At 70.3% G+C, this 57,671-nt stretch carries 46 protein-coding genes (1 of these 46 running past the window's edge); 15 read left to right on the forward strand and 31 right to left on the reverse strand.

Annotation, left to right across the window (positions count from 1 at the left end; genetic code table 11):
• Window positions 1–134: 134 nt before the first annotated feature.
• Window positions 135–440 (forward strand): hypothetical protein, encoded by a 306-nt coding sequence (locus AB0E67_RS02985; protein WP_362020090.1) that lies wholly within the window; start codon window positions 135–137, stop codon window positions 438–440.
• A 157-nt stretch (window positions 441–597) separates the two neighbouring features.
• Window positions 598–1,323 carry a class F sortase gene (locus AB0E67_RS02990; RefSeq protein ID WP_362020093.1) on the forward strand — a complete coding sequence of 242 codons (726 nt, stop codon included), beginning with the start codon at window positions 598–600 and terminating at the stop codon, window positions 1,321–1,323.
• A 121-nt stretch (window positions 1,324–1,444) separates the two neighbouring features.
• Here the strand turns inward: AB0E67_RS02990 and AB0E67_RS02995 are convergent, their stop codons facing one another.
• Window positions 1,445–2,392 carry a Scr1 family TA system antitoxin-like transcriptional regulator gene (locus tag AB0E67_RS02995; RefSeq protein ID WP_362020096.1) on the reverse strand — a complete coding sequence of 316 codons (948 nt, stop codon included), beginning with the start codon at window positions 2,390–2,392 and terminating at the stop codon, window positions 1,445–1,447.
• A gap of 329 nt (window positions 2,393–2,721) precedes the next feature.
• On the opposite strand from AB0E67_RS02995, the gene AB0E67_RS03000 reads away from it, so the two are divergent.
• Window positions 2,722–3,642, forward strand: a complete 921-nt coding sequence (locus AB0E67_RS03000; protein ID WP_362020099.1) for a hypothetical protein — start codon at window positions 2,722–2,724, stop codon at window positions 3,640–3,642.
• A 103-nt stretch (window positions 3,643–3,745) separates the two neighbouring features.
• On the opposite strand, the gene AB0E67_RS03005 is transcribed toward AB0E67_RS03000, so the two are convergent.
• The 7 genes from AB0E67_RS03005 to AB0E67_RS03035 all read right to left on the reverse strand — a co-directional run bounded on the left by AB0E67_RS03005 (window position 3,746) and on the right by AB0E67_RS03035 (window position 10,268).
• Window positions 3,746–4,144, reverse strand: coding sequence for a hypothetical protein (locus AB0E67_RS03005; protein WP_362020102.1), 399 nt, complete (start codon window positions 4,142–4,144; stop codon window positions 3,746–3,748).
• Between the two features lie 150 nt (window positions 4,145–4,294).
• A complete protein-coding gene (locus AB0E67_RS03010; RefSeq protein WP_362020104.1) occupies window positions 4,295–4,891 on the reverse strand; it encodes an SMI1/KNR4 family protein in 597 nt (198 codons plus the stop codon).
• Complete coding sequence (locus tag AB0E67_RS03015) at window positions 4,891–5,754, reverse strand: DNA/RNA non-specific endonuclease (protein ID WP_362020106.1); 864 nt, start codon at window positions 5,752–5,754, stop codon at window positions 4,891–4,893. The genes AB0E67_RS03010 and AB0E67_RS03015 overlap by 1 nt, the downstream gene beginning before the upstream one ends.
• 478 nt (window positions 5,755–6,232) lie before the next feature.
• The gene (locus AB0E67_RS03020) at window positions 6,233–8,266 is read right to left on the reverse strand and encodes a hypothetical protein (RefSeq protein WP_362020109.1); all 2,034 of its coding nucleotides are present in this window, start codon (window positions 8,264–8,266) and stop codon (window positions 6,233–6,235) included.
• Window positions 8,267–8,440: 174 nt separating this feature from the next.
• Complete coding sequence (locus tag AB0E67_RS03025; protein ID WP_362020111.1) at window positions 8,441–8,887, reverse strand: DUF6113 family protein; 447 nt, start codon at window positions 8,885–8,887, stop codon at window positions 8,441–8,443.
• Window positions 8,884–9,852, reverse strand: a complete 969-nt coding sequence (gene mshB / locus AB0E67_RS03030; RefSeq protein WP_362020114.1) for an N-acetyl-1-D-myo-inositol-2-amino-2-deoxy-alpha-D-glucopyranoside deacetylase — start codon at window positions 9,850–9,852, stop codon at window positions 8,884–8,886. Before mshB ends, AB0E67_RS03025 begins: the two co-directional genes overlap by 4 nt.
• 221 nt (window positions 9,853–10,073) lie before the next feature.
• Entirely contained in the window at window positions 10,074–10,268 is a 195-nt protein-coding gene (locus AB0E67_RS03035; RefSeq protein WP_073781780.1) for a hypothetical protein, read from the reverse strand.
• A gap of 184 nt (window positions 10,269–10,452) precedes the next feature.
• Between AB0E67_RS03035 and AB0E67_RS03040 the strand changes: the two genes are divergently transcribed.
• Window positions 10,453–12,585, forward strand: coding sequence for a prolyl oligopeptidase family serine peptidase (locus AB0E67_RS03040; protein WP_362020117.1), 2,133 nt, complete (start codon window positions 10,453–10,455; stop codon window positions 12,583–12,585).
• Between the two features lie 308 nt (window positions 12,586–12,893).
• Here the strand turns inward: AB0E67_RS03040 and AB0E67_RS03045 are convergent, their stop codons facing one another.
• The 16 genes from AB0E67_RS03045 to AB0E67_RS03120 all read right to left on the reverse strand — a co-directional run bounded on the left by AB0E67_RS03045 (window position 12,894) and on the right by AB0E67_RS03120 (window position 34,688).
• On the reverse strand, window positions 12,894–14,015 hold the full coding sequence (locus AB0E67_RS03045) for a hypothetical protein (protein WP_362020120.1): 1,122 nt from the start codon (window positions 14,013–14,015) through the stop codon (window positions 12,894–12,896).
• Window positions 14,016–14,275: 260 nt separating this feature from the next.
• Window positions 14,276–15,505, reverse strand: a complete 1,230-nt coding sequence (locus AB0E67_RS03050) for a dipeptide ABC transporter ATP-binding protein (protein ID WP_362020123.1) — start codon at window positions 15,503–15,505, stop codon at window positions 14,276–14,278.
• A complete protein-coding gene (locus tag AB0E67_RS03055; RefSeq protein ID WP_362020126.1) occupies window positions 15,495–16,472 on the reverse strand; it encodes an ABC transporter ATP-binding protein in 978 nt (325 codons plus the stop codon). The genes AB0E67_RS03050 and AB0E67_RS03055 overlap by 11 nt, the downstream gene beginning before the upstream one ends.
• A 10-nt stretch (window positions 16,473–16,482) precedes the next feature.
• Window positions 16,483–17,460: an ABC transporter permease gene (locus AB0E67_RS03060; RefSeq protein WP_362020128.1), complete on the reverse strand. Its 978-nt coding sequence runs from the start codon at window positions 17,458–17,460 to the stop codon at window positions 16,483–16,485.
• Entirely contained in the window at window positions 17,453–18,376 is a 924-nt protein-coding gene (locus AB0E67_RS03065) for an ABC transporter permease (protein WP_362020130.1), read from the reverse strand. The genes AB0E67_RS03060 and AB0E67_RS03065 overlap by 8 nt, the downstream gene beginning before the upstream one ends.
• A gap of 94 nt (window positions 18,377–18,470) precedes the next feature.
• Window positions 18,471–20,096: an ABC transporter substrate-binding protein gene (locus tag AB0E67_RS03070; RefSeq protein WP_362020132.1), complete on the reverse strand. Its 1,626-nt coding sequence runs from the start codon at window positions 20,094–20,096 to the stop codon at window positions 18,471–18,473.
• A gap of 694 nt (window positions 20,097–20,790) precedes the next feature.
• The gene (locus AB0E67_RS03075) at window positions 20,791–21,942 is read right to left on the reverse strand and encodes a dipeptide ABC transporter ATP-binding protein (RefSeq protein WP_362020135.1); all 1,152 of its coding nucleotides are present in this window, start codon (window positions 21,940–21,942) and stop codon (window positions 20,791–20,793) included.
• The gene (locus AB0E67_RS03080; RefSeq protein WP_362020138.1) at window positions 21,935–22,990 is read right to left on the reverse strand and encodes an ABC transporter ATP-binding protein; all 1,056 of its coding nucleotides are present in this window, start codon (window positions 22,988–22,990) and stop codon (window positions 21,935–21,937) included. Before AB0E67_RS03080 ends, AB0E67_RS03075 begins: the two co-directional genes overlap by 8 nt.
• Window positions 22,991–23,007: 17 nt before the next feature.
• On the reverse strand, window positions 23,008–23,931 hold the full coding sequence (locus AB0E67_RS03085; protein ID WP_362020141.1) for an ABC transporter permease: 924 nt from the start codon (window positions 23,929–23,931) through the stop codon (window positions 23,008–23,010).
• A gap of 31 nt (window positions 23,932–23,962) precedes the next feature.
• A complete protein-coding gene (locus tag AB0E67_RS03090) occupies window positions 23,963–24,886 on the reverse strand; it encodes an ABC transporter permease (RefSeq protein WP_073781769.1) in 924 nt (307 codons plus the stop codon).
• 168 nt (window positions 24,887–25,054) lie between these two features.
• Window positions 25,055–26,707: a peptide ABC transporter substrate-binding protein gene (locus AB0E67_RS03095; RefSeq protein ID WP_362020143.1), complete on the reverse strand. Its 1,653-nt coding sequence runs from the start codon at window positions 26,705–26,707 to the stop codon at window positions 25,055–25,057.
• Window positions 26,708–27,211: 504 nt separating this feature from the next.
• The gene (locus AB0E67_RS03100; RefSeq protein ID WP_362020145.1) at window positions 27,212–27,802 is read right to left on the reverse strand and encodes a hypothetical protein; all 591 of its coding nucleotides are present in this window, start codon (window positions 27,800–27,802) and stop codon (window positions 27,212–27,214) included.
• A 400-nt stretch (window positions 27,803–28,202) separates the two neighbouring features.
• A complete protein-coding gene (gene typA / locus AB0E67_RS03105; RefSeq protein WP_362020147.1) occupies window positions 28,203–30,107 on the reverse strand; it encodes a translational GTPase TypA in 1,905 nt (634 codons plus the stop codon).
• A gap of 690 nt (window positions 30,108–30,797) precedes the next feature.
• The gene (locus tag AB0E67_RS03110) at window positions 30,798–33,158 is read right to left on the reverse strand and encodes an ABC transporter family substrate-binding protein (RefSeq protein ID WP_362020149.1); all 2,361 of its coding nucleotides are present in this window, start codon (window positions 33,156–33,158) and stop codon (window positions 30,798–30,800) included.
• A 293-nt stretch (window positions 33,159–33,451) separates the two neighbouring features.
• Window positions 33,452–34,006 carry an isochorismatase family protein gene (locus AB0E67_RS03115; protein ID WP_362020151.1) on the reverse strand — a complete coding sequence of 185 codons (555 nt, stop codon included), beginning with the start codon at window positions 34,004–34,006 and terminating at the stop codon, window positions 33,452–33,454.
• 208 nt (window positions 34,007–34,214) lie between these two features.
• The gene (locus tag AB0E67_RS03120; protein ID WP_362020153.1) at window positions 34,215–34,688 is read right to left on the reverse strand and encodes a MarR family transcriptional regulator; all 474 of its coding nucleotides are present in this window, start codon (window positions 34,686–34,688) and stop codon (window positions 34,215–34,217) included.
• A gap of 173 nt (window positions 34,689–34,861) precedes the next feature.
• Between AB0E67_RS03120 and AB0E67_RS03125 the strand changes: the two genes are divergently transcribed.
• The gene (locus tag AB0E67_RS03125) at window positions 34,862–35,914 is read left to right on the forward strand and encodes a LacI family DNA-binding transcriptional regulator (RefSeq protein WP_362020155.1); all 1,053 of its coding nucleotides are present in this window, start codon (window positions 34,862–34,864) and stop codon (window positions 35,912–35,914) included.
• A gap of 289 nt (window positions 35,915–36,203) precedes the next feature.
• On the opposite strand, the gene AB0E67_RS03130 is transcribed toward AB0E67_RS03125, so the two are convergent.
• Window positions 36,204–37,199, reverse strand: a complete 996-nt coding sequence (locus AB0E67_RS03130; RefSeq protein WP_362020158.1) for an acetylxylan esterase — start codon at window positions 37,197–37,199, stop codon at window positions 36,204–36,206.
• A 270-nt stretch (window positions 37,200–37,469) separates the two neighbouring features.
• Here AB0E67_RS03130 and AB0E67_RS03135 point away from each other — a divergent pair, with 270 nt between their 5' ends.
• The 6 genes from AB0E67_RS03135 to AB0E67_RS03160 all read left to right on the forward strand — a co-directional run bounded on the left by AB0E67_RS03135 (window position 37,470) and on the right by AB0E67_RS03160 (window position 44,408).
• Window positions 37,470–38,720: a sugar ABC transporter substrate-binding protein gene (locus AB0E67_RS03135; RefSeq protein WP_362020161.1), complete on the forward strand. Its 1,251-nt coding sequence runs from the start codon at window positions 37,470–37,472 to the stop codon at window positions 38,718–38,720.
• 24 nt (window positions 38,721–38,744) lie between these two features.
• Complete coding sequence (locus AB0E67_RS03140; RefSeq protein WP_362020164.1) at window positions 38,745–39,737, forward strand: sugar ABC transporter permease; 993 nt, start codon at window positions 38,745–38,747, stop codon at window positions 39,735–39,737.
• A complete protein-coding gene (locus AB0E67_RS03145) occupies window positions 39,734–40,669 on the forward strand; it encodes a carbohydrate ABC transporter permease (RefSeq protein ID WP_362020167.1) in 936 nt (311 codons plus the stop codon). The genes AB0E67_RS03140 and AB0E67_RS03145 overlap by 4 nt, the downstream gene beginning before the upstream one ends.
• 241 nt (window positions 40,670–40,910) lie before the next feature.
• Window positions 40,911–42,113 (forward strand): family 1 glycosylhydrolase, encoded by a 1,203-nt coding sequence (locus AB0E67_RS03150; RefSeq protein ID WP_362020170.1) that lies wholly within the window; start codon window positions 40,911–40,913, stop codon window positions 42,111–42,113.
• Between the two features lie 296 nt (window positions 42,114–42,409).
• Complete coding sequence (locus tag AB0E67_RS03155; protein ID WP_362020173.1) at window positions 42,410–43,936, forward strand: glucoamylase family protein; 1,527 nt, start codon at window positions 42,410–42,412, stop codon at window positions 43,934–43,936.
• Between the two features lie 229 nt (window positions 43,937–44,165).
• Window positions 44,166–44,408, forward strand: a complete 243-nt coding sequence (locus tag AB0E67_RS03160) for a hypothetical protein (RefSeq protein ID WP_362020176.1) — start codon at window positions 44,166–44,168, stop codon at window positions 44,406–44,408.
• A gap of 31 nt (window positions 44,409–44,439) precedes the next feature.
• Here the strand turns inward: AB0E67_RS03160 and AB0E67_RS03165 are convergent, their stop codons facing one another.
• The 6 genes from AB0E67_RS03165 to AB0E67_RS03190 all read right to left on the reverse strand — a co-directional run bounded on the left by AB0E67_RS03165 (window position 44,440) and on the right by AB0E67_RS03190 (window position 51,858).
• Window positions 44,440–47,007, reverse strand: a complete 2,568-nt coding sequence (locus AB0E67_RS03165) for a SpoIIE family protein phosphatase (protein WP_362021423.1) — start codon at window positions 47,005–47,007, stop codon at window positions 44,440–44,442.
• A 196-nt stretch (window positions 47,008–47,203) separates the two neighbouring features.
• The gene (locus AB0E67_RS03170; protein ID WP_362020178.1) at window positions 47,204–47,632 is read right to left on the reverse strand and encodes an ATP-binding protein; all 429 of its coding nucleotides are present in this window, start codon (window positions 47,630–47,632) and stop codon (window positions 47,204–47,206) included.
• A 311-nt stretch (window positions 47,633–47,943) separates the two neighbouring features.
• Entirely contained in the window at window positions 47,944–48,378 is a 435-nt protein-coding gene (locus AB0E67_RS03175; protein WP_362020181.1) for a (deoxy)nucleoside triphosphate pyrophosphohydrolase, read from the reverse strand.
• Between the two features lie 246 nt (window positions 48,379–48,624).
• The gene (locus AB0E67_RS03180) at window positions 48,625–48,825 is read right to left on the reverse strand and encodes an SPOR domain-containing protein (RefSeq protein WP_362020184.1); all 201 of its coding nucleotides are present in this window, start codon (window positions 48,823–48,825) and stop codon (window positions 48,625–48,627) included.
• A gap of 324 nt (window positions 48,826–49,149) precedes the next feature.
• Window positions 49,150–49,902 carry a GntR family transcriptional regulator gene (locus AB0E67_RS03185; protein WP_351627459.1) on the reverse strand — a complete coding sequence of 251 codons (753 nt, stop codon included), beginning with the start codon at window positions 49,900–49,902 and terminating at the stop codon, window positions 49,150–49,152.
• 372 nt (window positions 49,903–50,274) lie between these two features.
• Window positions 50,275–51,858, reverse strand: a complete 1,584-nt coding sequence (locus AB0E67_RS03190) for a S8 family peptidase (protein WP_362020187.1) — start codon at window positions 51,856–51,858, stop codon at window positions 50,275–50,277.
• 259 nt (window positions 51,859–52,117) lie between these two features.
• Here AB0E67_RS03190 and AB0E67_RS03195 point away from each other — a divergent pair, with 259 nt between their 5' ends.
• The 4 genes from AB0E67_RS03195 to AB0E67_RS03210 form a co-directional block, all read left to right on the forward strand.
• Entirely contained in the window at window positions 52,118–53,224 is a 1,107-nt protein-coding gene (locus AB0E67_RS03195; RefSeq protein WP_362020190.1) for a pyridoxal-phosphate dependent enzyme, read from the forward strand.
• 227 nt (window positions 53,225–53,451) lie between these two features.
• Window positions 53,452–56,145: a glycosyl hydrolase family 65 protein gene (locus AB0E67_RS03200; protein WP_362020193.1), complete on the forward strand. Its 2,694-nt coding sequence runs from the start codon at window positions 53,452–53,454 to the stop codon at window positions 56,143–56,145.
• A 97-nt stretch (window positions 56,146–56,242) separates the two neighbouring features.
• Entirely contained in the window at window positions 56,243–56,452 is a 210-nt protein-coding gene (locus AB0E67_RS03205; protein ID WP_362020196.1) for a DUF6000 family protein, read from the forward strand.
• A gap of 86 nt (window positions 56,453–56,538) precedes the next feature.
• A protein-coding gene (locus tag AB0E67_RS03210; protein WP_362020198.1) for a hypothetical protein crosses the window boundary here: on the forward strand, window positions 56,539–57,671 show its 5' portion. 37 nt of this gene lie beyond the right edge of the window; only the first 1,133 of its 1,170 coding nucleotides appear in the window; it begins with the start codon at window positions 56,539–56,541; its stop codon lies off the right edge, out of view.

Genomic DNA, 57,671 nt, shown 5'->3' on the forward strand with positions numbered 1-57,671 from the left:
GCGACGAAGGCGGTCGCGGCGGCGACGAAGGCGGTCGCGGCGGCGACGAAGGCGGTCGCGGCGGCGACGAAGGCGGTCGCGGCGGCGACGAAGGCGGTCGCGGCGGCGACGAAGGCGGCAAGCCCCGCGGTGGCATGGACACTGGTGGCGGCTTCATGGCCCAGGTGACCACCGAGGACGAGGGTGGCCGAGGCGGCGACGAGGGCGGTCGCGGCGGCGACGAAGGTGGCCGAGGCGGCGACGAAGGCGGTCGCGGCGGCGACGACTCCGGGCGTGGTGACGACGAGGGCCGTCCGCGCGGTGGCGTCAACACCGGTGGCGGCGGGACGGCGATGACCGGCAGCAGCCTGGCCGCCGGTTCGGCGCTGCTGCTCGGCGGCCTCGGCGTCGGCGCGTACAAGCTGCGCCGTCGTCGGTCGGCGGGTGACGCGGTCGCCTGACCGGGTTGGCCACAGCCCGACCCACTACCCGTCAAACGGGCGCTCATGTTGTCGCGGCCGTCACCCCTCGGGGCGACGGCCGCGGCGACTTCGTTTCCGCCCCTCCGCTCGCCCCCGTTCCCCGCCCCCGCTCCTTGCAAGCGAAAGGCGCACTCCCATGGCCGCCCCGCAGCCACCCGGTTCCACCTCCGACCGCAAGGCCCACGCCTCCCGATCACGCCACCACCTGCTGTGGCCCGCCATGGCGGCCGGGCTCGGCGCCATCATGATCTACAACTCCTTCGGTGACGTGGCCGACGGCAAGGTGCCGCCCCCTCCCACCGCCGCCATCGCGCCCGCGATGCCGGCCCCGCCCGAGGAGGTGCTCGGCTCGCACGCGCCGCCGCTCCCCGCTCCCCAGGGCGACGGCCCGGCCATGCTGCGCTCGGTCCCGACGCGGCTGCGCGTCCCGTCCCTCGCGGTCAACGCGCCGTTCACCGAACTGGCCCTCGGCACCGACCGCCGGCTGAACCCGCCGCCTCCGAACGACAGCAACCTGGTCGGCTGGTTCAAGGACGGCGTCACGCCCGGCGAACGCGGTACCGCGATCGTGGCGGGTCATGTCGACACGAAGACCGGACCCGCCGTCTTCCTCCAGCTTCGGTTCCTCAAGCCGGGGTCCACGGTCGACATCACCCGCGCCGACAAGTCCGTGGCCAGGTTCAAGGTGGACTCCGTCGAGACGTTCAAGAAGGCGAAGTTCCCGGACGACCGGGTCTACGGCGACACCCCCTCCGCCCAGCTCCGCCTGATCACCTGCGGCGGCGTGTACAACAAGAAGGCCAAGGACTACGAGGACAACGTGGTGGTGTTCGCCCACCTCGACTCGTCCAAGAAGGGCTGACGGCCGCGGGCCCTCGACGACTCCCGCCCGGCCCCGTACACCCCGGAAAGGCGTACGAGGACCGGGCGGGGCCCTTGCGTACGGCGACAGTTGACCGCCACCGCCGTACATCACATCGTCCTCAGTACCGCAGACCGCCGCCGTCGCCCCTGACCGCCGCGACGAAGGGCGTCCACGCCGAAGCCGAGAAGACAACGGCCGGACCCTGCGGGTTCTTGCTGTCCCGCACGGGGACACAGGCAGCACAGGCATCGTTCACTTCAAGGCAGTCACCGCTGGTGCCGCCGCTGTACGAAGACTTGCGGTGCGAGAGCGCGTCCCCCAGTGCGTGATCGTAGGCCACCTGACAGTCACGCACTACCGACGGAATCTCCCAGACCCGCCCCGACTTGAGACCTTCGGCATAGGCCACCGGCGGCAGGCCCTTGAACCACATCAGGGAAACCATGCCCTCCATCAGCGCGTGGTAGCCGACCGCGAACGGCAGGACATGAAGCCGGATTCGCCGGCTCTCCCCCACCTCCACGAGGTGACGCAACTGCTCGGCCATCACGGCGGGACCACCGATCGGGCGCCGCAGCACCGCCTCGTCGAGCAGCACCCACACCACGGGCGAACCGAAGGTGTCGAGAATGCGGGCCCGTTCGAGCCGCGAGGCCAGCAGCTCGTCCCGCTTCTCGTCGCTCTTGGTGGGGAAGCCCGAGCTGAGCACCTCGTATGCGTACGGCTCGGTCTGAAGAATCCCGGGCACCAACTTGGGGCCGTAGAACCGGATCACGATCGCCTTCTGCTCCAACTCGGCCGCCGCCTCGAAGTGTTCGGCGACCTTGCGACCGTCCAGCATGGGCAGGAAACGTTCGAAGATGCCGCCCGTTCCCAGCACTTCGTCCAGACGCTGCGCGTCCTCCAGCGCGGGCCTGCGCCTCCCCTTCTCCATGTGCGAGATGTGCGACGCGGTCAGGATCGCGCGGCGGCTCAGCTCCTCCTGCGTCAACCCGGCGGCCTCTCTGCGGATGCGCAGCTCCTTGCCGTACGAGACGCGCGTCACGGGATTGTCCTCGATCGCCATTGCCAACTCCCTTGCGTACGAAACGCGTCGTCCCCCTCCGACCCATGGCGAGCGTAACCACAAAAAGCTCACCCTGTGACGTGAATCACCTACATAGAGTGAATGGTGCGGTCATGGCGACGACGCCCAGGTCGAACGCCTACGGAGGGAGCGTCGGGCGCCTGGCGAAGTGACCATGCGTGCACGGCCGTTGCTGTACGGTGACGAAAAAAGCGGCCCTCCCCGCCGGTAGCAGCCAGCGCAGAGGGCCTTCACCGTCAGTGCTTTAAGAGTCAAGGAGCACCACGATGCTTCGGCATGTTATCGCGCCTGCACGTTTCTTCTCCCAGGTGTCGAACGAGATTCTGCGCCATCCCCGGCTGTCGTCCGACGCCGTTCGGATCCTCACCTGGCAACTCTCCCTCCCCGAGGACGCCGACGAGTCCCTTTCCCGTACGGCCGCGCGCGCCGGGATCAAGAAGGGCGCCTTCAACCGGGCCAAGTCGCAGCTCAAGGAGGAGGGTTACGTGCACGAGTGGCGACGGCAGGGGCTGCGGGGGCTCTGGACCACCGTGCAACTGGTGTCGTCGGTGCCACTGACCGCCGAGGAGGCGGTCGCCATGCGCGACGGGTGTCCGACGGCCGCCTGCCCGACCGCCGGTCGGCCGGAGGGCCGGGTCACCGGTCGTCATCCCGAAAAGACCCCCGAAGGGAAGACCTCCAACCATCCCCCGGCCCCGGCCCGGTTCCCGGCCGCCGAGGCCGAGGCGGGGGCGGAGACGCGGACCGAGGTGCGGCAAGCGCCTGACGCGGCACAGGAGCTGGTCGACAGCATCACCGCCCTCGACCCCCGCCTGAACGTCCCGCGCGGCATGCTCCCCCAGCTCGCCGCGCTCGCCGCGCAGTGGCTGGACATGGGTCACACGGCCGACGACGTACGCGCGGCGGTCCGCCGCAGCCTGCCGGGAATGGACCGGATCATCCACCGGCCCGGCGGCCTTCTGCGGTACGTACTCTGCGACCCGAGGCCCGCGAGGACGCCCGCAACGCCCGTCCGGCCCGCCGTGTCCGCGTCCCCGCCCCGCCTGTCATTGATGCGGGAATGTGCCGGTGCCCACACGCAGCCCTTCCTCTTCCTCCCTGTGGGGGACGAGGAATGCTGCGGCTCGTGCCAGGACAAGGCATCTCAGCAGGATCAGTACGTGGCAGCCACGGCGCGGGGCGTCGCCGCCGTACGCGCGGGGCTGTCCGGTCACTCCGCCCGGCGGTGACCGGCCCGGCCCACCTGCCTCACGGAGTGGGCCGGGAGGTAGGGGGCGAAGTGGACTACCCGAGGTTCAGGCCATGGACCTGATTGATGCACGCTCCAGGCGGTCAGACCACCAGCGCCGCATGCAACGCACTGAATGTCTCACGAAGTTCCACCGTGGCGATCGGATCGATCTCCATCTGCAAATGACACACGTCGTCGTCGCCATTGGGAGTCAGGCGCACGAAAAAGGCGAAACCGTCCCCGACTGGCTCCGCCTTCAATGTCAGCGGATTGTTCCGACCGGGAGTCACCGCCGCCGAAAAGCGCGCACCCGACGGCGCGCGCAGGCAAGAGAGCATCCGCGCCACGAAGTCCACGACCTCCGCAGTGCCGAGATCCGCAGTGAAGTCAGCTGTCAGCCAGGAGCACCAGTCCGCCGTGATCTGCCAACTGTCCGCACCGGCCCGAGCAAGCTCCAGCCAGACATCATCGTTACCGAGGCGAATCCGCGGGTGTTCCATCGCCGCCCTCCGACATCCGTGCCTGGAATCAAGATTCCACTGGGCGGATCTTCGTCGCACGCCATCCCCCTCCGGCAACCCGGCGAACCTTCTCGGTCGGAGCACCATATGCTCGAGCCACAGCCTCTCCGAACCGAAATAGGGAAGTTCTCACATCCCACGATCGGGCCCGTACCAGACGTCTTCAGCATCCTCCGCCGTCATGGGCAAACTCGTAAATTTAACCGGCCCGGGGTAGAAGATGCCGCTTCCCGGGCCGACCACGTCCATTCCGGTCAGATATCCATGCAGCCAATCGGCGAAGGTAACGAACGGCCCGAAGAACTCTTCCTCACCGTTCTCCACCAAGATGCGCGAAGCCCCGTCGCGGTCCTGCGCCAGGAATACTGTCTCCCCCCGGTCCGTTCCGAGAAGAGGAGTCAGCCCATGCCGCGTCCCGAAAGACATCTCAGCCAACCCCAGAACACTCCGCGGGTCCCCGGATATTTCGACATCCCAGTCCACTTCCGACCACGCCACAACGGTTTCTCTGATCCAATTTCGGAGATTCCAGCGCGGCGCGGATGGATGGTGAAGATAGATGTGCTCATTCAGACAGACCGGCGCGTACGCGTCGATGATCGTCTTGTAGTCGCAGGGGAGTTCGAAACCCAGTTCGCTTTCAAGCTCTCGCCAGCCACCAGCTTCATAACGAGCGGATGGCCGACCCAACATGGCCAGAGTCGACGTCAGCGCTTCAGAGGTCATCACGGCCTACCCATCTTCGGACATGTCGCACTACCCGTCACAGTGCCGCCCGTGGGCGACTGGTAAACCACACAGTGCTTCAGCACTCTGTCCTCCAGAATCGCATAGTTGTACTCAATCGCCGTCGGCACACCGGACTCAACATTGCCATAGCGCGGGGTTACCGACAACTGTACGTGCTTGCCGGCCTTGATGGCTTGGCGAATATCTCTTTCTACCCCAGTACTCAGGTAAGGAGTGTTGGTCTTTTCGTACTCGGCCACCAAATTCCTGAGATCGATACCCGAGCCCTTGGCTGCCGCCGGTATCAGTTGACCGTTGGCCGGCATATGTCCCTGACTTCTGATCTCCCGCATCCCAGGAGGCTGGGTGGTTCCGTTCGTGTTCGTCCCCGGCGCCTTGCGATCCGGATTGAAGTCAGTTTTGTCGAGCATCCCGTACACACCGACCGCACGGCACTGATCGCTTTTTTCGAACGCGTCGTAGTACCTCTCACGAGGCAGGTACACGGCATGCCCGGTCAGGCTGTACCCCGGACCGTCATCGCACTTGTCGTCGTCTCGCGTGCGGCCCCGATTCTTTCCACCGGCGTGATCAGCGGGACTCGGCTGGAAGAGCTCGAGCGAGTCGATAACAATCGGTGTGAAGATATCGAGTGTCAGCTTTTTTATTATCTCCTTTGCGCTCAGGGTCATCGTGACGCTCTGACCGGCTGTCCAAATAGCGGTTGTCCAGATCGGCGCGGCAGGCGGCAGCTTGGGCGCCGGAATCGGGTTCAAACCATTGTTGGGGTTCTGGTCGATCGGGGGCTTCGGAGGCTTTACCGCGGTACCGCACGACCCGTTGCACACCTTGGTAAGCACGCCACCGCCGCCGCCCCTGCTGCCAGCGTTGCCACCGCCGCCGCCACCGCCAGTCCGGTGCGCGCAATCGCGAGGCGGCCGGAAGCTGGCGGATGGGGTCTCCCCTGCTCGGGGAAGGGCTGCGTGGGTTTTCGGCCAACGCCGCGAGCGATGGGGGCTCCTTGCTCGAACGCAGCCGAGAGATCGGGGAAGTGCCGGGCGGCGCGACGCGGCGAACGTTGCCAAGAAGCGCACTGGTTCGCGCCTGAACGCGACCGGCGCGAGCGAGTGGTCGAGCAGGTCGTGCAGATCCCGGGCGAGCCTCAACCGTTCCTCGCTGGCGGCGAGTCGGGCGACCGTCGCACGTGCCTCGCGCGGCTCGGCATCTCATGCCGGACACATGACGGCGGATACGGGACCCGTCCCCGGCCGGGGTCCGGCCGGGGGCGGGTGCGGGTGTGGGCTCCCGGGGCGTACACGAGCCGCCGGGGCGGGACGGTCAGCCGTTGCCGTCGAGGCTGATCGTGGCGGTGCGCTCGGCGGGGGTCTTGCCGAGCAGCGCGCTCTGCATGGCCGCCGCCACGTCGTCGGCGTTCAACTGGTGCTTCTTGCCGTCGCCCTTGGTGATCATGATGCCGTCGAAGACGCCGTCGCACAGGGTGTCGATGGCCTTCTTGTCGTAGTGCTGGACCAGCTTTCCTTCCACCGGCACCATCGAGAGGATCTGCGGCAGCGACCTGGCGGGACCGAACTGGATCTGCTTCGGCCCTGCCTTGATCGTGATCAGGCCGGACATCGCGGGCTGCGCGAACTCCTTCATCGCCCGGTCCAGTTCGGCCTGGGTGATGGTGGGTTCGCGGCTGGTGACGGGCAGTTGGACCGTGGACGCCTTGCCGGTCTGCACCTGGGCCCGGTACGCGTCACGCACCGAGATCATCGACTGGTTGACGTCCAGCCCCTTGCCCGCCTTGCCGGGTACGGCGATGGCCTTGTTGGGCTCGAACTTGATCGTGCCGTCGCTCGCCGAGCCGGAGACGCCCGCCAGGTCCGTCAGCGCGACGCCCAGCTTCTCCTCGTCGACCGGGATCACCGGGTCGACGACGCGCTTCTGGCCGAAGAGGGAGCCGATGACGGACATCGGGTTGTAGTCGCTGCCGGCGGCGGCGCGCACGGTCTCCTGGCTGTCCAGGGCGAGTCCGGCCTTGTCCGGCACGAGTTCGGTCTTCTTGCCGTCCACGGACAGCTGAAGGGGCGCCACGGCACGCTTGCCGAGGGCGGCGTCCAGCTTCGCGACGGCCTCCTCCTTGGTGCCGCCGCCGATGTCCACGCCGAGGACGGTGGTGCCCTTCGGGACGTCGGAGTGGTTCATCAGCAGCCCGGCGCCGTACGCGACGGCGGCCAGACCGACGACGCCCGCGCCGAGCAGCACCAGCTTGGAGCGGCCCTTCTTCTTCGCGGGCGCGGACGCCGGGGCGGAACCGGCGGGAGGAACGGGCGTCGGGGCGGCGGAGCCGCCCGAGCCCAGCGGACCCGTGCCCATCGCCCCGTCCTCGACCCGGGGCGCCGCGTCGGCGCGCCGGGCGGAGAGCCCGCCGGGCCCGCCCGCGCTCGGGAACGAGGACGCCGGGCGCGACTCCGGCGTGATGACCGGAATGCCGCTGGTGAGCGTGTCACCGGAGACGTTGCCGTCGGATCCGGTACGCGCCGCGGCGGCGAACTGGGGCGTCAGCTCCGCCGTGTCGTCGGACAGCCGCGGCACCGCGCCGCCACCGGTGCCGGTGCTCGTGGCGGTGTTCGGGATCAGGGGCGAGGCGCCGCCGACCGGGCCCGCGGTGAGGCCGACCGGGCCCGCCGCCGGGCCCTCGGGAGCCCGGACACCGAACTCGTCGAGCGCGCTGCCGCCGGGGCGGGGCCCCCCGGGGGCGGGGGTGTGCTGCGGACCGTCGGAGAAGTACGGCGGCTCGACACGCGGCGGGGTGGCCGCGGCCCCCTCCCGGGCGTCCGCGCCGCCCGTCGGGTCACCGGCCGGGGCGCCGGGCGCGCCACCGGTGACCGGGGTCTTCGGGCCGGTGACCGAGGTGTTCACGGGCTGCTTGCGCGGCGCGAACCAGTCGCTGCTGCTCTTCTCCCTGGCGGCCGGCTTGTCGGAGGCCGGTTCCGAGGGCGCGGCGGCGGACGCCGCTTCGGCGTCGGGCACGGCGTCCGGCGCGTCCGCGGGCGAACCGGGGCGCGGGATGCTGCTGGTGCGCTCCATGTCGGAGGCGTCGCCCTCGTTCACGGGCGTGCGCATCACGACGGGCGGGATGGGACGCGAGCCCGGAATGTTGATCCGGATACGCGTCGTCAGCGTCGTCTCGGTCCGCGGCTCCTCGGGCCGCTTCCGGCCCGCGGGCTCCGGAGCCCCGTCCTGGGCGTCCTGCGAGGGGTGCGGCGACGGATACTGGCGGGATCCGTACGGCGGCGTCCCCGAGGGGTACGCGGCTCCTCCGCGCCCCTGGGTCCCGGAGGACGAACTGTCAGTTTCACGACTCAAAGCAGGTTCTCCCGATTGGCTCCGCCGCCCGTACTTCCCCCCTGCCGCGGGCCGGGGGACGGCTCGGCGCGCGAACCACCATACTGGCCAGCGCCGACAGACACCCTCGACCGGGGGAAACGACCGCGTGACCCCCTGACGGGCCAAGGGCATTACGGGGTCGGCCGTGGCACATTACTTGCCAGGTCGGCCGCTGTCGGCTCCCGGATGGGGCGACCGCGACATGGTGGCACAGATCACGGCGACGACCATCCCGCCCAGCAGGAAGAGGGCGAGCCCCACCGCGTCGCCGAAGACATAGTCGCCCTCCGGCCGCCCGCCGAGCAGAAACACGATCGAAATCAGCCAGCCCGCCGCGGGGGCCAGGGCGCCGAGCTGGGTGCCGTGGAGGCGCCGCCCGCCGCGGAACAGCCCGGCACAGGCCGCCAGGGCGAGCAGCAGCCCGCCGGGGAACCAGGCCGCCTGGACGAGTGAACCGGCGATCCCGACGAGCGCGCCGAGGACCGCGAGGCCCACGTAACCGGCGATCCGGCCGGGGTTGAGGGGCGCGGCCAGTCCGGTGGCCGGAACGTCCCGGGAAGGCACCCCGGAGCGCGCGGCGCGCTGCCTGCCGTCGCTCATCGTCCCGCTCCCGTCCCCGAGCCCACGCCCGCTTCCGAGCCCGCTCCGGGTCCGGTGCCCGCACATACGTCCGACTCCGCGTCCGGCAGACCGGCGAACAGGTCGTCCTCGCGCTCGCCCCGCGGGGCTCCGGGGACACCGCGCACCAACTCGTAGTACTCGGTGGTGAGAACGGGCTGGCCGAGGTCGTTGGAGAGGGCGAAGAAGTCGCCGTCCACGACGATCTGCGTGGCGTGCGCGCGCATCGCCGCGCGCTTGGCCGCCGCGTGGGCCGAGCCGTCGATCCGCGTGGTGATCCCGGCGTCGTCGACCACGCCCGGCACGTCCTCCACGGCGGCGATGCCCGGGAAGGCGTCCGGTGCCGTCTCGCGCAGGCGCGCGAAGCCCTCCTCGACGACCGTGCGCGGCACCCGGTTCCAGTAGGTCTTGGCGATGGTGTGCGGGGCGGTCGCTGGGTCGTGGGCCGGGTCGGCGGCCAGCTCCGCCGCGCGCATCGCGACGCGGTGTGCCTGGATGTGGTCGGGGTGCCCGTATCCGCCGTCGGGGTCGTAGGCGACGAGGACCTGCGGGCGCACCGAGCGGATCACCGTCACGAGGTGGGCCGCGGCCTCGTCCACGTCCGCGGACCAGAAGGATCCGGGGCGGTCGTTCTGCTCGGCGCCCATCATCCCGGAGTCGCGGTAGCGGCCGGGGCCGCCGAGGAAGCGGTGGTCGGTGACGCCGAGTTCCCTCATGGCCGCGGAGAGTTCGCCCCGGCGGTGGGGGCCGAGAGTGTCGTCCCGGTCCGCCGCGAGATGGGCGAGGGCGGGCGGGATGACCTCGCCCTCCTCGCCGAGCGTGCAGGTCACCAGGGTGACCAGGGCGCCCTCGGCCACGTACTTGGCCATGGTGGCGCCGTTGTTGATCGACTCGTCGTCGGGGTGCGCGTGCACCAGAAGCAGGCGCCGGGCGGGGTGGTCCGTCATGGGGACCACCCTACGAGCCGAGCGCCTGGAGAGCCGACCGCGCCTGCACATGGCTGTCGGACCGCTGTGCCGTCGGACCACCGTGCCGCCGAACCGGGACGCGCCGCCGAGCCGTGCCTCATGGGCCGTACTCGGGAGCCGCTGTCTCGGAACCGTGCCTCAGAAGTGGTGTCTCGGGATCGGACGCCGTGCCCCGGAACCCGCGTTCCGGAGGCCGTGCCTCAGAACTTGAGACTGCCGATCATCCCTGCCACGTTCGTGGTCAGGTTGGCGATGCTGGGCGCGATGGACGAGCTGGCGAGATAGAAACCGAGCAGCGCGCAGACCACCGCATGTCCGGCCTTCAGTCCGGATTTCCGGATCAGCAGGAAGACGACGATCGCCAGCAGCACCACCGCCGAAATCGAGAGTGCCACGGCGGTTCACCTCCATCAGTACGGTCGGGACGGGCAGCACACGTGGAGCCAGCAGGTTCATACCCACCGAGCGCTACGGATCATAACTATCCGTGCCACCGCATTGATCGGGGCACGGCAGCACGAGGGGCGCACAACCGGTGGATCGGGGACTGGGCAGTGGATCGGGGACTAGGTTCGGGCCATGACTTCGCAGCAGATCTCATTTCCTCGCCAGCACGCCAGGACCATGCGCTTCAGTCTGGGCGCTCCGCGCGCGTTCACCATCTCACCCGACGGGAAGCGGGTGGTCTTTCTTCGGTCAGCTTCCGGAACGGAACGGTCGGGCCGGCTGTGGGTGCTGGACCTGCCCGAGGGCGGCACTCCGACGGAACGGGTCGTCGCCGATCCCGAGGCCCTGCTGGGCGGTTCCGCGGAACGGCTGTCGGCCCAGGAGCGCGCCCGGCGCGAGCGGAGCCGCGAGGGCTCCTCGGGGATCGTCGGCTACGCGGTCGACGCGGCGGCCGAGTTGGCCGCGTTCGCCCTCTCCGGGAAGGTGTACGTCGCGGAGTTGCGGGCGGGCACGGCGCGCGCGCTGCCGGTACCGGGCCCGGTGATCGACCCGCGGCCGTCGCCGGACGGGCGGCACATCGCCTACGTGGCCAAGGGCGCGCTCCGCGTCGTGGGCGCCGAGGGCGACGGGGACCGGGCGCTCGCGGAACCGGAGTCGGGGAACGTCACGTACGGCCTGGCGGAGTTCATCGCCGCCGAGGAGATGCAGCGTTCGCGGGGCTTCTGGTGGTCGCCGGACTCGGACCGGCTGCTGGTCGCCCGGGTCGACGACAGCCCCGTGCGGCGGTGGTGGATCGCCGACCCCGCGCACCCGGACCGCACGCCCGCCGAGGTCGCCTACCCGGCGGCGGGGACGCCCAACGCCGAGGTGGGCCTCTTCCTGACCGATCTGGACGGCGGCCGTACCGAGGTGGTCTGGGACCGTGCGCGCTATCCGTACCTCGCCCAGGTGCACTGGTCGTCGGCGGGGGCTCCGCTGCTCCTGGTGCAGGCCCGTGACCAGCGCAGTCAGCTCCATCTCGCGGTGGACACGGAGACCGGCGCCACGCGGACTGTGCACGTCGACGAGGATCCGATCTGGCTGGAAATCTTCCCCGGGGTACCCGCCTGGGCACCGGACGGGCGTCTGGTGCGGATCGCCGACGAGGGCGGGGCGCGCGTGCTCGCGGTCGGCGACCGACTGCTGACCGGCGCCCAATTGCAGCTCCGGGCGGTCCTGGACATCGGCGATTCGGACATTCTGGTGTCGGCGTCGGCGGGCGAGGAGGCCGCGGAAGCGGAGATCGGCGAGACCCATGTGTACCGGGTCAACGAGCTGGGCGTCGAACGGATCTCCGAAGAGGCCGGGGTCCATTCGGCCGTCCGCGCGGGCGACGTGACGGTGCTGGCCTCCCAGTCGCTCCAGTGGCCGGGGGTGCGCGCCGAGGTGCTCCGCGACGGCAAGCGGATCGCCACCATCGCGAACTTCGCCCAGGAACCGGTGCTTTCGCCGCGGGTGCAGTTCACCGAGGGGGGCGCACGGCGGATTCCGTGCGCCGTGCTGCTCCCCCGGGACTACAAGGAATCGGACGGCCCGCTTCCGGTGCTGATGGATCCGTACGGCGGACCGCATGCCCGCCGGGTGCTCGCCGCGCACCATGCGCACCTGACCTCGCAGTGGTTCGCCGATCAGGGCTTCGCCGTGGTCGTCGCGGACGGACGGGGCACCCCGGGCCGTTCACCGGCCTGGGAGAAGGCCGTCAAGGACGACCTCGCCCTCCCCCTGGACGACCAGGTCGAGGCGCTTCACGCATTGGCCGAAAATTATCCCCTGGACCTCGGCAGGGTTGCGATCCGCGGCTGGTCGTTCGGCGGATATCTGTCGGCGCTCGCGGTGCTGCGGCGGCCGGACGTCTTCCACGCGGCGGTGGTCGGCGCACCCGTGACCGACCTGCGGCTCTACGACACCCACTACACGGAGCGCTATCTCGGTGACCCGGCCGAGCAGCCGGAGGTGTACGCGCACACCTCGCTGCTGACGGACGAGGGGCTCTCGGAGGCGGCGGAGCAGGTACGCCCGATGATGATCGTCCACGGTCTGGCGGACGACAACGTGGTGGTCGCGCACTCGCTCAGGCTGTCGTCCGCCCTGCTGGCGGCGGGGCGCCCGCACGAGGTGCTGCCGCTCAGCGGGGTGACGCACATGACGCCGCAGGAACAGGTGGCGGAGAACCTGCTCCTGCTCCAAGTGGACTTCCTGAAGCGGTCGTTGGGGATGCGCGGCTGAGGGTCTGCCGGGTGGCTTCGACCCGAAAGCGGGCGCGGCACGGTGTGTGCGATTCCAGGGCGCCGGAATGTCCTCGTAGGGGAGCCGACAGGACATCCCGGCAACGCCGGAAGCGTGTGTGCCAGGGTGTGGCCGCCCGGTCGGAGGTCACCCGACAGGTCCGAACCGGCCGGGCACCCCGCCGGGGTGCCCGGCGGCCGTTCCGCCGTTCACCGCCCTCGCACCGACCCGCCTCCGAACCTTCACCGGCCCGCCTTCGACCTTTCACCGGCTCCGCACCGGACGTCCTCCGATGTTTCATCGGATCGTCACCAGCCCGGCGGCGGCTGGGACGGCGGAGGCGGCGGCCGATGAGGAGGAAGGGGCGGCGGCTGGTCGGGCGGCGGCGGGGGCGGTGCCCCGAAGGGGCCCGGGCCGGAGCCGGAGTGGCCGTAGCCCTGTCCGGGCCCAGGTCCGGGGCCCGGGACCGGGCCGTACCCGTAGCCCTGCTCGTAGCCCGGGTCGTACCCCTGATACGGCTGGGCGAGGTGGCCGGCCGGGCCCCGGACGGCCAGCGCGATGAGCACGACCAGAGCGGCGATCGCTTCGAAGGTCCAGCTCAGCACGAGGAGTTGATTCTCGATGGGCAGTTCGCCGAAGTAACCCAGCACGCCCTGGTCCAGGGAGCGGATCAACGCACCCGCCGCGCCCGGCAGCAGTAACCCGGCCGCGATCAGGCCGAACGGCCGGGCGTACGCGGCGCGGCCGAGCGCGCTCCCGCCCGCGAACAGGCAGAGCAGCACGACGACGGCGCCGGCCCAGCCCAGCGGGGGGTCGATCAGCCCGTGCGAGGCCTGTTCCCCGCCCAGGTACCAGTCGGGGAAGATCTCGGGAAGCCGCACCACCGTCCGGATCTCCCACGCGGCGATGGTCGCCGCCGAGGCTCCCAGCAGCAGGAAGGTGAGCACGCCCGCGCCCTGGCCCGGCCGGATCGGGACCCGTTCGGAGAAGTCGGCCGGCGGGCGGCGCCCGGCGCCCGCCGTGATGACGAGTGCGACCGCCACCCCGATGGCCACGAAGGCGCAGATCAGAGCGCGGGTGCGCAGTTCGTCGGAGAACATGCCGTCCATGGGGGACGTCCCGATGTTCCAGAGTCCCGGGAGCCGGAGGGCGAGCGTGAGGACCCCGGTCGCGACCAGCGCGGAGGCGGCCACCGAGACCCGCACGACCGTGAGGGCGACGACGAGATACACCACGAACAGGACCAGGTCGTCGATCGAGGTGGTGGGCATCTCCGGCAGGCGTGCGTCCTCGTAGCCGGTCCAGTACCGCAGCAAATGGCCCGGTTCGTCGACCGCGCCCAGGTCCCGTACGATCCAGCCCGCGACGATCACCGCGAGCACGGCGCAGAGAACGGCGCCCGTGATCCTTGCCCCCCGTGTGAGTATCACCCGAGCGATACTCCACCGTCCCCCGGCACCGGGCAAGGGGATCGCCGGGGTGTTGTGCGAACGGGCAACCGGACGATCAACGGGCGACCGGCCGGGGGGAGTTGGCGCCCCGACCGGTCCACGGCGCCCGCACGGCCGTGCTCCGCCCATGCTGCCGCAGCCGTGTGTCGGAGGCGCGACGGCCGCGTTGCCCACGCGTTACGGAAGCCCCGGCCCCGCCGCCGCGTCCCGCCGCCGGGCCCCGTCCGTACGCCTCGCGGTCAGGCCGACCGGCCGCTCCCGGAAGCCGATGTCCCGCCCTCCCCGCCCTCCTCGCCCGGTCCACCCTGCCCGCCCTGCCTGTCCGGTCCGCCCGGTCCGCCCTCCCCGCCCTCCTCGTCCGGTCCACCCGGTGCCACCACCCGCTTCTCCTCCGCGAAGTGGCAGGCCGAGGGGTGCTCCGCCGGGCCGTCCGTCCCCCGGAAGACCTCCGGGACCGCCAGCAACGGCACCTCCCGGGCGCACCTCTCCCGCGCCTTCCAGCAACGGGTCCGGAAGCGGCAGCCGGAGGGCGGATCGGCGGGCGAGGGGACGTCCCCGTGCAGGACGATCCGCTCCCGCCGCGCGCGGACCGTCGGGTCCGGCACCGGCACGGCGGACAGCAGCGCCTGGGTGTACGGGTGGGTGGGGTGGTCGTAGATCTGCTCGTCGGTGCCGGTCTCCACGATCCGGCCCAGGTACATCACGCCCACCCGGTCGGAGATGTGCCGGACGATCGACAGGTCGTGCGCGATGAAGACGTAGCTCAGCCCGAACTCCCTCTGGAGCCGGTCCAGCAGGTTGACGACCTGTGCCTGGACGGAGACGTCGAGGGCGGAGACGGGCTCGTCGGCGACGATGATCTCCGGGTTCAGGGCCAGTCCGCGGGCGATGCCGATGCGCTGACGCTGACCGCCGGAGAACTGGTGCGGGTAGCGGTTGACGTACTCCGGGTTCAGGCCCACCACGTCCAGCAGTTCCCGCACCCTGCGGCGGCGGTCGCCCTTCGGCGCCACCTCGGGGTGGATCTCGTACGGCTCCCCGATGATGCCGCCGACGGTCATGCGCGGGTTCAGCGAGGTGTACGGGTCCTGGAACACCATCTGGATGTTGCGGCGCACCGCCTTCAGCGCGCGCCCCGACAGCCTGGTGATGTCCTCGCCCTTGTACCTGATCGCACCGGCCGTCGGCCGCTCCAGATGCACCAGCATCCGGGCCACGGTCGACTTGCCGCAGCCCGATTCCCCCACGATGCCGAGCGTCTCCCCGGCCGCCAGGTCGAAGGAGACGCCGTCGACGGCCTTGACCGCGCCGATCTGCTTCCTGAACAGCACGCCCCGGGTCAACGGATAGTGCTTGACCAGGTCGCGGACCTGGAGGATCGGTTCGCCGCGGTCGCTCTCCCCGGAAGGGCCGTTTCCCGGGGAGGGGCCGCTCCCCCGGTCGGCGGGCGTCGCGTGATCAGCGCGCATCGAGCGCCTCCTCCCAGAAGTAGCAGGCGCTCTCGCGGTCCTCGGCCACCTGGAACAGCGGTGGCACCTCGCCCCGGCAGACGTCCCGGGCCAGCGGGCAGCGCGGATGGAAGGCGCAACCGGGCGGGACGCGCAGCAGGCTGGGCGGCAGGCCCTTGATCGCGTACAGCTCCCGGCCCTTCTGGTCCAGGCGCGGGATGGACCGGAGCAGGCCCTTGGTGTACGGGTGGGCCGGGGCCCGGTAGATGTCGTGGACGGGGGCCGATTCGACGATGCGGCCCGCGTACATCACGGCGATCCGGTCCGCGACGTCGGCGACCACGCCGAGGTCGTGGCTGATCAGGATCAGGCCCATGTCGTACTCGCGCCGGAGCTCCGCCAGCAGGTCCATGACCTGCGCCTGGACCGTCACGTCGAGCGCCGTGGTGGGCTCGTCCGCGATGATCAGCGAGGGTTCCAGCGCCAGCGCCATGGCGATCATGATGCGCTGGCGCATGCCGCCGGAGAACTGGTGCGGGTAGTCGCGGACGCGCTGCCCCGCCGCCGGGATGCGGACCCGGTCCATGAGCTCGACCGCCTTCGTCCGGGCGTCCTTGCGGGACATCCCCCGGTGGACGACGAACATCTCACCGAGCTGTTCCCCCACGCTGAGCACGGGGTTGAGGGAGGAGAGCGCGTCCTGGAAGATCATGGCGATCTCCTGGCCGCGGATCCTCCTGCGCTCCTCCCTGCCCATCCCCAGCAGGTCGCGGCCCTTGAAGAGGATCTCGCCGCCGCCGATCCGTCCCGGGGGCGTGTCGAGGATGCCCATGACGGCCTGGGCGGTGACGGACTTGCCGGAGCCGGACTCGCCGAGCACGGCCAGTGTCTCGCCCGCGTCCACGGCACAGGTGACTCCGTTGACGGCTTTGGCGACACCGTCGCGGGTGCGGAACTCCACGTACAGATCGCGCACTTCGAGCAGCATGGCGGGCTCCTCAGCGCAGCTTGGGGTCGAGGGCGTCGCGCACCGCGTCGCCGAGCATGATGAAGGCGAGCACCGTGACCGCCAGGGCCCCGGCGGGCCAGAGCAGCATGTGCGGGGCGTTGCGGATGTACGGGGAGGCGGCGGAGAGGTCGATGCCCCAGGAGACGGCGGGCGGCCTCAGCCCGACGCCGAGGAACGACAGGGTCGCCTCCAGCGCGATGTACGTACCGAGCGCGATGGTCGCGACGACGATCACCGGCGCGACGGCGTTCGGGGCGATGTGGCGCAGCAGCATCCGGGTGTGGGAGGCGCCGAGCGCCCGGGCCGCCTGCACGTAGTCGTTCTGTTTGGCGGTGATCACGGCGCCCCGGGCGATGCGGGCGATCTGCGGCCAGCCCAGCAGCACGATGAAGCCGATCACGGGCCACACGGTGGAGCTGGTGACGACGGAGAGGAAGACCAGCCCGCCGAGAACCACGGGGATGCCGAAGAAGACGTCGGTGACGCGCGAGAGGACGGCGTCCCACCAGCCGCCGAAGTACCCCGCCAGACCGCCGAGGAGTCCGCCGAACAGGGCGACGCCGAGGGTGGCGCAGATGCCGACCGTCACCGAGTTCCTGGCTCCGTGGACGGTACGGGTGTAGACGTCGCAGCCCTGTCCGTCGAAGCCGAAGGGGTGCCCGGGGCGGGGGCCGTCCTGGGCCAGGGCGAGGTCGCAGTCGAGGGGGTCCTGGCCGGCGATCAGCGACGGCCGGATCGAGATGACCACCAGGAAGAGGATGATCAGGGCGGAGACGAGGAAGACCGGGTCGCGGCACAGGTCCCGCCGGGCGTCGGACCACAGGCTGCGCGGTTTACCGGTGGGTCCGGTGCCCCCGGGGCCGCCGGGCGCCCTTTCGAGGGTCGTGCCCTCCTCCAGGGCGAGGCCCGTCGCTCCGCCCGCGCCGCCCGGTGAGATCGCCTCGTCCGGTGTCTGCTGCTCAGGCATAGCGGATCCTCGGGTCGAGTACGGCGTACAGCAGGTCGACGAGCAGGTTGGCCGCCAGGAAGACGAGGACCAGGACGGTGACGAAACCGACGACGGTCTGGGAGTTCTGGCGCAGGATGCCCTGGTAGAGCTGGTAGCCGACGCCATGGATGTTGAAGATCCGTTCGGTGACGATCGCGCCGCCCATGAGGGCGCCGATGTCCGTGCCGATGAACGTGACGACGGGGATCAGCGAGTTGCGCAGCAGGTGCCGGACGACGACGCGGCGCCGGGGAAGCCCCTTGGCGACGGCGGTGCGGACGTAGTCGGCGCGGGCGTTCTCCACGATCGAGGTCCGGGTGAGCCGGGTGACGTACGCGAGGGAGACCGAGGCGAGGACCAGCCCGGGGACGATGAGCGCGTCGACGGGCGCCCCCGGCGGGACGGAGGGCTTGATGACGCCCCATTGGACGCCCAGGAGGAGTTGCAGCAGCAGGCCGGTGACGAACGTCGGGACGGAGATGACGATCAGGGTCAGGACGAGGCCGGTGGTGTCGACGGGGTGTCCGCGGCGCAGTCCGGTGACGACGCCGAGGCTGATGCCGATGACGATCTCGAAGACGATCGCGACGACGGTGAGCCGGATCGTGACGGGGAAGGCCCTGGCCATCAGCTCGGTGACCTTCTGCCCGTTGAACGCGGTACCGAAGTCGCCGGTGAAGACGTTGCCCATGTACGTCGCGTACTGCTGCCACACGGGCTTGTCGAGGCCGAACTCCGAGCGGAGCCGGGCGGCGGTGGCCGGGTCGCACCGGCGCTCGCCGCAGAGGCCCGCGATGGGGTCGCCCATCACGTTCACCATGAGGAAGATGAGCAGCGTGGTGCCGAGGAAGACCGGGACCATCTGCAGCAGCCGCCGGATCACATAGCGTCCCATCAGGGCTCCCGGGGGTCGCGGGTTCCGGAGGGCCGGGGGGCGGTTCCCGGTGGCCGGGGGCGACGGTGCTCGGCCGGATGCCGGTCCCGGCGGATCACTTGACCCGGATCCCCTCGTACACCGGGACGCTGAACTGGTTCAGCGCCACGTCGCTCACCCGCTCCGAGTAGCCCGCGCTGCCGTTCTGGTACCAGAGCGGGATGACGGGCATCTGCTCGGCCAGGACCCTCTCGGCGTCCTGGAACGTCGAGACGGCCCTGGCCCGGTCGGACTCGGCGTTGGCCCGGTCGACCAGGCCGTCGAACTTCTTGCTGCTCCACTTGCCGTCGTTGGACGAGGCGTCGGTGTAGTACAACGGCTGGAGGAAGTTCTGGATCAGCGGGTAGTCCATCTGCCAGCCCGCCCGCCAGGCGCCGGTGAGCCGCTGCCGGGACACCTGTGCGCGGAAGTCGGCGAACGTGCCGACCGGGGTGCCGACGCACGCCTTGTTGTCGTCCATCACCCGGTTGATGCTGTTGCAGACGGCGTCCACCCACTCCTTGTGGGAACCGGTGTCGGCGTTGTACGTGATCGTGAGCCGGCCTCCCGGGATGCCGCCGCCCTCCTGGATCAGCTTCTTGGCCCGGGCCGCGTCGAACTCGCAGGGCGCGCCGCACAGCCCTTCCTGGAAGCCGCCGTGCGCGCCGAGGACCGGGGAGGTCCAGTCGGAGGCGGGGGTGCGGGTCTCCCGGAAGATCTGGTGGGTGATCTGCTCCCGGTTGATGGCCATGGACAGGCCCTGACGGACCTTGGCGGCCTCCGGTGCGGCCCATTTCCGGTCGTAGAAGGGGAAGGCGAGGGTCTGGATGATGCCCGCCGGGGTGTTGATGTAGCGGGGGCCGAGGTCCGCCTCGACGTTCTTCAGCTGTGCGGCGGGCACGTCGTCGACGAGGTCGAGGTTCCCGGCCATCAGGTCGGTGTAGGCGGTGTTGCTGTCGGTGTAGACCTGGAGGTCGATGCCGCCGTTGCGCGCCTTGTCGGGGCCGGGGTACGCGTCCCGTCTGCGCAGACTCATGGCGGCGCCCTGGGTGTACGAGTCGACGATGTACGGACCGTTGCCGACGGGCTTGGCCAGCCAGCCGGCGTGGTCGGTGAAGAAGGCCCGGGGCAGCGGGGCGAAGGCGGGATAGCCGAGGGTGTCGGGCCAGAGGGAGAACTTCTGCGACAGCCTGACCGTGAAGGTGCGGTCGTCGACGACCCGGAGGCCGGAGAGCGTCTTCGCGGTGGCGGGGCCGGCGGCCGGGTGGACCTTGGCGTATCCGTCGATGTAGCCGAAGAAGTAGGCGTTCTTCTGGTTGTTCTTCAGCTGGGCGCCGTAGTTCCAGGCGTCCACGAAGGACCTCGCGGTGACCTTCTCGCCGTTGCTGAACGTCCAGCCGTCCTTCACGGTGACCGTGAAGTTCTGGTTGTCCTCGGTCCCGATCCGCTCGGCCAGCATGTCGGTGGCGGCACCGGTCCTCGGGTCGTAGCGCTTGAGCCCACGGAAGATCATGTCGAGGACCTTGCCGCCCTGCACCTCGTTGGTGTTCGCCGGTTCCAGCGGGTTCTGCGGGTCGCCCCAGGAGGACCTCACGATTCCGTCGGGACCGCCGCGGAGCTCCTCGCCGCCTCCGCATGACGTCGCCGTCAGGGCGACGACCGCCGCGCAGGCGATCCACCCGGCCCGTGTGGCTCCGCGCATGGAGTGCCTCCTCCTCGTGCCCGGTCGCATCACTTCGTGTCACCGAAACCTCACTCGGCGTCACCTCCAGTCGAATATCACCTCCCGTCACGACCCACGCACCTTGTCCGCGGCCGTACGTGTGCACCCGTCACCTCTCCGACGGGGATCCGGGCGGGCCCGCCCCACGGGGGTCCAGGGGCCCCTGGGCGGCGATCTGACGGCTGACGCCACGCGGGAGCCCCATCCCCCGCCCGGGGCGCCACCCGGAAGCGCCGCACCCGCCGCGGCGGGTGCACCACCGAGCGCGCACGCGGCACCGAGCGGGTACTCACCGGACGGCCCGCGCCACCGACGGGCAGGCACCGCCGGACGGGCGCGCGATACCGGACCGGCATCTTCCCGCGACAAGGAAACGATCACGTCCGCGCCCGACCACCGAACCTCGACAGTCACTCAAGCCCCGTGCCACAAGAGCAACAACCTGTGGGGCATCCAGTACAGGTGATCCGCAGGGCGGACGTGTCGACGCACCGTCGAACGAGCGGAGGGTGACGGAGCGTCGGGCACCGCGGTGAGTGTCCGTGCGGCCGTGCGGCCGGACGCCGACTCGACGGCCGGGACGGCCGGACACGACGGACGGCCCGGAACCCCAAGGGTTCCGGGCCGTCCGTGTCACACACGTCGCGTCATACGTGCCGTGGCACGCGCCGGTTCACGAAGCCGCGCCGACGACGTCCTTCTCCTCGGCGAAGTGGCAGGCCGACTCGTGCGCGGTCGGTGAGTCCGAGGACTTGAAGCGCTCGGGCACCGCCAGCAGCGGCGTCTCGGCGGCGCACTTGTCCTGCGCCTTCCAGCAACGGGTGCGGAAGCGGCAGCCGGACGGCGGGTTCGCCGGGGACGGCACGTCGCCGGTGAGGATGATCCGCTCGCGGTTCTCGCGGGCCTCCGGGTCCGGCACCGGGACCGCCGACAGCAGCGCCTGCGTGTACGGGTGCGTCGGGTGGTCGTAGATCTGCTCGTCCGTGCCGATCTCGGCCATCCTGCCCAGGTACATCACACCGACGCGGTCGGAGATGTGCCGGACGATCGACAGGTCGTGCGCGATGAAGAGGTACGAGAGGTTGAACTCGTCCTGGAGCTTCTCCATCAGGTTGATGACCTGCGCCTGCACCGACACGTCGAGCGCGGAGACCGGCTCGTCGCAGATGATGATCTCCGGGTTGAGCGCGAGACCGCGGGCGATGCCGATGCGCTGGCGCTGACCGCCGGAGAACTGGTGCGGGTAGCGGTTGATGTACTCCGGGTTCAGGCCCACCACGTCCAGGAGCTCCTGGACCTTGCGGCGGCGGTCGCCCTTCGGCGCCACCTCGGGGTGGATCTCGTACGTCTCGCCGATGATGTCGCCCACCGTCATACGGGGGTTGAGCGAGGTGTACGGGTCCTGGAACACCATCTGGATGTTCCGGCGGACGGCCTTGAGGGCCTTGCCGGACAGCTTGGTGATGTCCTGGCCCTTGTAGAAGATCTCGCCGGAGGTGGCGGTCTCCAGGAGCATCAGGAGCTTGGCGACCGTGGACTTGCCACAGCCGGACTCGCCCACGATGCCGAGCGTCTCGCCCTGGTACAGGTCGAAGGAGACCCCGTCGACCGCCTTGACCGCGCCGATCTGCTTCTTGAACAGGATGCCCTGGGTCAGCGGGAAGTGCTTGACCAGGTTGCGCACCTGGAGGATCGGCTCGCCCCGGTCCACCTTGGCGTCGAGGGCGGCGACCGCCTCGGCCTCCGTGGCGACGTCGGCCGTGTCCACCTCGGTGACGTTGGGGGTGGCGTCCACGGCGTCGGTCTTCTTGCTGTCCTCAGCCATGGATCTGCTCCTTCCAGAAGTGGCAGGCGCTGCTGCGGCCGACCAGCTCGGTGCCGTCCGTCTCGGTCACCGGCAGCAGGGCCGGGACGTCGGTGCGGCAGATGTCCTGCGCCTTGGGGCAGCGCGGGTTGAAGGCGCAACCGGAAGGCGCCTTCAGCAGGTTGGGCGGCAGGCCCTTGATCGCGAAGAGCTCGTGGCCCTTCTGGTCCAGGCGCGGGATCGAGTCGAGCAGGCCGCGGGTGTACGGGTGCGCCGGGCGCTTGTACAGCTCGTGGATCGGGGACTGCTCGACGATCCGGCCCGCGTACATGACCGCGATCTTGTCCGCGACGTCGGCGACCACGCCGAGGTCGTGGGTGATCAGGATCAGGCCCATGTTGTACTCGCGCTGCAGCTCCGCCAGCAGGTCCATGACCTGCGCCTGGACCGTCACGTCGAGCGCCGTGGTGGGCTCGTCCGCGATGATCAGGTCGGGCTCCAGGGCCAGCGCCATGGCGATCATGATGCGCTGGCGCATACCGCCGGAGAACTGGTGCGGGTAGTCGTTGACCCGGCTGCTGGCGGCCGGGATCTTCACCCGGTCCATCAGCTCGATGGCCTTGGCCTTGGCGTCCTTCTTGGACATGCCCTGGTGGACCCGGAACATCTCGCCGAGCTGGTTGCCGACCGAGTAGACCGGGTTCAGCGCGGAGAGCGCGTCCTGGAAGATCATCGCCATCTTCGGGCCGCGCAGCTTGCGCCGCTCGTTCTCCGGGAGCTGGAGGATGTCCTGCCCCTGGAAGAGGATCTCGCCCTTGGCGACCCGTCCGGGGGGCGAGTCGAGGATGCCCATGATCGCCTGCGCGGTCACGGACTTGCCGGAGCCGGACTCGCCGAGCACGGCGAGCGTCTCACCGGCACGGACGCTGTAGTTGACGCCGTTGACGGCCTTGACGATGCCTTCGCGGGTCTTGAACTCGACGTGCAGGTCGCGCACTTCGAGGACGGGCGTGTCGGCGTCGCCGGAGCGCCTGCCCGGCGCCTCCGCGGTGACGTGTGAAGTAGTCATGTCGTGGTGCCGCCCTCTCAGCGCAGCTTCGGGTCAAGGGCGTCGCGCAGCCCGTCACCGACGAAAACGAAACCAAGGACGGTCAGGACGATCGCGATGGAGGGATACACCCAGAGGTAGTCCTTCACACCGAGGAAGTCCTTGGCGGCCGACAGCATGTTGCCCCACTCGGCGACCTCGGGGCTGACGCCGACGCCCAGGAAGGACAGTGCGGCCTCGGCCACGATCGCGCTGCCGACGCTGAAGGCGGCGTACGCCATCACGGCGGCGATCGAGTTGGGGATGATGTGCCGGATGATGATCCGCGAGGTGCTGGCGCCCAGCGCGCGGGCGGCGAGCACGTAGTCCGCCTCACGGACCGACAGGATCGAGCTGCGCAGCAGTCGGGAGACGGTCGGCCAGGAGAAGACCGCCAGCGAGATGATCACCGGGGCGACGCCGCGGCCCATCGCGATGATGATGACGATGGCACCGATCAGCAGCGGGAAGGCGAAGAAGACGTCCGCGATGCGCATGAGCACCGAGTCGGTGGCCTTGCCGAAGTAGCCGGCGAGGGAACCGATGACGATGCCGATGAGGCAGGCCAGGAAGATCGAGGCCAGACCGATGATGACGGCGATGCGGGCGCCGTAGATGATGCGCGACAGCTGGTCGCGACCGAGCGCGTCGGTACCGAGGATGTGGTCGCCGCCCGGCGCCTGGAGGGTGTTGTTGAGGTTCTGCGCCAGCGGGTCGTACGGCGCCAGCAGCGGCGCCAGCGCGGCGGTCAGGAACAGCAGGACGACCAGCACCAGGCCGACCACGGCCAGCTTGTTGGCCATGAAGCGGTGGCGGATCTCGCCCCACTGGGTGACGCGGGCGATCGCCGGCTCGGCCTCGGCCGGAGCGGCCGCCTTCTGAGCGGTCCCCGCCTCCGCTGTGCTCTTGGTGAGCTCAGTCATGGGTGTGACTCCTAGAACGGGCTGCCTGGGATCAGGCGAGACGGATGCGCGGGTCGAGGACCGCGTACAAGAGGTCGACGATCAGGTTGAGCAGGACGAACACGGCGACGCCGAAGGTCACCACGCCGATGATGATCGGGTTGTTCTGCTGCTGGACCGCCTGCACCAGGGCGAGCCCGATACCGTCCCAGTTGAAGATCGCCTCGGTGATGAGCGCACCACCGAGCAGGCTGCCGAAGGAGATGCCCAGGTAGGTGACGACCGGGATGATCGAGTTGCGCATCACGTGCTTGACGAGAACCGTGCGCCGGGGCAGGCCCTTGGCGACGGCCGTCTTGACGTAGTCGGCCCGCAGCACCTCCAGCATGGTGCCGCGCATGAGTCTCGCCACCAGTGCCGCGTCGAGGATCGCGAGCGTGAAGGCAGGCAGGACCAGGGAATTGAAGGAGCCGTCGGAGATCAGCGGGAACCACTGGAGGTCCACCACGAAGAACTTCTGCAGGACCATGCCGATGATGAAGGATGGGAATCCGACGGCCAACGTGGTCAGCAGTGTGATCAACACGTCCCAGAATGAATATCTGAACAATGCGGCGATCAGACCCGCGAAGACGCCGATCGCGATGTCGATGACGATGGCCGCGACGGCCAGCTCGGCGGTGTTCGCGAGCTTCGGCTTCAGGATCTCGGTCACCGGGCGGCGCTGGGTGAAGTCCTCACCGAGGTCGCCCTTGGCCAGGTTCTGGACGAAGTGCCCGTACTGGACCGGCAATGGGTCGTTGAGTCCATAACGCTCCCGGAGCTCGGCCACGACGGCCGGATCACGGGCCTTGTCGCCGCCGAGCGAACCCACGGGGTCGCCGGGCAGGATGAACAGACAGCAGAAGAGAACAATGGTCGCACCGAAGAGGACGACGATCATCTGCCCGAGCCGACGGATCACATATCTGCCCACGATGCCTCCTTCACATACTGAGTGTGGGGATGGGCGGCATCATCCGATCGGGAGAGCGGCCGCCGCCGGGCGCCGTCAGAGGGGTGCGCCCGGTACTGGGCGAAGGCCGTGGAAGCCGAAGAAGTTACTCCGACTCCACGGCCTTCGCCTACCTGTTGAAGAAGGCTCTTACTTGAGCGTGATCTCCGCGAGGTCCGGGTCCTCGAAGAAGTTCATCTTGAAGTTGCCGAACTTCTTGGTGTTCACCAGACGGTACTGCGAACGCTGCCAGAGCGGGATGACACCCTGGTCCTCGTCGAGCGCGATCTTCTCGGCCTGCTTGTACAGGTCGGCGCGCTTGGCGGCGTCCTTCTCGGAACGGGCCTGGTCGAGCAGCTTGTCGAACGCGGGGTTCGAGTAGCGGCCACGGTTGTCGCCCTGCGCCTTGCCGGTCGACGGGTCCTCACCGATACCGGCGGTGCTCAGCAGCGGGGCGAGGAAGTTGTCCGCGGTCGGGTAGTCGGCGGTCCACGCCGAACGCCACAGACCGTCGGCCTTCTTCTCCTGCTGCGCGGCCAGGGCCTCCTTGAACGGCTTGCCGTCCAGCTTGACGTTGAGGCCGAGGACATCCTTCAGCTGCGCCGCGATGGCCTGGACCCACTCCTCGTGGCCGGCACCGGTGTTGTAGCCGAAGTGGATGGTCGTGCCCGACTTCAGGCCGCCCTTCTCGGCGAGCTCCTTGGCCTTGGCCTTGTCCTGCTTGACGCAGGAGGTGCAGACGCCGGCCTGGTAGGTGTCGGCGAAGGACGGCGGCAGGAACGCGGTGGCCGGCTTCTGCATGCCCTGGAAGACGGACTTGGCGATGGCCTCGCGGTCGATCGCGTACGAGATCGCCTTGCGCGCGTCGGCGTTGTTCAGCGGCTTGTTCTCGTTGAACACGACCAGGTAGTTGATGCCGGAGAACTCGGCCGAGTACCACTGGCCCTGCGGCTCGTACTTGGCCTTGGCAACCGAGAGCTGCGGCGTGGGCATACGCGCGAAGTCGAACTGACCCGACTGGAAGCCCGTGTACTCGAGCTGGGAGCTGTTGGCCGGGTTCAGGATCTTGAGCTCGACCTTGTCCAGCTTGGCCTTGTTCAGGCCGTAGTCGTCGTTGCGGGCGAGCGTGATCGACTTGTTGTGCTCCCAGCTGCCCTCCATCTTGAAGGGGCCGTTGCCGATCGGGGCGTCGTTGTACTTCTTGTTGTCACCGGCACCGGCGACCTTCGGGACCGGGCTGAAGGCCGCGTGGGCGGTCTTCTTGTCGAACTCGAAGTCGACCTCGGCCAGTTCGACCTTGAGGGTGTTGGCGTCCGGAGCGGACAGACCGGCGAACTTGTCGGTCTTGCCGCCCTTGAGGTCCTCGTAGCCCTTGATGCCAGCCATGTGGTACGAGACGTCGGAGGCCGACGCCTTCGAGGCGACACGGGTCCAGCCGCGGATGAACGACTCGGCGTCGACGGTCTCACCGTTGGTGAACTTCGTGCCGGCCTTGATCTTGAACGTCCAGGTCTTGCCGTCCTCGGACGTGCCGGACTCGGCGAGCTTCGGGATGAGCTTGCCGTCCGTGGCCACGTCGTACAGCTGGGTGAAGATGGCCCGGGTGACGAGCATGCCCTCGGACTCCTGGGCGTTCACCGGGTCGATGGAAACGGGCTCGGTGATGCCGAGCCGGAACGTGCCGCCATTGCCCCCCTTACCGGCGCTCTCCTTCTTGTCGCCGTCCCCGCCGCCACAGGCGGTCGCGGCCAGGGCGATGATTGCCGCTCCCGCGACCCACTTGGCGCTCTTGGCACCACGCATGGGTTTCCTCCTCATGAGTCCACTTTTGACTACAAGAAGGGCACTGGAGTGATACACCGACACCCCTGACGGCGATCGTTCAGTGCCCCGAGTGTGCTCGTGAGTCGGCACTCCCCACAGTGCGTGACCCATTGACCCGAGCTCATCGAGCCAACTATTAAGGACGGCTGGGCCGTAAACCACACCTAAAGGGTCTCGTTTTGGCAACATCAACCGCACGCGTAGACCCGAAATACGGACAAAGCGATCCTAGACAGACACCCCCGAAACGGACCGTTAATACATGTTCCGGAGAGCGACGCCCGATAACCGGACATCCAATCGAAGAAAACGGGTTGAACGTCCGCAAAGGATTGCGCTTCCTCTCACCCCGCCCCGGCCGCGGTGTCCGCGTCGACACCCCGCGGGCCGCGCGGACGCCAACGGCGAGGCGCCGGAAGTCCGGTCCGCCACGTCGCCGCGGCGGACGGAACTTCCGGCGGGTTCAGCCGCGCTTCCGACGGGTCAGCAGTACTTCTTGTGCACCACGGCGGCGATGCTCTTCTTGCTGACCTTCTCACCGCAGCGGGTCGCGCCATCGACCATGGCGCCATAGCTCTTCGCCTGCCCGTGGGCCTGCTTGACCCACTTCGTGCCCCGGTCGCAGCGGTACGCCTGCCAGTACCCGGACGCCTTGAGCCGACCCACGTAGAACCAGTAGCGGCCCTTCTTGGTGAGCGTGTCCGTGATGCTGACGCTCTTGGTGGTCGTCTTGCCCTTCGAGTGGTTGTAGGACCCCTCGACGTTCGCGTCGAGACTCGCCAGCACCTTGCCCACCGACAGACCTGCGGTCGAACCGCCGCCGATGGACCAGCCCGAGCTGAGCGTCTTCTCGTGCGAGAGCGTCTTGGTGACCGTCCGGCTGCCGGACGAATACTCCTTCTCGTATCCCTTGACCTGGTGCGTGAGTACACGGCTGTGGCTCGTAGTGACCCAGGTGACCGAGCGGGTGCCGGGATCACAGATCAGCGGTGCCGCGCTCGCGCTGGTCACCGGCACGATCACCAGCGCCGAAGCGGCCAGCGCCATCGCGGCAGTCGCCGAAGCGAAACGCATCCTCAAGGTCGTCCCCCATTTCATTCCGCAGACGGCACGGCCGCACGACATGCGCCCCCCATCTGCTTGCGCATGCGAATCACTTGCCATCCGCATCGCAACCCCGTGCCGACACCAAGCGGTGCGACACAGGTGATTCTGTCACTCAACTCTCCCTGTTCACAAGCTTTTTAAAGAGGTCCCATGTGCTTCAGCAACGAACTGACGGATCGCGCAATGAGGCGGGTGTCGTTGAGTCTGAGTTCCCGATCGCACACATGATGCCGACGAGGGCAGCAGAGCGACGGCTGAGGGTGCGAGCACCAGGGAGAGACCGTAAAAGGGCCCGGCCCCTCCGCACACGGTGCGGAGGGGCCGGGCCGAAAAGGGACTGACGGAGGCCGAAGGTACTGGCCGGGCGTCAGCGCTTGGCGCGCGAGGCGGTGCGGGCGCGCTCGCGTGCGTCCAGGTTGACCTTGCGGATGCGGACGGCCTCCGGGGTCACCTCGACGCACTCGTCGTCGCGGCAGAACTCCAGCGACTGCTCCAGCGAGAGCTTGCGCGGCGGGACGATCGCCTCGAACGAGTCGGCCGACGAGGACCGCATGTTCGTGAGCTTCTTCTCCTTGGTGATGTTCACGTCCATGTCGTCGGAGCGCGAGTTCTCGCCGACGATCATGCCCTCGTACACCTCGGTGCCGGGCTCGGTGAACAGCACGCCGCGCTCCTGGAGGTTGGTCATCGCGAAGGCGGTGACCGCACCGGCGCGGTCGGCGACCAGGGAGCCGTTGTTGCGGGTCTGCAGCGGGCCGAACCAGGGCTCGTGGCCCTCGTGGATCGAGTGGGCGATGCCCGTGCCGCGGGTCTGGGTCAGGAACTCCGTGCGGAAGCCGATCAGGCCGCGGGACGGGACGACGAACTCCATGCGGACCCAGCCAGAGCCGTGGTTCGACATGTTGTCCATGCGGCCCTTGCGGACACCCATGAGCTGGGTGACGGCGCCCATGTGCTCTTCGGGCACGTCGACCGTCATGCGCTCGACCGGCTCGTGGACCTTGCCGTCGACGTCCTTGGTGACGACCTGCGGCTTGCCGATGGTGAGCTCGAAGCCCTCGCGACGCATCTGCTCGACCAGGATGGCGAGCGCGAGCTCACCACGGCCCTGGACCTCCCAGGCGTCCGGGCGCTCGGTGTCGAGGACGCGGAGCGAGACGTTACCGATCAGCTCGCGGTCCAGGCGGTCCTTCACCTGGCGTGCGGTGACCTTGCGGTCCTTGACGGCGGACTTGGCGTCCGCGCCCTTGCCGGTGCCACCGCGGCCGACCAGCGGCGAGGTGTTCGTACCGATCACCATGGAGATCGCCGGCTCGTCGACCGTGATCAGCGGCAGCGCGATCGGGTTCTCCGGGTCGGCCAGGGTCTCGCCGATCATGATGTCGGGGATACCGGCGACGGCGCAGATGTCACCGGGGCCCGCCACCTCGGCCGGCTTGCGGGTGAGCGCCTCGGTCATCATCAGCTCGCTGATGCGGACGTTCTGGACCGAGCCGTCGCGCTTGATCCAGGCGACCGTCTGACCCTTGCGCAGCTCGCCCTGCTCGACGCGGAGCAGCGCGATACGGCCGAGGAAGTTGTCCGCGTCCAGGTTGGTGACGTGGGCCTGCAGCGGGGCCTCGTCGTCGTACTGCGGGGCCGGGATGTGCTGGAGGATCGTCGAGAAGAACGGCTCCAGGCTGGTCGAGTCGGCCGGGACGGTGCCGTCCTCCGGCTTGGTCAGCGAGGCGATGCCGTCACGGCCGCAGGCGTAGACGATCGGGAACTCGATCTGGTCCTCGTCCGCGTCCAGGTCGAGGAAGAGGTCGTACGCCTCGTTCACGACCTCGTCGATGCGGGAGTCGGGACGGTCCGTCTTGTTGATGCACAGGATGACGGGGAGCCGGGCCTGGAGGGCCTTGCGCAGCACGAAGCGCGTCTGCGGGAGCGGGCCCTCGGAGGAGTCCACCAGCAGCACCACGCCGTCGACCATCGACAGGCCGCGCTCGACCTCGCCACCGAAGTCGGCGTGGCCGGGGGTGTCGATGATGTTGATCGTGATCGGGTCCCCGCCGTCCTTGGGGTGGTACTTCACTGCCGTGTTCTTGGCGAGGATCGTGATGCCCTTCTCACGCTCCAGGTCGTTCGAGTCCATGACGCGGTCGTCCACGGAGTCGAGCTGGTGCGCGCCGAAGGCACCGGCCTGCTTGAGCATGCCGTCGACGATGGTGGTCTTGCCATGGTCGACGTGGGCGACGATGGCTACGTTACGGATGTCATGGCGCGTGGGCATGTGTGGCTTGAGCTTCTCTCGGATCGTGGGATCAGGCGTCTCAGTCGCTCTCGGGTCCTCGTACGCCCGCCGGGCGTACGCGCCACGGCTACCCACCATCGTAAAGGGCCGACGCCGTAGCGGCTTCCCCGGCGAATTCCCACCGCCCCGGAAAGGAGGTCGCGGCGGGCTCCGGACGGGCCCGGGGCCCGGGGTCCCGCCCGCCGGGCCGCGGCGGATCCGCGCCCGCCGCGGCCCTGATCGGTCTCGGCCGCCCGCTCCCGTCGTCCCCGTCGGCGTACGCGCTCACCGCGACGCGGCGCGGTGCTCGTTCGCATCACCGTGGCCATGTCTTCCGACGGATTTCACCGAAGGACACGGCCACGGTCCCCGGTGGGACGTCTGACACGGGACTTGAGCGGCTCGGGAGGTGGGGCTCCGCAGCGGCTGGACTCCGGGACGAGGCCCGGAGGTGGGGGGAGTGAGCGGCCACCCGGGTCAGCGGGTGCTCACGACCTTGCCCGCCGGGAAGCCGGGCGGGCAAGGGACTTGAGCTGGTTCTGAGCTTCCGGCGCCGCTCTGACCTGCTGCTCCTTCATCGCTTGTACGTCTTGTCCTCGTACGTCTCACGGCCGGGTCCTTGGATGTCTCGTGGCCGGTCCTCGTACGTCCCGCGCCCCGGCACGGTGTGGCCGTGGTCGGTGCTTGCGGCTACTGCTTGCGTTGCGCCGGGGGCCCTGCGGGCTGCGGGCGCTTGAAGCCGATGTCCTGGTAGTGGGGTGTCCCGAAGCCGAAGGCCCCGACGTTCACCAGTCGCTTGTCGGCAGCCACGAGCTGCGGCCTCTGGTAGAGGGGGATCGAGCCCGCGGCGGCCCAGATCCTGGCGTCCGCCTGGTTCATCAGGTCCCGGGCCGCCCCCTCGTCGAGCTCGGAGACCGCCTTGTCGAACAGCTGGTCGATGTGATCCGTGCCGACGCGGGTGTAGTTCTGCTCGACCACCAGCGAACCGTCACCGGCGGGCACCGGCTTGGCGTAGATCGGACGGTTGTCGGTCGCCGGGTAGGCGGTGGCGGGCCAGGAGTAGAGCGCCAGGTCGTAGTCGCCGGCGGCGATGTGGTCCCGGAAGTAGCTGTCGTCGGAGACCCTGGTGATCGACGTGCCGATGCCGATCGAGTCGAGCATCGCCGAGATCTTGCCGCCGACCGCGCGCAGCGGCTCCGAACCGGGCCCGGACGGCAGGACGAAGCGCAGGTTCAGCGGCTGGCCGTCCTTGCCGAGCGGACCGCGTCCGGTCTCCGGGGCCGGGGCGGCGGTCCCGGCGGGGGCATAGGCTCCGGCCGCGCCGCCGGGCCGCTGGTCCTGGGCGGCGAGCGTGGCGGTGGCGTCCCCGGGGATGCCGGTTCCGGCCAGGTGCCCGGCCTGCCGCAGGAGGGCGGCGCGGTGGGCCGCTGCGGCAGGGGCGGGAGCGAGGATCCGCAGGCCGGTGGTGGTTCCGTCCGCGTCACCGGGTTTGCCGTCGTCCCCCACGATGTCCAGACCGTCGCCGCGGCCGCCGTTCCCGCCGTCGTCGCCGTTCGCGCCCTCGCTGCTGCTCCGGTTGCTGCCCTGGTTACTGCTCTGGCCGTTCTTGCCGTCCTTGTCGTCCTTGTCGTTCTTCTTCTCGGCCTCGCTGCCCGCCTTCGCACTGCCCGGCTTCTTGATCGCGCCCTCGCGGGTCCAGCCCGCGTCGGCCAGCAGGGCCCGCGCCTCTTCCTTGTCCTCGCCGCCGAGCGCGCCGCTGCCGTCCTGGTACCCGGGCTGTCCCGCCAGGGCGACATGGCTGCCGAGCGGCACGGCGGGCAGGCCGAGCGGCTTGAGCACGGTGTCGACGAGTTCCTGCCGGTTCAGGGCCCGGGCGACCGCGCGCCGCACCCGCTCGTCGGAGAGCGGCCCGGACCCGCCGTTGAGCGCGAGCTGGGTGTACGCGGGCTCCAGCGACTTGCGGACCGCGTACGAGCGCAGCGCGTCCTGCTCGGCCGTGTACGCCTCCGCGGCGGCGCGGGCCTTCTCCCTGGCCGCTCGCGCGGCGGCCGCCTCCGTCTCGTTCGAGCCGTGCGCCATGGCCCAGGAACGCATCGCGGCGGCCGGATCGTCCGCGGCCCCGGGCCCGTGGGCGAGGGGCTGTCCGTTCGGACCGTTGCCGCGGGCCGCGGAGGCGACCCGGTTGGCCGTGCCGGCGTCGATGTCGGCGACCTCGACCTTGTGCTCCGTCAGGGCCTGGACACGGTCCTTCGGCGCGACGGCGCGGAAGACGAGTGATTCGAGCTTGGCCGGCTTCCCCCACCAGCGCGGCTCACGGACGAGGGTGACCTCGCCCGCCTTCTTGTCCACACCGCTCAGCCGGAACGGCCCGGCCGTGACCGCCAGGGCGGTCCGCGCGCCGTCGTTGAAGCTGTTCGGGGCGCCGGTCACTTCCTTCGGGTACAGCGGGGAGAACAGCGAGCGCCAGTCCGCGTACGGCTTGGTGAAGGTGACCCGGACCTCCAGGTCGTCGGCGCCCCGCTCGATCTTCGCGATGCGGTCGTACCCGGCGTTGCGCGCGGTCCAGTACGCCGAGTTCCTGCCGCTCAGCGCCTGCCACTGGGCGACGAAGTCGGGCGCCCCGATCTTCCGGCCGTTGCTCCACACCGCCTTCTGGTCGAGCTTGTAGCGCACCACCTGCCGGGGCTCGCGCTCGATCACCTTCGCGGACTCCAGGTAGTCCGGGTTGAGCTGCGGCCTGCCCCGGGCGTCCAGCGGGAACAGGGTCGGCAGCACGGCGCCGGTGATGCGGGTGGTGGAGCCGTCGGCGTCGGCCTGGAACGCGTTGAGGGTGGCGGGCACGGAGTCGATCGCCCAGTGGACCGTCCCCCCGGCGGCGACCGAGCCCCGGCCCGCGACCGCGATGTCCTGGGGAGCGGCGGCGGCCGTCGCCGCTCCGCTGTCGTCGGCGGTGCAGCCGGCCAGTACGGGGAGCGTCAGCACGCCCGTCGTGAGGAGCGCGAGCGAACGGCGCTTACGGGCCGTCCCCCACGGGACGCCGACGTGGGACATGGCTGATACCTCCGGGTCCGGCCCGACCCACCCGCACCGAGACGGGCCGGATTTGTGCGTTTTGGATGGCATATGCAGTTGATCACACTGGTTCGCTCATCCACTGAAAGCGCACACGCGCGTGAGGCGGCGCAGACACGGCGGGGGCTCCCCGAAGCTCACCCGCGCAGCGCAATACCGAGGAGCCGCACGCGCCCGCGCACCCGGGGCTCACATGTCATGCTCCGCGTCCCGTGCTCCACGCCCCCGTGTTCCGCGGTTCCCACGGCCCTCGTTCCGTGCGCCTGCGGCCGTCAGCCGCCGAGCAGTCCGACGATCGCGTCCGTCGTGTCCGTCTCGCCCAGGCGCGGGAAGATCCGCTCGACGCTGTTGCGGTGGGCGTCGGCGTCCAGGTCGGTGACCGCGTCCGTGGCCACGGTGACGTGGTAGCCGTGCTCGTGGGCGGCGCGGGCCGTGGACTCGACGCCGATGCTGGTCGCCACACCGGTCAGGACGACCTGGGTGACGCCCCGGCGACGCAGCCTCAGGTCGAGGTCGGTGCCGTGGAACGCACCCCAGGTGCGCTTGGTGACGACGATGTCGCCCTCGCGCGGCCCCAGTTCGGGCACGATGTCCGCCCAGTCGGCCGACATCTCCCCGGAACTCGCGGGCCCCTCGGTGCGCCCCGGGGCCCCGTCGACGACATGGACCAGGACGACCGGGAGGCCCTTGGCCCGGAAGGCGTCGGCCAGGGTCGCGGACCGGGCGACGACGTCGGCGGCGGGGTGGACGGTGGGCCGGGTGACGGTGCCCTTCTGGAGGTCGACGACGATCAGGGCGGTGTTCGGGTCCAGGGTGGTGGCGGTCATGGCGCGGGGTGCTCCTGCGGTTCGCGGTTTTGTCGGTTCACCGGTTCACCGGTTCTCGGTGTTGCCGGTTGTCGGTCTTGCCGGTTCGCGGGGCGTCGACGTTTCCGGAGGTCGACGCGCGAGGGGCGGCAGGCGGCGACCGTACGGCCCACGACGGGCGCGGCGGCGCGGCGGACCGTTCCGGGGCGTCCTCCTCGGCGGGCCCCGCTCACGCCCCGGCCAGCCGGTCGAGCAGCTCCGCGGCCTCGGCGACCGTGCGACGCTCCTCGTCGTCGAGTTCGGCGGCGAGTGCCTCGGCGAGCCAGTCGTTCTTGGCGGTCCGGACCGCGGTCAGCACTTCCAGTCCGGTCCGCGTGATCGACACGACCGACTTGCGGCCGTCGGCCGGATCCGGCGCCCGCTCGACGAGCCCCCGGCTCTCCAGCGCGCCGACGGTGAGCCGCATGGACTGCGGACGCACGTACTCGGCACGGGCCAGCGCGGCCGTGGTCGTCGGCCCCTCCCGGTCCAGCCGGGCGAGCACCGATCTCTGCGTCGGCGTCAGCAGGCTCTCCGACGACGTGGTGCGCAACCGTCGCAGCAGCCGGCCGAGCGCGGCACTCAGTCGCAGCGCGACCTGCTCCGGCTCCGGGGACGATGTGGCAGGCAGTTCGGCGGGCGGGTTCCCAGTCGGTTCCGGCATGACGCCAACGTAAAGATGCACAGGCCACCTTGCAAGGCTGCCTGTCAATTATTGGGATGCTCTTGCCCCTTGCGTGACCAGCGATCTAGGGTGAATGCGCTTTCAAACGAGGGTCGGCACGTGCGGCGGCAGGGACGTGCGGGCGCGAGAGGAACGGACGGACGGACGATCGAGTGAGCGCCCCAACGGTGTATGACGTCGCCGAGCGGTCGGGCGTCTCCATTGCCACGGTCTCGCGGGTCTACCGCACCCCCGATTCGGTACGCGCCCAGACCCGTGAGCGGGTCCTCGAAGCGGCCCGCCAGCTCGGTTACGTACCCAGCGGGAACGCCCGCGGTCTGGCCAGCCGGACCACCGGCGTGCTCGGTCTCTGCTTCCCCGACATGGCCGACCCCGACGCCGAGGCCGACGCGGAGGCGGACAGCGACGCCGACGACGCGGTGATGCTCTACTCCGACCAGATCATCCGCGGCATGGAGCGGGCGGCGCGCCGGCACGGATACGCGCTGCTGATCGCCGCGTCGCTGGAGGGCGGGCCGGAGAGCGTCGCGAAGGTGGCGGGCCGGGTCGACGGGTTCGCCGTGCTGGCACGGACCGTACCGACCGAGGACCTCGAAGTGATCTCGCGGCGGCTGCCGGTGGTGATGCTCGCCGGGCCGCGCGAGATCGACCATCTCGACCACGTCGTCGTCGCGAACGCCGACGGGGAGCGCGAACTGGCCCGCCACCTGATCGAGGAGCACGGGCTGCGCAGGCTCGCCTTCGTCGGTGGCGAGGTCGAGTCACCGGACGCCGAGGCGAGGTTCCACGGCTTCCGGGAGGCGTGCCGCGACGCCGGGCTGCCGGTGCCGGACACGCCGGACCTGCGGGCAGAGATCATGACGCAGGCGGAGGGCGCGCGGACCGCCGAGGCGCTGTTGGACCGGGAGGGCGAACGGCCCGAGGCCATGCTGTTCGCCAACGACCAGATGGCGGTGGGCGCGCTGCGAGCGCTGGAGCGGCGCGGGGTGCGGGTGCCGGAGGATGTCGCGGTGACCGGGTTCGACGGGATTCCGCTGAGCCGGATCGTCCGCCCTTCGCTGACGACCGTGCGCCAGCCGATCCGCCAACTCGGCGAGCAGGCGGTCGAGTTGCTGGTGCAGCGACTGGGCGACAGCGGGCGGGAGCCGGTGTCGCTGATGCTGCCGGTGTCCGTGGTCCGCCGCGCAAGCTGCGGCTGCGCCTGACCGGAACGAGCACCGGAACCAGTACCGGCACCCGCACCCGCCCGCACGAGTACGACGTGCGGGCCGCGTCACCCGGAGCGGCGCGCGCCCGCACGAACGGCGTCCGCCGGGACCACGAACGCTGTCCGCCGGGACCGGCCCGCGGGAAATCGCCCCGGACCGACCCGCCGACCCCACCCACGGCCCGACCCCGCCTTCCCGGCCCGGCCGGGACCGCCGGAACGCGCCCACCGGCCGCGCCGGCCGGAGCGAGTCGCCGGAGGAGCCTCACCGGACCCGCCCGCCGCCGTCACGCCTTCAGGTGCGCCCCGAAGAACCGCCGCCGGGCCGCGTTCAGCTCCTCCGTCTCCGCCGCCCGCCCCGGGTGCTCGAAGTGCCCCGCGCTCAGCACCTGGAGTTCGCGCTCACCGGGCAGGGCGTTGTACACGGCGAACTGTCCCGGCGGCGGCACCGACGGGTCGAAGAGCGCCGCTGCCACCAGCACCGGCAGCTCCAGCCGGGTCGCGGCCGTGGCGGCGTCGAAGTACCGCAGCACCTCGGTGACCTCCGGGTGCGTGCGGTGGTGTCCGCGCACCGCCTCCCCGCTCCCCGCGCAGGGCAGGGTGAGCCGCAGCGGGTGGTTGCCGAAGGTGGGCACCGTCAACTGCCCGGCGCCGAACCGCTCGTCCCACGGCAGGGCCAGTGCGCCGAGCCCGCCGCCGAAGCTCTCGCCGAGGTAGCCGAGCCGCGGGCCGCCCGCCCGGGGGTCCGTCTCCGGGACCAGTTCGTTCAGCGCCGACGCGGCGCACCACAGGTCCGCCACGCAGTCGCCTATGACGTAGGTGTCGCGCGAGGCGATGCCGTGCAGGACGTGCCGGGCGGAGGTGTCCGGTACGCCCTCCCGCAGACCGCGCGTGGGCAGACCCCGTACGCACGGCAGGATCGCCGCCGACCGGGGCAGCGGCAGCGGCACGTCGGGGCCGGGCTCCTCGCGGCCGCCGTATCCGTGCCCGATGACGAATCCGTACTCCGCCGACGCCCCCTCGGCGGGCAGCGCGACCCAGCCGCCGAGCCGCACCCCGCCCACCGACGTGAACGTCACCCCGTGGATCCGTACGCCGTCGCGTTCCTCCTCCAGCGGCCCCAGCTCCGGCTCCGTGGCGACCGCGCGCGCCTGCGCGTATCGGGCCCGCCAGAAGGCGTCGAAGTCGTCCGGGGCGGTGGCGGGGGCGGGGACGCGGAGCAGGTCGTCGAGCGTGCGCCCGTAGGACGGATCGAAGGGGAAATCGTGTTCGAACGAAGTCATGGTCGCGACAGTATCGAAGCCGCCATCCCGCACCCCCGCACAATCCGTGACCTCTTATACGCAACCCGTCATATTCATCCGCCAATCGGTCACATCATTACCAATTCCACAAACAGTGCATCTAACGTGCCAAGTCGAACGTCCAGGTGTCCGGCGCGTTGCACGAGTGTGACCTAGCACCCTCTTGCGGAATTCCGAATTCCTGCCGCAGAGTGATGTATGCGCTTACAGGCAGCGCATACATCCGGATTGCTCAAGGAGGAGCCCTCCATGCCCCGCACCACGAGAACCGTCTCGATCGGGATCGCCGTCGCCGCCGCGCTCACCTTCGGTGTCACCGCGTGCGGCAGTTCCGGTGGCGACGGCGTCGCGGCGGACGAGAAGCAGACGATCACCGTCTGGGCCATGGGCGCCGAGGGCGAGAAGCTCACGGATGTGGCCAAGGAGTACACCAAGGCCAACCCGAACGTGACCGTGAAGGTCACCCCGGTCGGCTGGGACGTCGCCCACCAGAAGCTGGTCTCCGCCGCTGCCGCCGGCACCCTGCCGGACGTGGCGCAGATGGGCGGCAGTTACATGGGCGAGTTCGCCGAACTCGGCGTCCTGGAGCCGGTGGACACCAAGAAGTTCGACGAGAAGGACTTCTTCCCGTCCGGCTGGAAGCAGGGCGAGGTGGACGGCCAGGCGTACGGCGTGCCGTGGTACGTCGACACCCGCGTCCTCTACTACCGCACCGACCTGGCCGAGAAGGCCGGTGTCACCAAGGCTCCGACCAACTGGAAGGAGATGCAGGACCTCGCCACGGCCTACCAGAAGAAGGCCGGGACCAAGTGGGGCCTGTCCATCCAGCCGAGCGGCCTGGACACGGTGCAGAACTTCTACTCCTTCCTCTACTCCGCCGGCGGCGAGATCGTCGACGCCAAGGGCAAGGCCGTCATCGACAGCCCCGAGGCCGTCAAGGCGCTCAAGGAGTACGGCTCCTACTTCGACAAGGGCCTGTCCAACAAGTCCGTCCAGCCCGGCTACGACGTGGTGAAGGACTTCGGCAACGGCCGTGTCCCGATGTTCTTCGGAGGCCCCTGGCACGTCACCCTGCTGAACGAGAGCCAGCCGCAGATCAAGGGCAAGTGGGCGGTGGCGAACGTGCCCGCCGACAAGTCCTCCGTCTCCATGGCCGGCGGTTCGTCCCTGGTGATCTCCAAGGACAGCGAGCACAAGGCCGCCGCCACGGAGTTCATCAAGTACCTGACCGACACCAAGGGCCAGGCCGACTGGTACAAGCGCACCAAGGACCTGCCGGCCAACACCTCCGCCTGGACCTCCGGCGACCTCGCCGACGACGCCACCCTCCAGGTCTTCAAGAAGCAGATGGACACCGCGAAGGCCTCCCCCTCGCTGTCCAACTGGACCGAGATCACCGACAAGGTCGACCAGGCCATCGGCAAGGTCACCCAGGGCAAGGCGTCCGCCGAGGACGCGCTGAAGACGGCTCAGTCCGAAATCGAAGGTCTTCTGAAGTAATCAAGGTCTCGTGAAGTAGGAGTCATGCGCACCATGACCTCAAAGGCCGCGGAGTCGGCCACGGTGCAGGCCGGGCCGGGGACCTCCGCGGCCCCGGCCACCGGGCCCGCGGGTCGCAGGGGCGGCAGGAAACGGTCGATGAGCGTGCAGAACCTGGCCGGCTGGCTGTTCTCCACGCCCTTCCTGATCCTGTTCCTCGTCTTCATGGCGTTCCCGATCCTGGCGACGCTGGCGATGAGCTTCACGGACTTCGGGCTGCGCAACGTCACGCACCCGTTGGACGCGGAGTTCATCGGCTTCGACAACTACGTCAAGCTGTTCGGCGACGACAAGTTCCTCAAGTCGCTGTTCAACACGGCGTACTTCGTGGTGATCGGGGTCCCCCTGACCATCTTCCTGGGGCTGATCGTCGCCGTACTGCTGAACAACGGCATCGACCGGGCCCGGACCTTCTTCCGCGTCGGCTTCTACGCCCCGGTGGTCACCACCATCGTCGCGGTCGCCGTGGTCTGGCGGTTCGTGCTCGACCCGACCGACGGACTCGTCGCGGGCCTCTTCTCCGAGGTGGGTCTCACCGCGCCCGACTTCCTGGGCTCCGAGACGCTCGCCATGCCCTCGATGATCGCCATGGCGGTCTGGCGCAACCTCGGTACGGTCATGGTGCTCTTCATCGCCGGTCTCCAGGCCATCCCCACCGAGGTGCGGGAGGCCGCGCGGCTGGACGGGGCCGGTGTGTGGCAGGAGTTCAAGGGCATCACCGTGCCCCTGCTGCGGCCCACACTGCTCTACGCCACGGTGATCACCACCATCGGCTACCTCAACGTCTTCGAGGAACCGTTCGTGATGACCCAGGGCGGCCCCTCGGACTCCACTCTCACCGTCTCGCTGAACATGTACCGCGAGGGCTTCAACTTCTTCCACATGGGCTATGCGAGCGCCATGGCGTATGTCCTCTTCGTAGTGATCATGGGCATCACGGTGCTGCAGCTCCGACTGCTGAAGGACAACACGAAATGAGCGCCACCAGTGCACCGGGCGCCGTTCCGACGGCGCCGGAGAAGAAGTCCGGGGCGCCGCTGCCGTCGAGGTCCGGGGGCTCGCGGCGGTCGGCCGGCAAGGACCGGGCCGGAGGCCCCGGGCGCGTCCTCGTCTACGTCCTGCTCTCCGCCGGCCTGCTGGTCATGTCGGCGCCGTTCCTCTGGATGGCGGTCTCCGCCTTCAAGACACAGCAGGACCTGACGGCCAGCCCGCCGGTATGGCTCCCGACCGAGTGGACCCTGGACAACTTCCGGAACCTGCTCGACAAGCTCGATCTGCCGCTGTACTTCATGAACTCGGTGATCGTGGCGGTGCTGGTCACCGTCTCGAACCTGGTGTTCTGCTCGATGCTCGGGTACGCCCTGGCCAAGCTGAACTTCGCCGGACGCAACAAGATCTTCGGGCTGGTCCTCGGCGCGCTGATGGTGCCCGGCAACCTGATGCTGCTGCCGCTGTTCGTGCTGATGAGCAAGCTCCAGCTGATCGACTCGTACGCCGGTCTGGTGCTGCCGTTCGCCGCCGGGGCGTTCGGGGTCTTCCTGATGCGGCAGTTCATGCAGTCGATCCCGGACGAGCTGCTGGAAGCGGCCCGGATGGACGGCGCCGGAGAGTGGTACATCTTCTGGCGGATCGTCATGCCGCTGGTGAAGCCCGCCCTGGCGACGCTCTCGATCTTCACGTTCCTGGGCTCCTGGAACAACTTCGTCTGGCCGCTCATCGCGACCAACGACCCCGACAAGTACACCCTCCCGGTCGCGCTGGCCACCTTCGCCACCGATCCCAACAAGGCGGGCGGCTCCAACGGCATGCTGATGGCCGGCTCGTTCCTGATCGTGCTGCCGGTCCTGGTCGTCTTCATCGCGCTCCAGCGGCACTTCACCCAGGGCATCGCCACGGCGGGCATGAAGTAACGGCCCGCCTCTCCGAGGGCCGCTTCGAGGACCGTTGCGAGGACCGCCTCGGGGAGGTCGCCCCGGCGGGCCTGCCCGGGCGGCCGATCCCATGCGCCGGTTCATGGGACCGGCTCAACGGACCGGGCCGCAGCACCGGCCCGCCCGCCCGAGACCACCGCCCCACCGAAACGTACGAGGCCGCGCACCCCACACCCCGCGTCGGCCACACCCCTTTCACGCACCAGAAGGACATTCCGCGATGACTCACACCCAGGTCCCGTTCCCCGAAGGCTTCCTGTGGGGCGCCTCCACCGCCGCCCACCAGATCGAGGGCAACAACACCAACTGCGACTGGTGGGTCAAGGAACACGCCGCGGGCACCCACATCCAGGAGCCCAGCCTGGACGCCTGCGACAGCTACCACCGCTGGCGCGAGGACATGGACGTGCTGGCCGCCCTGGGCTTCACCGACTACCGGTTCTCCATCGAGTGGGCGCGCATCGAGCCCGCCGAGGGCCGCTTCTCCCGCGCCGAACTCGCCCACTACCGCCGCATGGTCGAGGGCGCCGTCGAACGCGGCCTGCGCCCCATGATCACGCTGCACCACTTCACGGTGCCGCAGTGGTTCGAGGCGCGCGGCGGCTGGACCGCCGAGGGCGCGGTCGAACTCTTCGCCCGTTACGTCGCGGCCTGCGCACCGGTGATCGCCGAGGGCGTCACGCACGTCTGCACCATCAACGAACCGAACATGATCGCCGTCATGGCGGGCCAGGCCAAGCGCGGCGACAACAGCTTCCCGCCCGCAGGCCTGCCGACCCCCGACGACGAGACCACCGAGGCCGTCATCGCCGCCCACCACGCGGCAGTCAAGGAGGTCCGGGCGATCAACTCCGACATCCAGGTCGGCTGGACCATCGCCAACCAGGTCTACCAGGCCCTGCCCGGCGCCGAGGAGGTCACCGCGGCCTACCGGCACCCCCGCGAGGACGTCTTCATCGAGGCCGCCCGCGGCGACGACTGGATCGGCGTGCAGTCCTACACCCGGACCAAGATCGGCCCCGAGGGCCCGATCCCGACGCCGGACGACGCCGAGCGCACCCTCACCCAGTGGGAGTACTACCCGTCCGCCGTCGGGCACGCGCTGCGCCACACCGCCGAGGTCATCGGCAAGGACATGCCGCTGATCGTCACCGAGAACGGCATCGCGACCGACGACGACAGCCGCCGGACCGACTACTACGCCGGCGCGCTGAACGAGGTCGCCCGCGGCCTGGAGGACGGCCTGAACATCCAGGGCTACCTGGCGTGGAGCGCGCTCGACAACTACGAGTGGGGCTCCTACAAGCCGACCTTCGGCCTGATCGGCTGGGACCCGGAGACCTTCGAGCGGCTGCCCAAGCCGTCCGCCCGCTGGCTGGGCGAGATGGGCCGCACGCGCGCCCTGCCGCGCCTCGCCGACTGACCACGGGTCCCGCCGACCCGTCTCGGCCCCGGCCGACCTCGGCCCACCGGCCGTTGTCGGCCCGAGACCGGGAGCGATCCGACGACGCTCCCGCCCGTACGGGAACCCGGAGGCACCTGACGACCGCCCGGTTCCCGTACGACCCCGCCCGTGCGGGCGACGCGCGTGTCCAGCCCCGCCGACGCGCGTCGCCCGCACGGGTGCCGTACGCACCACGGCGCCCCGCGCCTCAGCACGACCGACGAACGAAATCCGCCCACCGTCCACAGTCGGTGGCTCTTCTTCGAAGGATTCCGATGGACCGTCGCACGTTTCTCACCGCCGCGGGAACGGGGGCAGCCGCCCTGTCGCTCGGCGCGGTGTCCGTACCTTCCGCGAGCGCCGTACCCGCCGCGAACACCATCGGTGCCACCGGTGCCACCGGTGCCACCGGCGCCGCCCGGCTCGCGCACGGCTCGAACGCGTCGCTGCTGCGGCGCTGGTTCCGCGACACGTACCGCTCCATGGAAGCGATGACGACCGACTTCGGTCTCGCCGTCGACAAGATCGACGTCAGCGGCCCCGGCGCACCCGTCCAGTCGCGCCAGACCTCCCCGACCAACATCGGCTGCGGCCTCTGGTCGACCGTCGCCGCGGCCGGGCTCGGCGTCATCGACGGCTCCACGATGGAACGCCGCCTGGAGCGCGCCGTCCGGGCCGTCGAGAAGCTGGAGCGCCACCACGGCTTCTGGCTCAACTGGTACGACGCGCACGACGGTTCGGTCATCACCGAATGGCCCGGCACCGACGACCCGGTGCGCCCGTTCCTGTCGTCCGTCGACAACGCCTGGCTGGTCACCGGTCTGCGGATCGCCGCCGATGCCGCGCCCGCCCTGCGCCCCCGCATCGGCCGCATCCTGGCCACCGCGGACTGGTCGTACTACTACACCCCGTACGACCCGGCCGACCCCGTCGCCGGCCCCGGGCAGCTGCGCGGCGGCTTCTGGACCGACACCGGGGAACCCACCGGCCACCACTACGGCGCGCTCAACACCGAGCCGCGCATGGCCAGTTACCTCGGCATCGCGGACGGCTCGCTGCCCGCCGACCACTACTGGCACCTGCTGCGCACCATGCTCCCCGAGCACGAGCAGGAACAGCACCCGCAGGGCGCCTACGTCGCCATGGACGGCGTACGCGTCTGGCAGGGGCACTACACCCACCGGGGCCGCAAGATCGTTCCCAGCTGGGGCGGTTCCATGTTCGAGGCGCTGATGGTGCCACTGTTCGTGCCGGAGGCGGAGTGGTCGCCGCGTTCCTGGGGCCTCACGCACCGGCGTTACGTACGGGGCCAGATCGAACACGGCATGGAGGAGGCCCGGTACGGGTACTGGGGCTTCTCCCCCGCCAACATCCCCGAGGGCGGGTACCAGGAGTACGGCGTCGACGCGCTCGGCATGCAGGTGGACGGGTACGCCTCCAACACCGACCGCACGTACACGACGGACGGCGCCCCGCTGCCGCCCCCGTCGGCGTTCACGAACGGTGTGGTCACCCCGCACGCCTCGTTCCTCGCCCTGCCCCACGCGCCGGCCGAGGCGATCGCCAACCTGCGCGCGCTCGACCGCGACTTCGGCGCCTACCACGCCGGATACGGGTTCCGGGACTCCGTCAACGTGAGCACCGGGCGGGTCAGCGACTACATGCTCGCCCTCGACCAGGGGATGATCGCCGCCGCACTGGCCCAGGCACTGCGGCCGGGTCTGCTGCAGAGGCCGTTCCGTACGGGTGGCTTCCGGTCGCGGGTGCGTCCGCTGCTCGCCAAGGAGCGCTTCTCCATCTGACCGCACGCGGGGCGGCGCCGCCCGTGACCGCACGGTCGCGGGGGCGCCGTCCGCGCGGTCACGGGCGGCGCCATTCGCCCGGTCGCGGGCCGCCGACTGTGGACATAGCCTCACAAAGGTGACGTCACTCGCGAGCCGTATCCGAATACCCTCCCGGTCCGGATGGTCCGCCCGGTCCGGGCGATCCGCCTGGCCCAGAGGGTCCGGGCCGGACGGAGCCCCGCTCACCGTGCTGTCGGCGGGGTGCTTCCCGGCCCTCCTCCGGACGGCTCACGCCACCGTCCCCACCGCCCCGGGACCCGGGACCGGCGACTACGGCGGGGCGGGTGCCGTGGACCTGATCGTGCCGCTGGCCGTCCTCGCCGGCACCGCGGCGACCGCCGCCTTCACGCACGTCCGGCGTCGGCGGCGCACCGCCACCCGTACCACCCCCGGGACGGCAACCCGCCGACGGCCGTACGAGGGGGCGTAGGGCATGCTTCGAAAGTCCCCTCCCGCCCGGTTCAGTACATGCTGAGCAGTTGTTCCAGCGTGGGCTCGGCGGCCGGTACCCCGTCGGGCAGTGCCAGCTCGAACCAGACGGTCTTGCCACGCGGCGTCCGCCTGGACCCCCAGCCCGTGCTCAGCATCCCGACCAGCTGCAACCCGCGCCCGCCCTCGTCGGTGTCGCGGGCCCGCCGCCGTCGCGGCTGGACCAGGCCCGCGTCCCACACCTCGCACACGAGCGTGCGGTCGAGCAGCAGGCGGATCCGGATCTCGCCCTCGCCGTACCGCAGGGCGTTGGTGACCAGTTCGCTAACCAGCAGCTCGGTGGTGTCCACCAGTTCGCCGAGGTCCCAGGCGAGCAGCTGTTCACGGGCCAGTTCGCGGGCGCGGCCGACGGAGCGCGGCTCGCGGGGCAGCCGCCAGTCGCCGACGGCGTCGACCGGAAGTCCCCGGATGCGTGCCATGAGCAGGGCGATGTCGTCCTCGCCGTGCCGGGTGTCGAGCGTGGCCAGGACGTGGTCGCAGACGTCCTCCAGCGGCCGCCGCGGCGCGACGAGCGCCTCGCGCAGGGCCTTGAGCCCCTCGTCGAGCGGATGGTCGCGGGACTCGACGAGACCGTCCGTGTAGAGGGCGAGCAGGGCGCCCTCCTTCAGTTCCACCTCGACCTCCTCGAAGGGTTCACCGCCGACGCCGAGCGGCATCCCGGGCGGGACGTCGAGCATGACGGCTCGTTGGCCCGGTTCGACCACCGCCGGGGGGAGGTGACCGGCGTTGGCGAAGGTGCACCGTCGGGTGACCGGGTCGTAGACCGCGTACACGCACGTGGCCAGGTACACCTCGGAGAGGTCCGCCTCACGGGACTTGTGGGCGGCCCGGGAGGGCCACTGGGCTCCTCCGCCGGAACCCCCGGGGAAGGCGCCGGTGGCGCGGCCGGGGGTGCCGAGCCCCCGCGCGACCTCGTCGAGCGCGGCGAGCACCTCGGCCGGCTCCAGGTCGAGCAGGGCCAGGGTCCGTACGGCGGTGCGCAGTTCGCCCATGGCCACGGCGGCGCGCAGGCCACGTCCCATGACGTCGCCGACGACGAGGGCGGTGCGATGGCCGGGGAGTTCGATCACGTCGAACCAGTCGCCGCCCACCTCGGTGGCGGTGTTGCCGGGGAGGTACCGGCAGGCGATGTCGAGACCGGCGGCCTCGGGGTCACCGGGCGGCAGCAGGCTGCGCTGGAGGATCAACGCCCGCTCGTGCTCGCGCCGGTAGAGACGGGCGTTGTCGATACAGACAGCGGCACGGGCGGCGAGTTCGATGGCCAGGCCACGGTCCCGTTCGCCGAAGGGCTCGCTGCCCTTGGTGCGGGAGAACTGGACGAGTCCGACCACCGTGTCGTGGGCGACCATCGGCACGGCCAGGGTCGACTGGACGAAGCCGCGGTCGTCGCCGGGGACGTCCTCCACGTGCCCGGTGCGCAGCGCGATGGCACAGGGCGAGTGGTACGGGAACCGGTGCACGGCTCCGAGCGCGGGCGGGCCGTCTCCGGGGGCGGGTGCGGTCCGGTCCGCCGACGTGGCGGGCAGGGCGTCCGACACGGCACTGGCGAAGGCGACCCGGCGCAGCTCGGCGGAGCCGCCGACGGACTCCTGGCGGAGCGAGTCCCAGCTCCCGGGCGGCGCGTCGTCACCGGTGAGCAGCCCCTGGTAGAGGTCGACGGAGGCGAGGTCGCAGAAGCCGGGCACGGCGACGTCGAGGAGTTCGCGGGCGGTGGTCTCCAGGTCGAGGGAGTTGCCGATGCGGGCGCTGGCCTCGTTGAGCAGGGCGAGGTTGCGGCGGGCGCTGGCCGCTTCCCGGGCAGCGATATGACGCCCCGTCACATCCGTCGCCAGTCCGGCGATGCCGACGGGCCGGCCCGAACCGCTGTGGACGCGGTAGAGGTTCATGGACCAGTACCGGCGCTCCGGGTCGCCGGGGGCGTGCCCGACGAGCTGGAGGTCGGTGACGGACGTACCGGTCTCCAGCACCCGCTTCAGGGTGGCGGTGAGACGGTCCGCCTCGGTGCGGGAGAGGTAGTCGTCGACGGTGCGCCCGCGGTGGTCCTCGGCCCTGCCGCCGAAGACGGTGGCGAAACGCTCGTTGGCGCGCACCACCGCGAGGTCCGTACCGAACAGCACGAAGCCGAAAGGAGATTGGCCGAAAATGGCCTGTGACGCGGCGAGGTCCGTCTCGATGCGGCGCAGGGCGCGGACGTCCACGACGATGCAGAGCGCGGCCCGTTCCCCGGTCTTGGTCTCGCTCGGCATCACATAGAGCTCGGCGAGCCCGCGGACGCCCCGCTCCCCCGGTATCCGGAACGGGACGAGGCCCGTCCACTCCCTGCCGTCGAGGATCTCGCCGACCCGGCGGTGACCGTCCCGCCGCAGCTCGGCGGGCATGAACGCCTCGACCGGGTCCATGCCCACGGCGACATCCGCGGCGATGCCGAACAAGCCCGCGGCCCGTCGGCTCCACTGCTCGATCAGGCCATCGGCGCCGATCGAGAAGGAGGCGACTCTGATGTAGTCATAGATCGAGCCGGGCGGACTGTTCTGCCACACGATGCCGCCCGCCGTCCCAGGTATTTCGCTCACGCGACCGTCCCCTCCAGCTCACACACCGGACCGGCCCTGACCGCAGTATTCAGCACTCCGGCCCCGACCGACACGGCGTTCACGATCACAGCACGGTCTCAGTCCGTTTCGGACAGGTTCTGCTCGACCAGGTGATCGCCGTGCGCGTCGTCCCACCCCACTCCTAACCAGGCAGCGCCAGCTCGAACCACACGGTCTTGCCGGTCTTTCCACGCCTGGTCCCCCAGCGACGAGCGGAGCACGCCACCAGTTGCAGCCCCCTGCCGCCCTCGTCATCGGGCCCCGCGGCGCGTTCGGTGGGCGGATCCGGAAGCGGATCGGAGACCTCCACGAGCAGGCCGGGGTGGGCGGAGGCCGCGTCACCGTTGGGATGGGGGCGCTGCAACCGTACCCCGATGGGACCCGATGTGTACTGCAAGGAGTTCGTGACCAACTCGCTGACCAGCAAGACCGTCACATCCCCGACAGCCGCGTCGAGCCCCCAGCCGCGCAACGCCTCATGGACGGCTTGCCGCGCGGTGCGCACCACGCCGGGCACAGCGGGAAAGGTCCACTCGGCGCAGTCGCCTTCGGTGTCGATCACGCCGATCACTTCCCAAGACCAGCAACGGGTACGCCCTGCTTACACGGGATAATCAGCTCATACCCGATATTCGGAACGAACTATCGCCGGGATCGACACGTGGGGCGTACGGGTGTATGACCCCGCACGCGAACAGATGTACGCAGAGAGAGGGGCGCACAGGGAGAGCACCGCGCGCCGGAACGGCGGGAACCGGCGCCGGCCGCTGCCCGACTCCGCGTCAGCGGCGCACGCCGTACCCACCGGCTCGCACCACTCCCGGCGCCGTGCCGGTGCCCAGGGGCCGGGGTCCGGGCCCCGGCGCCGGGCGCGGCGCGATCTCAGATGTCGGCGGGGGCGCCACCCGGCACATCGACGGGGGCGCCGTCGGGCAGCCATCGCACCGCTGCCGCGACGGCGGGCAGGTCCTGATCCAGCCAGTCGACCGAGTAGATCTCGTCGGGCCCGAGCCAGCACAGTTCGTCATGGTCCTCGAGCGGCTCGGGCACACCGGACACCAACCGCACCGTCCACACCCTGAGCACATACCCCGGCTTCAGCGGCCACTCACCGGGGACGCGCTCCAGTGGACACGCTTCCACGCCGAGCTCCTCCCGGAGTTCCCGTACGAGCGCCTGCTCACCGGTCTCTCCCGGCTCCAGCTTCCCGCCCGGCAGCTCCCAGCGGCCGGCCAGCTCGGGCGGGGCGCTGCGGCGCGCGGCCAGCAGTCGACCCCGGTCGAAGACGGCTCCGGCCGCCACCACACGATTGTTCATGAGCCGGAGCGTAACGCCGAGGGCCCGGACAAGGCGCGGGAAAGTGCGCCCACGGATGCCCCGCACCACACCCCGCCACCCCCGCGCACGGTCCCGCGCCGCACCCGGCGCTCGACCGCCCTCGGCCCGCGTCCCGGCCGGCACATCACCACGGCCGGTCGGCGTCCCGGGCGGGTACATCGCCACGGCCCGACGGCGCCCCGGCCCCGTCACGCCAGAGATCGGCGCCTTCCCGGGCCCGGCACGTCACGGCCGCGTGCGCCGGTCGGCTCGCTCCACCCAATAGAGCTGCTTGTGGCCGTGGATCTCCAGCTTGTCGGCCATCTCCTGGGCCTCGCCGCGTGTGGCGTATCTGCCGACGCGATAGCGATTGCCGTTGTCGTCCTGCCGTATCACCAGCCAAGGGAGCTCGGCACCGCTGTCGGTCATCGTGCCCCTTCCAAGCATCGCGCCCCTCCCCCGAACGGCTCGCACGTCTTCAACGGCTCGTTTAAGAATCCCCAGGAAACCGCAGTACGCATATGCCGGACCCTACGCCAGACCTTTACTGAACGGATACGTAATTACACAAAGAGATACCGATCCGGCCATGCAAGAGGGGCGCATCCCCTCGGATGCGCCCCCCACGACGACATCGGCCGGCCGTGCGTCTCCTCGGCCGCCCCACATGCTTTCCAGGGCATGGCGGGCAAGACCGGCGGCGGCCGCCCGCCGGTCAAGGAACCCGGCCCTGCGGCGGCCCGGCGAGCGGCAGCAGCCTCCGCGCGCCGCTCACCTGACCGGGAGGTGGTAGGCGATCCGGAAGCGGTCGGCGGGCACCACCACGTCCGCCGTCTCGACCGGGCGCCCCGACGCGTAGAACGTACGCTCGATCACCATCACGACATGGCCCGGAACACCGCCGAGCGCCAGGAGCTCCTCCGCCAGCCCCGGGCGCGCACCGACCTGTTCGACCACGTTGTCCACGACGACGTCGATCGCGGCCATCCGCTCGACCACCCCGCAGCCGCCCAACGGCCCTTCCTCCGGCAGCATCACGGGCGTACGCCCCGTCAGCGCGAGCGGCTCCCAGGACGTGGAGAGCATCATCGGCTCTCCCGCCTCGCGGAAGGTGTAACTCGTGCGCATCACACGGTCGCCGGGCTCGATGTCCAGCCGCTCGGCGACGGGACCGGTCGCCTCTTCCTGCTCACTGCGGGACTCCCACGTACCTCGCGCGCCGTCCGCCGTCTGTTCCTGACGGAACGAACTGGCCCCCGAAACGGGCCGGTACCCCGAACGGGCGATCCGGCGCGGAACCGGCCGCTCTCGCACATACGTACCAGAACCGGAGCGACCCTCGACCAGCCCCTCGGCCATCAGCACCTTGCGCGCCTCCAGCGCGACCGTGTCCGACACCCCGTATTCCTCGCGGATACGGGCCTGGGACGGCAGGCGCGTACGCGGCGGCAGCGAACCATTGACGATCTTCTCCCGCAGATCGCTCGCAACACGCAAATAGGCGGGCTGCTCACCGAAAGTCACAGGCCTCTCCCAACAGGTTGACGGTCTGCAACAGACTGACAACGGTCGGTTGCCTATCGCAAGCAAAGGCCAGAGATTCACTCGAAGTGATGATCCATCGGAGTGGCGCGCATGACACGCTCCGCGCGCAGGGATAAACCGTACATGCGTCCGTACATCATGCATCCGCGCAAGGGGCGAGGGGCGGCCTCGACAGCGACCGCCCCTCGTCCCTCCCCGACCCTGCTCACGCCTCCGTGGCCCGACGGCCGACGAGGCGATCCGGCGAGCCATCCGCCGAGCAGGGCATCGACCGGGTCGTCGAGCGAAGCGTCGAACGATCCGTCGGGCGGACCACCCGGGAAGCCGCACGGTCCGCCCGACGGGGCGTCATCAGAACTGCAGACCCCAGGAGTTGATCCGCCCGGTGTCGCCAGCCGCGTTGTCGGTGACGCGCAGCTTCCAGGTGCCGTTGGCCACCTCGGACGAGGCGTCCACCGAGTAGGTGGTGACCACGTCGTCGCTGCTGCCGCCCGTTCCGCTCGCCTTCAGGTTGTAGACCGAACCATCGGGCGCGACCAGGTCGATCTTCAGGTCGCCGATCCAGGTGTGCGTGATGTTGACGGGCACACCCAGCGTGGCCGGAGCGTTCCCGCTGACACCGGAGACCGTGATGGGCGACTCGACGGTGGAGTTGTCGCGGATGGTGTACGCCGTCGCGTTCTCGAACTTCGGTCCCGGCGGGGTCGTGGTGCCGCTGCCGACGTTCAGCAGTCGGTTCGGGGAGCCCGTGCCCGGACTCGTCACCACTCCGGTGCTCGCCGCGGCGACCAGTCCGGCGGAGACCTGTGCGGGGCTCTCGGCCGGGTGGTCGGCCAGGTAGAGGGCGGCCGCACCCGCGACGTGCGGGGTCGCCATCGAGGTGCCGGAGATCGTGTTGGTGGCGCTGTCACTGGTGTTCCACGCCGAGGTGATCGACGATCCCGGGGCGAAGATGTCCAGCACACTGCCGTAGTTGGAGAAGCTGGAGCGGGCATCCGTGCTGGTCGTGGAGCCGACCGTGATGGCCTCGGTGACCCGCGCGGGAGACCTGGTGGAGGCGTCGGTCGACTCGTTGCCCGCGGCCACCGCGTAGGTCACGCCGGACGCGATGGACTTGCGCACGGCGGCATCGAGCACGGAGTCCGCCCCGCCGCCCAGGCTCATGTTGGCGACGGCCGGCTTGACGGCGTTCGCCGTCACCCAGTCGATGCCCGCGACGACTTGATCCGTCGTGCCGGAGCCGCTGTTGTCGAGCACGCGGACGCCGACGACCTTCGCCTTCTTGGCCACGCCGTACGACGAGCCGGCGACGGTGGCGGCCACGTGCGTGCCGTGACCATGGCCGTCCTGCGCGGTGTTGTCGTTGTCGATGGCGTCGTAGCCGTACGAGGCCCGGCCGCCGAAGTCGTTGTGGGTGATCCGGACACCGGTGTCGATGATGTAGGCGGTGACACCCTCACCGGCCTTGTCCGGATAGGTGTAACTCTGGTTCAGCGGAAGGTTCTTCTGGTCGATCCGGTCCAGCCCCCACGAGGGCGGCGAGGGCTGCGTGCCGGTGATCCTGAAGGTCCGGTTCTGCACGACGGACTCGACGGCCGGGTCCGCGGCGAGCTTCTTCGCCCGGTCCTCCGAGAGCTCCACCGAGTAGCCGTTGAGGGCCGCGTGGTAGGTCCGCTTGATCTTCGCGCCGTACTCCCTGGCGAGGGCCCTGCCCTTCGCCGATCCCGCGTCGGCCGCCGACTCGTCGAGTGTGACGATGTAGCTGCCGCTGATGGCGCCCGGGGCGCCCGCGTTCTCGATCCGGCCTTCCGCCGCCGGACCGGCCGCGGTGGCGGGGAACGCCGCCGCGGTGGAGAGCGCGAGGGCCGCACCGGCTATGACGCTCACGGCAGCGGCTCTTCGCCGGGCGTGGGGGGTGTGACGCATCACTGACATCTGAGGGTTCCTCCTCGATCGCGGTGCACTGGTGCGGGGTCCAGGGGTCATGGAGGTGAAGGTGGAGCGGGGCCGGGCGGACCGAGCCGGACGGAGCTCGAATAGCATGGGCATGACAAGCCGACGCTTCGGGTTCCGCGCCGTCCAAATCCCGGCCGACAGCGAAAGATTGACCGATCCTTGAGATTCGCACAAGGGTGCGTTGACGCATGCCATACCTTCGCCATTCAGCCGCCATACACCTGACACGCTGGCAGGCATGGCTTCCTATCTCTGTCCGCGGGACGGCACCCGCGCCGACACGACCTCCCTGACCTGGTGTTGCCCCCTCTGCGGCGGCCCCTGGGACCTCGACTTCGAGCCTGCCGGACCGCTGTCCCTCAACTCCCTGGTCGGCCGCGTCAATTCACTCTGGCGTTACGAAGAGGTGCTGCCCCTCGCCTCTCCCACGACCAGCCTCGGCGAGGGCCGCACCCCGCTCGTCCCGCTCACCGGTACGGTCTCGGCCAAGCTCGACTACCTGATGCCGACGCTCTCCTTCAAGGACCGCGGCGCGGTGATGCTCGCCGAACTCGCCCGGCGTCTGACACCCGAACGGGTCGTCACGGACAGCAGCGGCAACGCGGGCACGGCCGTCGCCGCGTACTGCGCCCGCGCCTCGCTCCCCTCCACGGTGTACGTCCCCGAGGGCACGTCACCGAAGAAGACCGAGCAGATCCGCGCGCACGGCGCCCACTTGGAGATCGTCCCCGGCGACCGCGAGGCCACCGCGCGGGCGGCCCGAGCCGCCGCCTACACCCCCGGCACCTTCTACGCCTCTCACGTCTTCAACCCGTACTTCCTGCACGGCACGAAGACCTATGTGTACGAACTGTGGGAGGACCTCGGCGGCCGTCTGCCGGACGCCATCGCCGTACCGGTCGGCAACGGCACCCTTCTCCTCGGGGCCGCCCTCGCCACCGCCGAACTCCATGCCCAGGGACTGATCGACGAACGCCCCGCGCTGATCGCCGTCCAGGCCGAAGCCGTGTCGCCGCTGGCGACCGCCTTCCACGCGGGCTCCGACGACCTCCTCTGCACCTCGACCGGCACGCCCGTGCCGACTTCGCCGACCCTCGCGGAGGGCATCGCCATCCCCTGCCCGCCGCGCGCCCGCGCCGTCCTGGCGGCGGTGCGCGCATCGGGCGGCACCTTCCTCACGGTGACCGAGGCCCAGATCCGTGCGGCCCAACTGGACCTGGCCGCAAGAGGTTTCTACGTGGAGACGACGGGCGTCGCCTGCTGGGCGGCGGTCGGCGGCCGGGCGGACCTCGAAATCGTCGTACCGCTGTGCGGCGCGGGCCTCAAGACGGGCCTCGCCCCCTGAGACCGGAGCCGAACACGGGGGCACGGGGCACGGGGGCAAGGCGACACGGGGCACGGGACACAGGGGCAAGGCGACACGGAGGCACGGGGCACGGGGGCAGAGCGCTCACCGGGACGAAACTCCACCAGGACGAAGCTCTCACCGGGACGAGGCGCCCGGCCCGGCGTTCACCCGTGCGCCGCGCGCCGTGCCCCTGCGCCCGGCGCGCGCTTCCCTACGTTCGTACGGTGAGCCTCTCTCGCATCTGTCTCCTCACGTCCCTGGCCTCCCTGACGTCCCTGGTCGCGGGTGTCCTGATCGCACCGCCGCCGCCCGCCTCCTACGCGGCCGTGCCCCGCTCGCCCGCGCCCACCGACTGCGGCCGCGACGCCGACCCCGCCTGGGCCCTGTCCTCAACCCGTTTCGGCGAGGCCGGCAGCTACACCCCGTACGTCGGCAACGGCTACCTGGGCCACCGGGTGGCCGCCGCAGGCGCGGGATACGCGGCGACGGGCAAGAAGACCGGCTGGCCGCTGTTCACCCCGCGCTACGACGGCGCCTTCGTCTCCGGCCTGTACGGACGCGACAAGAACCTCGCCGCCGGCCGCGAGGTGATCGCCGCCCTGCCGAGCTGGACCACCCTCGACGTACGCGTCGGCGACGAGACCTACGGCTCCGACACGCCACCGGCCCGGATCTCGCGCTACCGCCAGACGCTGTTCCTCCGCTGCGGTCTGGTGCGCACGTCGATGCGCTGGACCACGGCCGACGGACGCGCGACGGACCTCACGTACGAAGTGCTCGCCGACCGGTCCGACGCACACACCGGCGCCGTACGGCTGCGCATGACCCCGCGCTGGAACGGCACCGCGACCGTCACCGCCCGGCTGGACCCGCGAGGCGCACGCCGCATCGACCTGGGGCCCGACGGCACGTTCCGCACCCGGGGGACCAGAACGGCGGGCGCGATCGCCCAGACCCTGCTCACCTCCGGACCGGGCACGACGCACGGGTCCGGCACCGCGCGGACAGACACTCCACAGACCGGCAGCCGACAGGCCGGCACCTCTCCAACCGGCGCGCACCGGACGAGCACGCGCCAGGTGCGCGCCGGGCGCACGTACACCTTCGAGAAGTACGTCGGCGTCGACACCGCGCTCACCTCGTCCGACCCGCGCACCACCGCCCGCGCGGCGTCGACGCGCGCGGCCCGGCGCGGCTGGACGGACGTGCTCGCCGCGGACGCCGCTGCCTGGCGCAGGGCCTGGGCGGCCGACATCTCCGTACCGGACAGCCCCGAGCTGCGGAAATGGCTGCGATCCGCGCAGTACGGCCTGCTCACCGCTACCCGTTCCGGTTCCCGCGACAGCATCGCCCCGACCGGGCTGACCAGCGACGACTATGCCGGCCTGATCTTCTGGGACGCCGAGATCTGGATGTACCCCGGGCTGCTGGTCACCCGTCCCGAAGCGGCCCGTTCGATCGTGGAGTACCGCTACCGTACCCGCGCCGCCGCCCGCGCCAACGCCCGCAAGCTCGGGTACCGGGGCCTGTTCTACCCGTGGACGAGCGCGAGCCGGGGCGACCTGTGGAAGGAGTGCCACAGCTGGGACCCCCCGCACTGCCTCACTCAGATCCACCTCCAGGGCGATGTCTCGCTCGCCGTCTGGCAGTACTACCTGGCGACCGGGGACCGCGCCTGGCTGTCCGGGCACGGCTGGCCGCTGCTCCGAGGTATCGCCGAGTTCTGGACCTCCCGGGCCACCCGAAACGGCGACGGCAGCTATTCGCTCAAGGACGTCGCGGGCCCCGACGAGTACAGCAACGGCGTCACCGACGGGGTCTTCACCAACGCCGTCGCCACCACCGCCCTGCGCGACGCCGCCCGCGCCGCGCGCCTGCTCGGACACCCCGCACCGGCCGAGTGGACACGGGTCGCGGACGGACTGCGCATCCCGTACGACCCGGCGCGCAAGCTGTTCCTCCAGTACGCGGGCTACAACGGCTCGACGATCAAGCAGGCCGACGCGGTGCTGCTGCTCCACCCGCTGGAGTGGCCGATGGAGCCGGGCGCCGCCGCGGCCACGCTCGACTACTACGCCACCCGCACCGACCCGGACGGTCCGGCCATGACGGACTCGGTCCACGCGATCGACGCGGCCACGATCGGGGAGGCCGGCTGCGCGACGTACACCTACCTCCAGCGGTCCGTGCGCCCGTTCATGCGCGGCCCGTACGCCCTGTTCAGCGAGGCACGGGGGGCGAAAGCAGGCGCCCAGGACCCGCTGGCCGGGGCCCCCGCCGAGGACTTCCTCACCGGGAAGGGCGGCTTCCTCCAGGTCTTCACCCACGGGCTGACGGGACTTCGGCTGCGCGAGGACGGGGTGCGGCTCGACCCCCTGCTGCCCCCGCAGCTCGGCCGCGGCGTCACGCTGACGGGCCTGCGCTACCGGGGCCGCGTCTTCGACGTCGCGATCGGCCCCCTGACGACCACGGTCCGGCTGACCTCCGGCGCCCCGTTCACCGTCCACACCCCCACCGGCCCCCGCCTCCTCACCGGCGCCCTCGCCCTCCCCACCCGCCGCCCCGACCTCGCCGCCACCACGGACGCAGCCCGCTGCCGCCCGGTGACGGCGACCTCCGAGTCCCCCGGCCTGTACGCGGTGGCCGCCGTCGACGGCAGCCCGGCCACCTCCTGGTCCCCGGACGGCGCGACGGGCTCACTGACGGTCGACCTGGGACGCACCGCCCCGGTGACCTCCGTCCACCCGGAATGGACGGACGCGCGCTCCATCCCGTACCGCCTGGAGACCTCGACGACCGGCACCGTCTGGCACCCGTACCACCCGGGCGCGACGGCCCGCCTGGTACGCCTGACGGTCACCGCACCGGACCAGGAAAAACCGCCGGGTGTACGGGAACTGACGGCAAGACAGCCATGAGGACGGCGCTTGCGCGGATCCCTCCGTCGGCGTCGTGTACACCCGGCGCACGAGGCAGACCCTGCATACCTCAACAACCGCCCCTGCCCCGCCCCGGGTGGCCTCGCTCCACCAGCCCGGCGCCCTCGACGCCCTCCCCCGCCTCGACGCCCGCCACGGCACCCACCACGCCGTCCGCTTCATCCGACCCGACGGCCTCTGGGGCCGGTGGGTCCAGGCCCTGGTTCCCCTCAGCGACACGGCAAAGCCCGCCGGACCCGCTTCGTCCAGGGTCGGACGGCCTCGTGCCGGACAGGTCACACGTTGAAGCGGAACGTCCTCTAGGGGGCTGCGCGCACGACGGTCCGGGCCAGGCCGTGCCGAGTTGTCGGTGGCGGATGCTTGCATGGCGCCATGAGCACTGTGCACGAGACCGCCGCCCGCCTCCCAGACGCCGTCGAACTCCGCGCTCATCTTCGCGCGTTGGCCATCCTGGACGCCACGATCGGCGACGATCCGCGGTTCTGCTGCTACACCTTCGACACGGCCTGGGGCCCTGGTGAAGAGGCAGCCCTGATGAAGAACGGCTCGGGAGACGACTTCTCCGTCCTCTTCACCCCGGCCGGCGCGCTCATACGCGGCTTCGACCACGAGTCGGAGATGAGCCCGTACGGAACGGACGACGAGCAGGTCTGGCCCGGCGTCATCGACGAAGTACCTGCCGCGCTGAGTCCGCTCCTGAACGAACCCGCCTTCCGCGACGAGGGCATCGACACCCCTCGCGTCACCGCCTGTCTATGGCGGGAAACCGGCGACACTGTCTGGCGCACCGGCTCGGCCATCGCCTTCCCACCGGGCAGCGAAGACCCGGACGGCTCCGGCTTCCTCTTTCGCCTCCTCACCGACCGCTCCCCCGAGACCGTCCAGGACCACTTCGAGGATTACTACGAACGTCCCATTCCCCTCGACGCCGTCCGCCACGTCCTCGCCGGACTCCCCCTCACTCCTGCGATCACCGCGGCCCTCAACCCGGCCGCTCTCTCGGACGCCGCCCTGCTCCGCAGGATCACCGCGCACCCCGAGGTCGCCTCCTATCTGGCCTGCGACGGCGAGTTCGACCTCGCCCGCACCGACCCGATCGAGCCGATCGCCCTGCCCAACAGCCTGCCGGTGGAGCCCGTCGCCGGCTGCAACGCGGGCGGCACCCACTACCTCTGCGGCCCGGCCGTCCCCGACGGCCCCCGCCCCGTCCTCTACACCGATTCCGAGGGCCAGGCATCCTTGATCGCCGAGTCCCTGGCCGAGGCCCTCACCCTCGCCATCGTCCTCCCGTCCTGGCACGACGCCCTGGCCGGCTTCCGCCCTCCTGCTCTCAACGCCGACTACCTCGACGACCACCCGGACCACCCCACCGTCCGCGACCGACTGCTCGCCGCCCTTCGTCTCCCCCCGGCCACCGAGCAGGAAGTCCTGGCCCGCCTCCTCACCACTGCCACCCGCACCGTTCCCGACGGCTTCCTCCCGTACGTCTCCGACGAGGAGGACTC

It is taken from the genome of Streptomyces sp. NPDC032161, assembly GCF_040636995.1.
Lineage (GTDB): Bacteria > Actinomycetota > Actinomycetes > Streptomycetales > Streptomycetaceae > Streptomyces.

Bases quoted from the DNA above. Each gene is read 5' to 3' on its own strand.
- AB0E67_RS02985 (WP_362020090.1), top strand. From the start codon at position 135: ATGGACACTGGTGGCGGCTTCATGGCCCAGGTGACCACCGAGGACGAG.
- AB0E67_RS02990 (WP_362020093.1), top strand. From the start codon at position 598: ATGGCCGCCCCGCAGCCACCCGGTTCCACCTCCGACCGCAAGGCCCAC.
- AB0E67_RS02995 (WP_362020096.1), bottom strand. From the start codon at position 2,392: ATGGCGATCGAGGACAATCCCGTGACGCGCGTCTCGTACGGCAAGGAG.
- AB0E67_RS03005 (WP_362020102.1), bottom strand. From the start codon at position 4,144: ATGGAACACCCGCGGATTCGCCTCGGTAACGATGATGTCTGGCTGGAG.
- AB0E67_RS03010 (WP_362020104.1), bottom strand. From the start codon at position 4,891: ATGACCTCTGAAGCGCTGACGTCGACTCTGGCCATGTTGGGTCGGCCA.
- AB0E67_RS03025 (WP_362020111.1), bottom strand. From the start codon at position 8,887: ATGAGCGACGGCAGGCAGCGCGCCGCGCGCTCCGGGGTGCCTTCCCGG.
- mshB (WP_362020114.1), bottom strand. From the start codon at position 9,852: ATGACGGACCACCCCGCCCGGCGCCTGCTTCTGGTGCACGCGCACCCC.
- AB0E67_RS03040 (WP_362020117.1), top strand. From the start codon at position 10,453: ATGACTTCGCAGCAGATCTCATTTCCTCGCCAGCACGCCAGGACCATG.
- AB0E67_RS03050 (WP_362020123.1), bottom strand. From the start codon at position 15,505: ATGCGCGCTGATCACGCGACGCCCGCCGACCGGGGGAGCGGCCCCTCC.
- AB0E67_RS03055 (WP_362020126.1), bottom strand. From the start codon at position 16,472: ATGCTGCTCGAAGTGCGCGATCTGTACGTGGAGTTCCGCACCCGCGAC.
- AB0E67_RS03060 (WP_362020128.1), bottom strand. From the start codon at position 17,460: ATGCCTGAGCAGCAGACACCGGACGAGGCGATCTCACCGGGCGGCGCG.
- AB0E67_RS03065 (WP_362020130.1), bottom strand. From the start codon at position 18,376: ATGGGACGCTATGTGATCCGGCGGCTGCTGCAGATGGTCCCGGTCTTC.
- AB0E67_RS03070 (WP_362020132.1), bottom strand. From the start codon at position 20,096: ATGCGCGGAGCCACACGGGCCGGGTGGATCGCCTGCGCGGCGGTCGTC.
- AB0E67_RS03075 (WP_362020135.1), bottom strand. From the start codon at position 21,942: ATGGCTGAGGACAGCAAGAAGACCGACGCCGTGGACGCCACCCCCAAC.
- AB0E67_RS03080 (WP_362020138.1), bottom strand. From the start codon at position 22,990: ATGACTACTTCACACGTCACCGCGGAGGCGCCGGGCAGGCGCTCCGGC.
- AB0E67_RS03085 (WP_362020141.1), bottom strand. From the start codon at position 23,931: ATGACTGAGCTCACCAAGAGCACAGCGGAGGCGGGGACCGCTCAGAAG.
- AB0E67_RS03095 (WP_362020143.1), bottom strand. From the start codon at position 26,707: ATGCGTGGTGCCAAGAGCGCCAAGTGGGTCGCGGGAGCGGCAATCATC.
- AB0E67_RS03100 (WP_362020145.1), bottom strand. From the start codon at position 27,802: ATGCGTTTCGCTTCGGCGACTGCCGCGATGGCGCTGGCCGCTTCGGCG.
- typA (WP_362020147.1), bottom strand. From the start codon at position 30,107: ATGCCCACGCGCCATGACATCCGTAACGTAGCCATCGTCGCCCACGTC.
- AB0E67_RS03110 (WP_362020149.1), bottom strand. From the start codon at position 33,158: ATGTCCCACGTCGGCGTCCCGTGGGGGACGGCCCGTAAGCGCCGTTCG.
- AB0E67_RS03115 (WP_362020151.1), bottom strand. From the start codon at position 34,006: ATGACCGCCACCACCCTGGACCCGAACACCGCCCTGATCGTCGTCGAC.
- AB0E67_RS03120 (WP_362020153.1), bottom strand. From the start codon at position 34,688: ATGCCGGAACCGACTGGGAACCCGCCCGCCGAACTGCCTGCCACATCG.
- AB0E67_RS03130 (WP_362020158.1), bottom strand. From the start codon at position 37,199: ATGACTTCGTTCGAACACGATTTCCCCTTCGATCCGTCCTACGGGCGC.
- AB0E67_RS03135 (WP_362020161.1), top strand. From the start codon at position 37,470: ATGCCCCGCACCACGAGAACCGTCTCGATCGGGATCGCCGTCGCCGCC.
- AB0E67_RS03140 (WP_362020164.1), top strand. From the start codon at position 38,745: ATGCGCACCATGACCTCAAAGGCCGCGGAGTCGGCCACGGTGCAGGCC.
- AB0E67_RS03145 (WP_362020167.1), top strand. From the start codon at position 39,734: ATGAGCGCCACCAGTGCACCGGGCGCCGTTCCGACGGCGCCGGAGAAG.
- AB0E67_RS03150 (WP_362020170.1), top strand. From the start codon at position 40,911: ATGACTCACACCCAGGTCCCGTTCCCCGAAGGCTTCCTGTGGGGCGCC.
- AB0E67_RS03155 (WP_362020173.1), top strand. From the start codon at position 42,410: ATGGACCGTCGCACGTTTCTCACCGCCGCGGGAACGGGGGCAGCCGCC.
- AB0E67_RS03175 (WP_362020181.1), bottom strand. From the start codon at position 48,378: ATGAACAATCGTGTGGTGGCGGCCGGAGCCGTCTTCGACCGGGGTCGA.
- AB0E67_RS03180 (WP_362020184.1), bottom strand. From the start codon at position 48,825: ATGCTTGGAAGGGGCACGATGACCGACAGCGGTGCCGAGCTCCCTTGG.
- AB0E67_RS03190 (WP_362020187.1), bottom strand. From the start codon at position 51,858: ATGTCAGTGATGCGTCACACCCCCCACGCCCGGCGAAGAGCCGCTGCC.
- AB0E67_RS03195 (WP_362020190.1), top strand. From the start codon at position 52,118: ATGGCTTCCTATCTCTGTCCGCGGGACGGCACCCGCGCCGACACGACC.